We start from the raw sequence: 57,671 nt of genomic DNA on the forward strand, positions 1-57,671 counted from the left end.
GCCTCGCTGTAGGCGCGGCCGCGCAAAAACGCCTCGAAGAAACGCGGCGGTTCGAATATGCGAAACTGCGTCCCGACGATCTCGCCGTCGCGGATAACGACCTTGAAAGCACCTTCGCCCTCCACCCGGGCGAGCAGGTCGACCTTGATCGTTCTGGAGCCAGATTCATCCGCCATGACGTGAGGCCTCTTTCCGGAATGCCGGTGCATTGGTGTTGAATGTGCTGAACAGCCTTTGAATGGTTTGCTTGTCCGCTCCAATCCCGCTTAGCTGACTGGTCAGGGAAACGGTATTTGGTGTCTCCTTGGGTCCGAAACAACCGTAGCAGCCGCGGTCGTAGCCCGGGCACAGGGCGCCGCAGCCAGCATGAGTCACCGGTCCGAGGCACGGTGTGCCATGCGCGACCATAACACAAACATGTCCCGCCAATTTGCATTCAACACAGGTAGCATGGGGAGGCGTTGCCGGTCGGCGGCCGACGAGGTGCGCCGTGATGACCTCGATCAGTTGCGCCTTGTTGATGGGGCAACCGCGCAGTTCGAAATCCACCTTTACGTGGTCGGCAATCGGTGTCGATGTCTCGAGAGTGTCGATGAAGTCAGGCCGGGCATAGACGACGGAGGTATATTCGGCGACATCCGCCAGGTTCCGTAAAGCCTGAATGCCGCCGGAGGTGGCGCAGGCTCCGATGGTGATCAGTTTCCCCGTCCGGCGCCTGATATCTAGTATGTGTTCGGCCTCGTGCGGCGTCGTGACCGATCCCTCCACCAGCGCAATATCGTATTCGCCCTTGTCGTCCGCACGTGTTGCTTCCGGAAAATAGGCGATCTCCACCGCGCCTGCGATGGCCAGCAACTCGTCCTCGCAATCGAGCAGGCTGAGTTGACAGCCGTCGCAGGAAGAGAATTTGAACACGCCGAGTCTCGGCTTTTTGCGTGGCGTCATTTCACAGCTCCTTGACCGCCATGAGCGGGCGCAGAAAGTCGTGCGTGAATACCGGGCCGTCCTTGCACACGAAGACAGGCCCCATTTGGCAGTGGCCGCACAAACCGATCGCACATTGCATGTTGCGTTCCATGGAAAGAAAGATCCTGTCGCCGGAAATACCTTCCTCGCGAAGCCTGTTGGCGGCAAATCGCATCATGATTTCCGGACCGCAGATCATTGCAACGGTATCATCGGGATCAAATTCGACCCGGTTGATGAGTTTCGTCACGACACCGACACGCCCGTGCCAGTCGCCGCCCGCATGGTCGACCGTCACCTCGACCTGCATGTCGAAGCGGCTGCGCCAGGATTCCAGTTCCGACAGGAACAGAATGTCCTTCGGGCTGCGGGTTCCGTAGAGCAGCGCCACGGAACCGTATCGCCCGCGTTCGGCCAGAAGGCTGTAGAGCACCGGCCGCACGGGAGCCAGGCCCAGGCCGCCTGCCACGATGAGCACGTCCTGGCCCTTTGCCGCCTGCATCGGCCATCCCACCCCATAAGGGCCTCGCACTCCCAGATATGCGTCCACCGGCAATTCAGTCAGAGCTCTGGAAACCGGGCCGACCGCCCGGATGGTATGCACGATCTTTGTTGTGTCGGTCGGATGTCCCGAGAAGCTGATGGGCACCTCGCCGACGCCGAATACGCTGAGCATGTTGAACTGGCCGGGCTGAAATCCGCCCCATGTGCCGGCTTCCAGACAAAGGTCCAGTGTCCACACATCAGGTCCGTCCTGGCGCTTTGCGGCAACGCGCGCCAATTGCGGTACCATCGGATCGGTTTCGGCCGATGCAGTGTTAGCCATGGTTTCCATAGACATCGAGCAATTGCAGCCGGGTGGCGTGGAGACGGTCGACAAGAACGGGCACGAGACGCTTCATGACCTCGTAGCCAAGATGGTGATCGTTTTCGCACTTGTTTCTGAGACATGCGGCGTCGATTGCGATCGCCCGCACAAGGTTGATGGCACGCGCATCGTATGTCCACCGGTAAGGGGGAAACAGCCAGGAAAGGCCGACCGATTCGCCCGGGCCGACGGTAAGGAAGGACAGGTTTCCCTGTCCCGGCGTCGCTACGCTCAGGCCCACTTCGCCGTGCCGGATGAGATAGAGTACGTCCGCCGCATCGCCCTCATGGGCCAGATAGACTCCGGCTTCGAAACGCGCATTTTTCGCGCAACCTGTCACCAGTTCTAAAAAGCCGGCATCGAGGCCTTTAAAAAGGGGATGCCCGGCGATGAATTTGGTAAGGCCTTCAATCTCCATGATTTCCACCCGTATTGAAATCGGATAAGCGCAGCGCAGCCGCTTCCTCGGTGATGTCGATGCCGACGGGACACCAGGTGATACAGCGGCCGCAACCCACGCAACCGGAAGTTCCGAACTGGTCGTGCCAGGTTCCAAGCTTGTGCGTCATCCATTGCCGATAGCGCGATTGGCCGCTCTGCCGGACTGCGCCGCCGTGTATGTGGGAAAAATCGATAGTGAAGCAGGAGCCCCAGCGTTGCTCCCGCACTGTCTCGGAGCCGTCCAGCGCGCTTTTATCTTCCACACTCGTGCAAAAGCAGGTTGGACAAACCATCGTGCAGTTTGCACAGGAAAGGCAGCGGTCAGAAACATCCTCCCACCGTGGGTGATCGGGGCTGCCTTTTACGAGCTCCGGCAATCCTTCGGTCTCGATCGACCGGCTTATGGACGCGGCCGTTTTTTTGACGATCGCAGCGGCTTTTGAGCATTCGGCATCGGAAGCGGGTCTTGAGGGCAGACGCTCAAGCTTTTTTTGGCCTTTGCTGCTGCCGGCCTCGGCGAGGAAACCCGAATTCTTGCCAGTCGAAATCTCGGTCAGCACCAGATCGTAGCCGCTCTCGGCCTTGGGGCCTGTGCCCATCGAGGCACAAAAACAGGTTCTGGCGGATCGTGCGCAGTTCACCGCCACGAGAAATGCCCGTTCGCGCCGCGCCTGATAATTAGGATCCGTGTAGGGCTCGCCGCCAAACACGGTGTCCTGAATTGCTATGGCCTGCAATTCGCAGGCGCGCACGCCAATGAAGGCATATTTTTCCTGCGCGGGCGGTTCCGTCAGGATCTCGGGCTTTCCATCTGTTTTTTGCATCCGCCACAGTGGCTGGTGCGGTGGATGCAGGAACTTTTTCCACGATTGCGGGCCGACGACATAGCCGAAATAGGCGTCGCCCTCGCGGTGAAGGCGATAATGGCCTCCATCCTGTTCGTCGATCCAGCCGCGGGGAAGTTCGTCCGTGCCGTGCAACTCATCGTAAACGATCGCACCGTCCCGCAGTTGCGGGCCGACAACGCAGTAACCGTCGTCCCCAAGGAGACCGATAAGTGCATCCAATCCGGAAATATTCAGATAAACAGGCTGGTCCGATTTCAAGGCACTTCCTCGGAACTTCGAACACTGATTGAGGCTGAACTTAATGTATTTTTGCAAGCATGAATTGTTTTGGATCAATGTTCAATACAGGGACACAATGAATGTCCCAACCGGGTTGATCCACCGCCGAGTTCTTCAAAAAGCAAAACTGGAGGTCTGCGACTTAGTCTGACAGGAGCATTGAAACCAATTGGACACTGCGATCAGGGCAATCGGTGTGACGATTCGTCAGCATAATGCCCTGATCGCTCTTCAATCCGGATCAGGCAGCAACCGTGTCCGTTGCCGGCGTGCTCGTTACACCGGCGCGGAACACAAAACCTGCCGCACCAGCACCAAGGCAGGGCGCGACAATATAGAGCCACAGTTGCGACAGCGCCTCCGGTCCGGCAAAGAGAGCCGGCCCGAGAGACCGCGCCGGATTGACCGACGATCCCGAAACGGCGATTCCGGCGAGATGGATCGCAACAAGCGTCAGCCCGATCGCAAGGCCGGCAATCGGGCCGGCACCAACCTTCTGCGTTGCTCCGAGAATGACTGTGACAAACAGGAACGTTGCGACGAGCTCGAACAAAAAAGCGGAGATCATGGTGTAGGCCGTCCAGCCGTTTTGCGCGAAGCCGTTTGCGGCAACGTCATAGCCTTCGGCCTTGCCTTGAGCGATGACATACAGCATTGCCGCCGCAATGGTCGCACCTGCCAACTGCGCAACCACATAGCCAATGAAGGTGTTTGCGGAAATTCTTCCGGCGACGAGAGCCCCCAGACTGACAGCCGGGTTCAGATGAGCGCCTGAAATGTGACCTATCGAATAGGCCATTGCGATGACCGTCAGGCCAAACGCAAAGGACACGCCCAATAGGCCGATCTCCTCGCGCATGAAAATGATTGCTGCGCATCCGAAAAAGACAAGCGCAAACGTCCCGATAAGTTCTGCGGCATATTTCTGCATGTAGATTTCTCCCTGAGATATCATTTGGTTAGATACGGTTTATTCCGGCACCGTCTCAAAACCGGGTTCTGTGTTTAGTGTTTGTTTTCCTCTTGATGTGGTTTGTTGGGTTCGCCTTCGTAGATCCAGCGGGCGGCAAGCACGAAGGCTCCGGTGGCAAAATCTTTGCCGTGTGAAGCCACCATTTCGTCTCCGATGGCGGCGATCCGTCTAAAGAACGCGTCCTTGCTTTTTTCTTCATCGGTGAGCTGCGTTTCCATCGCTCATCTCCCTATTTGCTGCAGGTCTCTTGAACATACGGATTGGGAATTCGGCCGCGGCGGCCCCACCGTTTATGGTCCCGGCCGCCGGGAAGATTCCGTGACTGGACGAGGAAAGCGCCGGGTTTCCGGAACTATCGTTCCGACGCGGCAGCATTTGTCCCTGAGTACGTCCTGAATTGTCCTTCGGGTGTCTTTCATGCAGTGTTATTGCAACGACCAAAGCAGCAGCTGTTGGTTGTAGGCCAGCCATCCGACATATGATGTTGCGCTCAGTCCTGCGATATTGAGAGTAAGGTTGATTGCATGTTTGATCGTCATTGTTCTCTAGTCCTTCTGTTGTCCTCCTGATACGGCTGGTTCGTCTCGTTTTTGGTATTCAACGGGCGGCAACAACGTGGGCTTCAATGACAAATTTCCTGCCGCACGATGCCGCCACTTCCTCTCAAATTGCGGCGATCCGGCTGAAGAAGGCGTCTTTGCTCTTTTCTTCCTCGGTGAGCTGCGTTTCCATCAGCATTTCCTCCGTTCTGCATTTCATTTGAACATGCCGATCGGAAACTCGACCAAGGCGAATTTTCCGTTTGACATCCCGACCGCCAAAAAGGATCCGTTGTCCGACCATGACAGGCTGGAAATGCCGGCGTCGTCGTTTTGGCGAAGCAGCATTTCATCCTGGCTGCCGATCTTCGTGAGGCACAAAAGTCCGTTTGCGTAGCCAACGGCGAGCAGGTCTCTGTCCGGGCTTGCCGCTATGCTGTCCACCGCGACAAAACCGGGTTTTCCGGATGTAACGGCGGCGCAACTGTCGCTGTCGGTCAACGGATGTTCGAGTGACCAGGCAACGGCCCGATAGGCACCTGATGTGGCGACTATATTTGCAGGCTTGCTGAAGGCGATTGATTTCACCGCCGTCGGATAGTCTTCAAAGTTCCTTGCCTGATTGTTTTTCAGATCGATCAGGCAAAATCCGCCGGACGCAAAGGTGTATGCGATCCATTTCCCATCTGCACTCCAACGCACTTTGGCAGGTGCAGAGTTCAGGGTTTTCTTTTGTGATTTGAACAACTTTCCGGACATGTCCCAGATGGAGACGCCGTCGTCATGCGTGGCGGCTATGTGCTGTCCGTCGGGTGAAAAGGCGAGGTTGTTTATCGTCTGCTTCGTTTCAATTTCGCAGCTCGGCTCGCCGAGGTCCCACTGGGCAATCTGAATGAGATTTCCGGCTGCACAGGCGTAGCTGGCATTATTGGGCGAGGCTGAGATTGCGGAAATTGCCTTGTCCATCGCATGCCCCGAAGACAGCAAATCTCCTTGCGGCGTCAGCGCGGAGAGGTTTCCTTCCGAATCTCCGAAAAGGAAGTTGCTTTCGCCAAGCGGCACCACCGGTGTAGTGCGGCGCTTAATGCCTTTGACCTCCAACAGCGGCGGCACCGGTCCTCCGCGGCGCTGAATGGTCTGCCGGCCCGTATCGATCGCATTGCGCACTCGGGCCGTAGGCGAATCGTCATCTGCGGTCTCGGCCAGGGCGATGGAACCGTCTTCACACGAAGCTGCAACAGTGCCACAGCCGCGATTGAAGACGGCTCCATCCACCGGGGAGGAGAGGGTCCATTCCCTGGCAAGCAGATCAAACAATTGAGGCGGTCTTGCATTGGCGAAATTCATCACGGTGTCTCCCGATCATTCCTTCAGGTCTGCGATTTCAGACACAATTGCAGTCATGCGTTGTTCCAGGTCTTCAATGCGCTGTTCGGCCGCTCTCAGGTCCAGTTTTGTGAGCCGCTCCTGCTCGTACAGGTCGGCCAATGTGCTTTCCGCGTCCTTGGAACCGGGCGTTTCAGCCATGTCGCGCTCTGCGGTCAGAACCTCAATCTCGACCCCGCTCGCCCGCTGCCTGGCAAAAAGCAGTCTCGCGTTCTCCTCGCTCAGCGCCGCCACGATTTCCTGATGTTTGCGCTGCAGGTTTTGTGCCCTTGAAGGGTTGTTGAAAGCCGTTCCCATGTCAGATCTCTTTCCGGTGCGATCATTTTTTCCGGTTGTTGGCAGCCTTCTCTTCCAATTGAAGTAACAGCTCTGGAAAATCGCGGGCCTGCGCCTGAAAGTTCTCCTCTGCCGCAGTGATGTACCTGGACAATGCGTCCCAGATATCGGTGCGAAACACGCTGGTTTTATCGCCCAGCAAATCCTCGAATTCGCGCAGGCGGAATTGTCTTGAAAGGGCAACTCCGGTGAACACGAACTCACGCAGTTCGGCTGCATGCGTATCGATAAACGCCTGCAGCAGCCCGTGGTTCTTGCGGGTGACACCGTGTGCGTTCAGCTCACTTTCGATGAATTCCTGGAAGTGCCGGTTCACCACATGCTGGCTTTCGCCCAGGAACTGCATCGAAAAGATGATGTCGTCGTCTGCGCGCGCAATGATTTTGCCGGCGAGCCCGGTGTCTGTTTTCCAGTTGTTCGGCAATTTCTGATCCTGAGACATTTCGCGTGTATTCTTCTATTCACGGTCGTCAGCGAGTATTTCCCAGCATCAACGGCGGTATACTTGCGACAATTCTCAGGGACGATACATTGGAAATTCCGGTGCCGTTCAAAAAACGAAAATTGTAACATTCCGTTCCAGCCGGACACTTTGCTGTAACCTTCCTTTACAGTTTATTTTTGGGTTTGAATTCGCCGAAATCCTTCCATTAAAGTTCAGCCAATCAGAAGAAGTTCTGCTGCCTGATTGCAGCGACACAAGAACAAAGGAAGGGAGACCGGATTGTGCAGGCCATGGTGCCTTACGATCCCGGGAGGCGAACTGACAGGCGGCCAAACGGCCAACGCAGTTGCATCAAGTTCTCTGACCTTTGCCGTAGCAAACGAGGCCAAAAGCCATTCACGGTTGCGCGTTATGTGCGTGCCGCCGAATGCCCTTTGCTGCCTCACGATCACCGCGGAGGAGGGCACGTGACTTGCGTATTGGTTCGATCTCTTCCGCTTGGCTCATTTTGAAAAGGTGAACGGCAATGTCGTCATTGACACTGAATAAAATTACCTCGCAGCGGGGCATTCCCGTTGGTGAAGCGACCAAGAAGATTGCTGATCTCGGCTGGAACCCGTCCTATGTCCAGGAGGCAATGACCTACCCGACGGACTACAAGATCTCCAAGGCGCCAAGGGATCCGATGAAGCAGGTCCTGCGGTCCTATTTCTCCATGCAGGAAGAAAAGGACAACCGCGTCTACGGCGCGCTCGACGCCGCACTGCGCGGTGACATGTTCCGCAATGTCGAACCGCGCTGGGTGGAATGGATGAAGCTGTTTCTGGCCATCATCCCGTTCCCGGAAATCTCGGCCGCACGGTCGATGGCAATGGTTAGCCGCCTGGCACCGGGCGAGGATCTTCGCACCGGTTTTACCATGCAGATGGTGGACGAATTCCGTCACTCGACCATCCAGATGAACCTGAAGAAATGGTACATGGAAAACTATATCGACCCGGCCGGGTTCGATATCACCGAAGAGGCCTTCGGCAAGTGTTATGCGACCACCATCGGTCGCCAGTTCGGTGAGGGATTTATCACCGGTGATGCCATGACTTCGGCCTGCATGTATCTGACGGTCGTTGCAGAAACCGCATTCACCAATACGCTGTTCGTTGCAATGCCGTCTGAAGCCGCCCGCAATGGCGATTATGCGCTGCCGACCGTATTCCTTTCAGTGCAGTCGGATGAAAGCCGGCACATCGGCAACGGGCACTCGCTGATGATGGCCGCGCTCAAGGACCCGGACAATCACCAGCTGATTGAACGGGACATGAAATATGCCTTCTGGCAGAACCACGCCATCGTCGATGCAGCCATCGGTACTTTCATCGAATACGGCACCACAAACCGCGACAAGGACAAGGAATCCTACGCGGAAATGTGGCACCGCTGGATCCACGAAGACTACTACCGCACCTACATGCTGCCGATGGAAAAATACGGCATCAAGATCCACCACGACGATGTCACGGAGGCCTGGAACCGGATCACCCAGAAGCACTATGTCCACAAGGTCGGACAGTTCTTCGCCGTCGGCTGGCCGGTTAATTTCTGGCGCATCGAAGCGCAGACCGAGAAGGATTTCGAGTGGTTCGAGCACAAATATCCGGGCTGGTACGACGAATTCGGCGAATTCTGGAAGTGGTATGCCAAGCTGAGCAAACCCGGCCAGAAGGTGGTGACGTTCAACGAGGAAGTTGGCTACGTCTATCCGCATCGCTGCTGGAGCTGTCTGGTTCCGTGTCTTATCCGCGAGGACATCGTTGTCGATGAAATCGACGGCCAGCTCCACACCTTTGCCCACGAGATCGACCGCTGGACCGCCGTCGAAGCGTTCTCTGACGAATATCAGGGTCGCCCGACACCGGCCATGGGGCGCTTCTCAGGCAAGCGTGAGTGGGAATCCGTCTATCACGGCTGGGACCTGGCGGACGCCATCACGGATCTGAACTTTGTTCGCTCCGACGGCAAGACGCTGATCCCGCAGCCGCACCTGCGGTTCGACGACCGGGACATGTGGACGCTTGACGACGTACGTGGTCACACCCTGCAGTCGCCCCTGACGCTGCTGCGCGAAATGTCGCCAAGTGAACGCGATGCTCATCTGGCCGAGTATCGCGCCGGCTTCACGATCAATCCCTGCAACTGATCCTTGAAGCATCTGCAAGAGCCGGAGTTGTCTCCGGCTCTTGCAAAGAGACCGGTCGCCCGAGGGGAACCGGATTGCGGAAGAGTGGGAAGGTCCGAAAATGATGAGCGAAACATATACTGTGCGCCTGGAGCCGGTCGGTGTCGAATTCGACGTCGAAAATGATGAGACAATACTGGATGCCGCGTTTCGCCAGGGAATAACGCTGCCGCACGGTTGCAAGGAAGGGCAGTGTTCTGCCTGCAAATGCAATCTTGTCGAAGGAGAAGTCGACCTTCTCAAATACTCAACCTTCGCGCTGAACGATGCCGAGCGTGATCAGGGCGGCATTCTGCTGTGCCGTTCGATGGCACTGGACGATATCGAAGTGGAGCTTCTGAATTATGACGAGGAGCTTCTTTCCAGGTCCATTGCGGTAAGGGACTATGTCGGCAAGATCGCCCTGGTCGACCAGCTGACACACGATATCCGGGCAATCGAGATAGAGCTCGACGCACCCCTGAAGTTCTGGGCTGGACAATATGTCGACATCACGGTCACAACGCAAAAAGGGAAGACGATTACACGTTCGTTTTCCATGGCAAATACGCCGGACCAAGCCGAAAGGCTCAAATTCATCATCAAAAAATACCCGGACGGAGAGTTCTCAGGAGCGCTCGATTCGGGAGGAATCGAAGTCGGTGCAGACGTCCAGATCCGTGGACCATTCGGAACCTGCCTGTACAGAGAAGAACGGGAAGGGCCCATCGTCCTAGTTGCCGCCGGCTCCGGGATGTCGCCGATCTGGTCGATCCTCCACGAGCACATCAACAGCGGTGAGGAAAGGCCTGTCTATTTCTTCTATGGCGCGAGAACGCAAGCGGATCTGTTTTATCTGGACAAGATCAAAGAGATAACCCAGGCGCATCCGAACATTAATTTCATACCGGTTCTGTCGCATGCGGATGACGACAAGAGCTGGACGGGCGAGCGAGGGTTTGTCCACGAGGTTGTCGACGCCGAGCTGACCCGCCTCGATATTGACGGGGAAGGCGATGTCTATGCCTGCGGGCCGCCTCCCATGATCGATGCGCTAACCCCGGTTCTGTTCATGCAGGACTTCGATCCGGACCGCATCTTCTACGACAAATTCATACCCTCGAACGCTTCGAATACCGCCGGTGATCACTAGCCGGCCGGGAGGAAACCCAATGTCGCAAAAAGGAGACAAACATGCCTGCAATTTCAAGCTCTGTCGGATCCGGTGCAGCCGGCGCCGCCCAGTTCGTGGACTCGGAGAGCCGAAGGTACCGGTACTTCGATCCGAAGGGAAAGCGAGCGACACATTACGAAGATGTGACGGTCGACGTCCAACCCGATCCTGAACGCTACCTTCTGCAAGACTGGATCATCTCGTTCCCGAATGGCGAGGGTGCCTATGTCAAGGATTCCACCCAGGCCAAAAGTTCGAACTGGCACGCATTCCGCGCACCTGATCAGGAGTGGGAACGCACGCATTACCAGCGCCAGTCGCGAATTGAGGTCATGATCCAGAGCGTCATTGCAAATGCCCGCAAGGCAGGCGCTCACAAGGAATTCGACGGCGCCTGGAACAAAATCCTGCAAACCCATCTCGGCGCCTGGAAACACGCTGAGTTCGGTCTCGGTTCTGCGCTCATGCAGGCGCAGCGCGGCGGCTATACGCAGATGATCAACAATGCGACGCTGACCAACTCGTCGTACAAGATCCGGCTGTCCCAGGATATCACGCTTTATCTCGCCGAAATCGGAATGGATATCGACGGTTGGGACGACGAGCGCGGCAAGCAGGCCTGGCTGGAAGACGATATCTGGCAAGGCACGCGTGAAGCGATCGAATCCATCATGGGAACGAACGACTATCTCGAGCAGTATTTTGCTACAAACATTTTGTTCGAGCCGCTGGTCGGTGAACTGTTCCGCTCCGGCTTCCTCATGCAGGCCGCCGCCGCGAACAACGATTTCATCACACCCCCGGTCATCTCTGCGGCGGAAGCCGACTATGAGCGTAACCTCGCAAACACCATCGAGCTCAGCTACATGCTGGTCGCCGACGAGAAATTCGGCGAGCACAACCGCGGACTTCTGCAAAGCTGGATAACCAAGCATGGCGACCTTGCGGACAAGGCCGCAAAAGCCCTGCAGCCGATCTGGTCGCAACCGCATTCGAAGCCGGTCTCATTCGTGGATAGCCGGGCAAAATCCGAAGAGAGAGTTCAGAAAATACTGGGTGAACTCGGCCTGAAACGCTGAGGCCGGAAAGGAAACACTATGTCTACTACTGCACGTGATGCATCCAAGGCCAACATCTTCAAATCAATGAAGGATATCAAGCTCGAATCGACCATCTCGCACCAATGCGGTGTGACCATGAGCGACTCGGTCGAGGCCCGCGCGATTGCCGAATTCATGGACGAGAAAGAGGGCATTACGGTGACCTACAATCCGGCCCTTATCCGGATCGACGGCAGCGGCAAGCTCATCTTCAAGATGGACGAGATCAGTGAATATCTCGGCCGCGAAATGACGGCGGAAATTTTTGAGGTCAACACCTCAACCCATTACGGCCGCATGGTCCGGGTGGATGACAACACCGTCATCCTGTTCGGCGATATGGACGAAGTGATGGAATACATCTGAGCGATGCGAAGAGCCGGGCGCGGCCTTCGCGCCCGGACAATCAATCAACATCTGTCGTGATGGTCAGTCTGTCCATTGCGGTCGGCGCAAAAGACAAAGAGGTCTGTGATGTACATTACACCCGAGGGAAAAGAAATATTCGTGGTCGACGGACATACGCACTTTTGGGATGGAAGTCCGGAAAACCAGAGAAACATTCACGGCAAGCAGTTCATCGACTGTTTTTATGCCTATCACACCGCCCTGAGCCCGGAAGACCAGCTTTGGGAAAAGACGAAATTCGAAAAGTATTCGGCGGATGATCTTTATCGCGACCTGTTTGTCGACGGCCCGGATGACGTCGCCATTGTCCAGTCGACCTATCTGCGTGACTTTTACAAGAACGGTTTCAACACCATCGAGCGAAACCATTCTGCCGCCGAGAAATATCCGGACCGCTTTATCGTCAACGGCGCCTTTGATCCCCGAGACGGTGAAAAGGCGCTCGAATATATCCACTACATGAAGGAAACCTACGACATTCAGGGCGTAAAGCTTTACACGGCCGAATGGAATGGCGACTCGAAGGGATGGAAGCTGAACGATCCGGCAGCGTACAAATGTTTCGAATTGTGCGACAAGCTCGGAATCAAGAACATCCACGTCCACAAGGGCCCGACGATCATCCCGCTGAACAAGGATGCTTTCGATGTTCATGACGTGGACTATGCGGCCACCGATTTCCAGAACCTGAACTGGATTATCGAACATTGCGGCCAGCCGCGCATTGACGATTTCTGCTGGATCGCCGTTCAGGAAAACAATGTCTATGGCGGCCTGGCCGTTGTGCTGCCCTTTATTCATTCACGGCCGCGCTATTTCGGTGAAATGATCGCTGAACTTTTATTCTGGGTCGGCGAAGACAATCTGCTTTTCGGCTCCGACTATGCGATCTGGACACCGCGATGGCTTGTCGAGAAATTCTGGGCTTACGAAATTCCGGAGGATATTGCGAAGGAGCGGGGCGTCGAACTCACACCCGAGATCAAGGAGAAAATCCTGGGACTGAATGCCGCTGCCCTCTACAATATCGATGTCGGTGCCAAGAAAGCCGCGTTCGCCTCGTCACCGCTGACGGTAGCGGCGGAGTAAAGGCGATGATCTCCGTCTCAGCCGTACGACCAAGCAAGCGCGAAGTCTGGGAACGTCTCGACCTTGTCATGGATCCCGAGCTCGACGAACCGATAACTGAAATGGGTTTTGTCGAGGACGTGGTGATCGGCGATGACGGGGGTGTCGAGGTGACTTTCAGGCTGCCCACCTACTGGTGTTCGCCCAACTTCGCTTTCCTCATGGCCGAAGGAATTCGGCGTGAGGTAAGCGAGATACCCTGGGTTGCCGCAGTAAGGGTTCGGCTGGAAGATCACATGGCGGCGGACGAAATGAATGCCGCCGTCAACGAGGGACGCGATTTTGCCGATGTGTTTGCGGGTCTGACCGATGGAGGCGATCTTGGAGACCTGCGGGAAAAATTCGACGGCAAGGCGTTTCAACGAAGGCAGGAAACCGTCATCAACGTCCTGTTGAAAAACGGTTACCTGTCCCGTGACCTCGTCCGGATGACACTGGCCGAACTCGACATGATCAATCTCGATGACCCCGACTGGGATCGCGCGAGATTGCGGTATGTCGATTTGCTGGTCTCCAAGGCGATCGCCAGGTTCCCGCTGGATCTTGCGTTCCAGACATATGACGGTGTGCCGATAGCACAAGACGGTTTCAGCAAACATATGGAAACCTTGCGGGGTGTTCGCCTCAATATGGAATTCAGTGGTGCATTGTGCCGGGGTCTGAAGAAAACCCGGTACAAGGAAGTCGCGAACTGCGACGGCGAACCGACGCTGGTGGACTTTATTCTCGACCGTGTCCCTGAACCTGCGGAGCAGGGCCGATGACCTAGCTCCGGTTCTCTACACAGCAACACAACCCCTTCAACCACACAGATTGCGTCGACTTCCCAGGACGCAGGGAGAGAGCTATGCCCAAATTACTCGTACACAACGCCGAAGCCCGCAACGCATTGGCCCGCGGTGTCCAGAGCCTGGCAGCGGCCGTGGAGCCGACGCTTGGCCCCAAAGGCTTGAACGCCATGATCGACCGTCCCGTCGGCACGCCGCTGATCAGCAGGGACGGGGTCTCGATCGCCTCGGAGATCGAACTATTCGACCGTTTCGAGAATATGGGTGCCCAGGTCGTCCGTGAAGTCTCCATGCAGACCAACGATGTCGCCGGCGACGGTACAACCACATCCATCGTTCTGGCGAACGGCCTCATTCAGGCAGGTGTTCCGTTGATCGAAAAGGGCGTCAAAGCCGTCGATCTCTGCAAGGGAATATCCCTGGCCATTGAATACACTGTGAAAACACTGCGGGCGACGGCCATGTCGGTTGCTGACGACCACGACCTGCTGGACTCGGTTGCGCGCATTGCCGCGTCTGATGCCGAACTCGGTGCGCTGGTCACCGAAGCCTTCGGTTGTGTCGGACCGGAAGGCATCATCACAACGGACTACGGCATCACGACACAATCTACCCTTGAAGTCGTCGAGGGAATGTCCTTCGACCGCGGATATATCTCCCATCACATGGTCACCGACCAGGAAAAGATGCGGGCGGTCATCGAGAACCCGTACATTATTCTCACGGATATCAAGACAACGTCCCCCGAGCAGCTTGTTACCGCAAAGCGCATCGCAGACGAAGACAATCGGCCCTTGGTGATCATATCCGAGGAAACCTCGCCGGAAGTGCTTGTTACGCTTCTGGGCAATGACGGACCGGGAAAGTACCTGGTTGTTCATCCGCCGGAATTCGGCCAGTGGCGCAAGGCCATGATGGAAGATCTCGCCATCCTGACCGGAGGACAGGTGCTTGCGCGGGACCTTGGCCATCGCCTTGAAGATATAACACGCGAGCAGCTGGGGCAGGCGGAACGGGTCGAGGCAACGGCCAGCGACACCTCGATCATTCGTGGAGCCGGCGACCCGCAGCTGGTGGCCGCTCGGCGCGCGCAGGTGCAGCGCCAGTATGATGTTGCCCCGCCCAACATTGAGCAGGACAAGCTGCAGGAACGCCTTGCCAAATTGTGCGGCGGCACAGCAATCATCCTTGCCGGTGGTGTCACGCCTGTGGAGCAGAAACGGACAATCCAGTTGATCGAAGATTCGCTGAATGCCGTCAGGGCGGCATTCGAGGACGGTGTTCTGTGTGGCGGTGGCGTTGCGCTGACCCGCGCGGCACCTTCGCTTGACAGCCTTTGCGAGGAGGTCGAGGGCGATGTTCGACAGGGGGTTTTACTCGTGCAGTCGGTGTTGACGACGCCGCTGATGCGCATCGCGTTCAACGCCGGAGCAGAAGTCAACGAGGTTGTCGGCAAAGTGGGAGACCTGAAGGGCAATGTCGGCTTCAACGCCTCCACGGGCGCCTATGAAGACCTGGTTGCCGCCGGCATTGTCGACCCGGCCCGTGTGACCTGTTCGGCGCTGATGAATGCGGCTTCGGTCGCAACACTGATCCTGACGACGGAAACCCTGATCGGAGACCTTGCCGAGGACGAAGACCCCACCGCCGGACCGGCGCTTGGAGGTGGAGCCGAAAAACTCGGGCGGCAATGAGCAACGCTGATATCAGGTCTCACAATGAAAGGGCAGAAAAATGAAAGCCGCTAGACTGTACGAATATGATCCTGCGATGAACGTCCAGCTCCAGATAGAGGACGTTCGGCCGCCGACAATCAACGGGCCTGACGATGTGATCGTGAAGGTCGGCGCGGCCGGTCTGTGCCGAACCGATCTCCACATCATCGAGGGTGTGTGGAAGGACATCATGGACGAGGGCGGCAATCTGCTCCCGTACATCATGGGCCATGAAAATGCCGGCTGGGTGGAAGACGTGGGCAGCAACGTCAAGTCGGTCAAGCCGGGCGATGCAGTGATCTGCCACCCGCACCGGACCTGCGGGATCTGCCTCAACTGCCGGTATGGCGAGGACATGCATTGTGAAAACAGCCTCTTCCCGGGGCTTGGCCTCGACGGCGGTTTTGCGGAGTATTTTCTGACCAGCGAACGCTCCCTGATCAAGCTCAATCCAAACGTCACACCGCTCGATGTCGCTCCGATGGCCGACGCCGGCATCACCGCGTACAGAGCTGCCAAGAAAGCGGCAAAATTGCTGAGGCCCGGCGCCTACTGTGTGATTGTGGGGGTCGGAGGGCTCGGGCATATCGCATTGCAGTGCCTGCGCGAGATTTCAGGATGCCGCATCATTGCGGTTGACCGGGAACCCGCAGCGCAGGTCCTGTGCAAGGAGCTTGGTGCCGATTTTGTTCTTGATGGCGGGCCGAACGTGATCGAGGAAGTCCGGGAGATAACCGGCGGCGGTGCCCAGGTCGTCATCGACTTTGTTGGCGAGCTCGGCGTTGAAAATATCTGCTGGCAGATGGTTCGCCAGGGCGGCCAGATGTTCGTCGTCGGCTATGGCGGCAAGGTTGAAGTGCCGACCGTCCATCTGGTGATCGAGGAAATCAATGTCGGCGGCAGCCTGGTGGGCAATTACACCGAACTGGTTGAGCTCATGGAGCTCAATGCCGACGGCAAGGTGAAGATGCACTACACGCAATACAGCCTCGACGACATCAACACCGCACTCGATGACTTCAAGAACCGCAAATTTACCGGCAGGGGCGTCATCGTACCGTGACCTAATCTCGAAGCGGCCGGATATGAAGGTTCATTCCGGTCGCGTTTGCGCCTGCCGAAATAAGAAGCGTGCTGTGCTGTTTTGGCGTCGGGAATCTATCAGATCAGGAGATTGCAGTGCCTAAGCCCATTCACACAATGATCCGCGTGCTGGATGAGAATCGCTCGGTGAAATTTTACCAGGATGCGTTCTCGATGATTGTCGAGGACCGTTTCGAATTCGACAGTTTCACGCTGATCTACCTGCGAACGCAGGATTCGAGCTTTGAGCTGGAGCTCACGATCAACAAGGGGCGGACTGAGCCCTACGATCTTGGAGACGGATACGGGCATATCGCTCTCGTCACCGAGGATCTGGCGGGTGATCATTCAAGGTTGACCGATCTCGGGCTGGAGCCGCGGGATATTGTTGAATTCGAGCGCGACGGAGCTTTGTTGGCCAAGTTCTTTTTCGTACAGGATCCCGACGGTTACCAGATCGAGGTTCTCCAAAAACACGGCCGATACCGGTAATTTTGTCATCGTTTTTTCGGTTTAAGCGGTTTGGATCGAAAACCACCGGATAAAACGCGTCAGGGCGGCAATCCGGTCTCAACAGCGCATTGTGTAACTAATCGTTACAGCAAGAAAGCCGCAACAGCCTGTGCGGCACGAAGTTTGGGGCAGTTTACACATCAATGTATACTGCGCTGATCAGTGGAGATTGGAACTTGGTGCATATTATTTCAAAACGGGATGGACCGCGCCGCGAGGACGTGAAGGCGAAACGCCTCATTCAGCAAAACTGGGGCACGATCGAGAAACTCGCCGATCAAATCAGTGGCGGCTCCTATTCGGCATCGAAGGTAAAGAAGCCGGAGCCCAAACCCGAAGGGTTGATCATCAATGTTCCGGCATCCAAACGGACCGCCGATGAACCCGATCCGCATCTACGCATCAGCAATAATGGCCGGGTCATTATCATGGACTTGAAATCCGGCCTGCAACTGGACTTTCTGGGGCAGATCGGCCGGCGGGACAATAAGGTTGTCTTCATCCTGGCAACCAGGAAAAACGGTTTCATATCACCGCTCAAGGATGAGCTGTATGATCAGCTTCACGATTTGGAAGGAGCCGCCATTACAACGGAGTTTTCAGAGAACGACCTGCTTGAGGAACTGAAAAAGAGACTTGATCTCGCATAAATATATTGCCGCTCGCGACGGGCACGTTTTGGGCTGAAGCCCGAACAAGCAAACCAATACCGGGAAAACCGGATGTCGCGCGCGGATTTTGAGGGAACCCATGGGCTATACGAACCGTCAGAGTGGAGGCTCTGGCCTACAATCTGCATATGATATTCAGGATGTTAGCCTGCGGTCGACTTCTCACGCCCGCGAAAAGTTCCTGTCCAACCGCAATGCTCCCAGCCTGCCTGTCACCGGCGTGCGGTCCCTCATTTACCAGTCATGGCTGCGCAGCGATTTAAAGGGAATTGAAGCCGAGCAGTTCGGAGCTCCGATTATTGAATCGAGAGACCGGGTAAAGGAGCTGCGATACGAAAACAACCAGCTGTGCCGCGCGGCCCGCGGTTCCTTCGCTCAAATCGGCAAGATGCTGAAAGACGCGGAAATGATGCTGGTCCTGACCGACCGCAACGGCACCGTCATGGAGACCGTCGGCGACAGGTCCACGCTCGAGCGGGGGAGAAAAATCAATCTTGACGTCGGCGGCCTCTGGAGCGAGGACGCATCCGGAACAAATGGCATCGGAACCGCTTTATGGGCCGGAAAACCGGTCTTTGTGCACGGTACGGAGCATTTTTGCGAGGGCATGAACTCGTGGAGTTGCGCTGCCGCGCCCATCCGTGATCCCATGGATCAAAGCATCATTGGCGTCATCGATCTTTCCGGGCTGACGACCATATTTCAAAAACACAATGCGGCTTTTGCCGCCGCTGCCGCCGGAGAAATATTTGCGGCCCTTGCGCACGAGCAGGATGCCGAACGCATGCGTTTGTTCGAGGCGGTGTTGAGCGACCTGCCGCCAGGAGGCCTGGACGGTGAGGCGCTGGTCCTGGTCGATCGATCAGGCCGGCTTGTCTATTCCCAGGATCTTGGGGCAACCGATTATTTCATGGAAAACGGGACTGGGGTGCGTCATGGCCAGAGGTTCTTTGATATCTCGGTCGACATGTCGCAGGACGAGATTTCGGCCGTATTGCCACCTCAGCTCGAATGCAAGGATATCCGGCATCTTGAATTCGACGGCGAGGTTAAGGGCGCTGCCTTTATAATCCCGACTAAATATTCGCAGCAGCGCCGGCAGATGGACCCGGCCAGATTGTCGGAACCTGTTGTGTTGAGCACCGGCTGGAGCGGCAAAATAAGGGGCGAGATAGTCGGGAAAAGCGAGCCATTTTTGGAAGCTCTTGATGTTGCCCATAGAATTGCACATGTGAACACACCCACTCTGATCGAAGGGGAAACCGGTGCCGGCAAGGAGATGTTTGCGCGGTTCATTCATTCCAGAATGGGGCCCGTCGATGACAACCCCTTCGTTTCGATAAACTGCAGTGCCGTTCCCCGCGAATTGTTCGGCGGCGATCCGACCGGCGAACGGCAGCGCACGGAGGGAGTTTACGGCGATACCGAAAATCAGACGTCCGATATCTCCGATAGTGTCAATGCCGGTGTTCTTTGTCTTGATAAAATCGGCGAGCTGTCGTTGGAACTGCAGCCACGTCTGCTGCGCGTTATAGAAGAACGGATGGTTTCCGGCTATTTGCGGCAACAGGGTCTGTCGTCCGGTTTCCGGCTGATCTCGCTCTCCAGCCGGAATCTGTCGGAGGAAGTTCAGGCCGGCCGCTTCAAGAAAGACCTCTATTACAGAATTGGCGCCATGGTCCTGAGTGTGCCGCCGCTAAGGGTTCGCGGCGAGGATATCCTGCTGATTGCCGATCACCTCAATGCTGAAATCAGCGACAAGATGGGTGCCGATCCCCTGGTTCTGGGCTCTGACATTCAGGACATTCTGATGGCCTATTCATGGCCCGGAAATGTGCGTGAGCTGCGCAACCTGATTGCACAATTGCATTGCCTGGCTAAGGGGCGGCATATTGTTAAGGATGATCTTCCCCGAGCCATTGTGGATTCAGTCGAGATACCTGCCTCATCAGGCAGTCCTGACGAGGCGGGACAGTTGCGACTGGGTGGAACATTGGCTCTCAAGAAAGCGGAAGAGGCGCTAATTCTGCAGGCTATCACCGAGCATGGCGGTAATCTCAGCAAAACAGCCGAAGCGCTTGGCATATCCAGGCCAACACTTTACCGGAAAATGAAAATCTACGCGATTGAGCGCAAGGGCGAGTAATCAGAAGACGCTTGTAGAGACAGTGGCACTATTTCCAAAGATCGGGTTCCTTGAGGATTCTGGAGAACGCTTTTTGCCATTCTGCGGATACTGGAAATCAGTGGACGGGGTTCACGCTAGTTTTCTTTCAGCCATGGTCAAGCATTGGAGTGCGATAGGCCAGTGCGTTAAATTCGCGAAAACGCCTAACACGATCTTTGGCTTCCAACGGGTTCTGGCCGACGTAAAACAATCGCTGTTGTCGCCTACCTCGTTCTAAACAGCTTTATTTGGCTGTCCTTGCCTCAAACACAAAAACAGCAATATTTTCAGTCTGGGGTTTCAGGCGGTAGCGGTTTCCCGCTACCAGGTCTTTCAAATAAATTCAGTGGCCTGAGCTGATGGTGGTGTTGGCTTGCGGGTCTGCGTCAGCGATTTTGCGAAATTTTGCGGCAAGATAGCGTGCCGGATCGGCAAGCTCCTGAATCCTGGGCAGGATCAAGCCTGTCCTGTGCTGCTTTTCCACGTTTCGACTAGGCGGATTGACCGGTGAATTCGGTCTCCTGGTCAGGTGTCATAGCGGTAGCTTTCGACAGGTTTCGTACGTCTGACCTATGCTTCCGGGCAGTGCGCCGGTTCCCGGCTAGGCAACATAAAGTTGGATATGCCCCGGACCGCAGATCGGTTCGTAGCCGTCTTCGGTGACCAGATAGCTGCCGCCCTGGGTGATACCGATACCTTCGTCCACGAATTGCAGACAGGAGTGCGCGTAAAAAACCATGCCAGGAGCGAGTATCTTGTCTGACCAGCGGTTGATCGTGAGCGCCCCGACCCAGATCGGCGGATAGGCGATACCGAGCCCGGTGCCGAACATCGCCATATACGCGTTCTCGCGACCCGCGTGCTTCAGCGGTTCAAGAGATGCACTTTCCATCGCGCCGATCGGCTTGCCCGGTGCGCATTCTTCCAGTGCCGCCGCAAGCGTTTCATTGCCCAGGTCATAAAGCTCACGCACCAGCGGAGACGGTTCACCGGCCGCGAATGTGAACATCGACACGGCATGGTACCGGTTCGAGACACCAGCGAATTCCATATGGACGACATCGCCTTCTTCGATCTTCTTGTTGGTCGGCGTCGAGTGCATGCCGGGCGTGCGCGCGCCGGTGGCGCAAAGTGTCGCCAGGGCGGAAAACTCGCTGCCCGCAGAGCGCATTGCATGTTCGACTTCCGTTGCCAGATCGATCTCTGTCATGCCGACGCGCAGGACTTCTTGCGCCTTTTTCCAACCGATATCGGCGTATTTGCCGGCTTGTCGAACATGAACAAGTTCCGCCTCGCTCTTTTGAAACTGCAGCGTGCTGAACAGCACGGTGGCATCGTCAAGCCTGGCAGACGCCAGGGTATTCACAAGATTGAATCCATACCGTGCCGTGCAGGCATAGGACCCGAAATCAACCCCGATTCGGCCCGTGCCAATGCCGAGATCACGCACAATTCCCGCAATGATTTCAAGCGGGTCTGCGAAATTCAGCTGATAGTCCCTGACATCGGGCAGCCAGGACGTTTCCCTTGCATTGATCACATCGATGTTGCGCACAAGCAGGACCGGATCGTCGTTGCCCTCGGTGGCGAAGATCAAGGCCTGGGGGCTGAAATAGGAGCAGCAGTCGAAGCCGCCGAGATAGTTGAGGAGTTCAGCTCCGATGCAAATGGCACCGTCATAACCCTCGGCCGCAAGCGCCTTGCGTGCACGAGCAACACGTTCCCGGTGTTCTGCCGCCGTGAAAACAGCGAATTGCGGTCTGGACATCGTCTGGTTCTCCTTATCGCCACGATTTTATTGGGTTATTTCCCGGCGCATCGAAACGCGCTCCAACGCACCCGGCATTTGCCGTGCGCGGTCATTGTCTGATGACCGGTATTTCCTCCGGTGCCCGGCGGGTCAGAAGCTCGGTGCCGTTCTCGCGGATCACGATGTTTTCCTCATGCAGCATGTTGAAACCATCGCCATAGCTCATGCCCGGTTCGATGGTGATGACCATGCCGGGCTCAAGAACGGTTCTGTCCCGCGCGGTATGGGACGGCCATTCGGTCAGCTGCATGCCCAGACCGTGGCCCAGGCGGCCGACATCGCCCTCGCTGGCTCCGCTGGCTGCCATCACCCTGGCCATGGCGTGAAAAAGATCGGCCGCCGTGGCGCCGGGAACCGCTGCCGCGATGCCCGCTTCGGTGGCGGCATAGACCACGTCATAGGCTCGGCGCATTTCGTCCGTGGCATGACCGAATGCATAGTTTCGGTCGAAGTCGCAGAAATAGCCGTCGAACACTGCACCGGTGTCCAGCATCATCATGTCACCGGCGCCGAGGATGCGGTTGGTGGGCTGCTTGATCACATCGGCAAAGCCGCCGGGGCCGGAACTGCCTACCAGATACGGGACCTCATCGGCGCCGCGCTGCAGAAGTTCAATCCGCATCCTTGCAAAGGCCTGACGTTCAGTGTCGCCGATCTGAACGAATTTCGGGAATGCCTTGAATGCATCTGATGCGATCGCGCAGATATGGGCAATCTTTTCAATCTCCGCAGCAGATTTCACCATTCTTTGCGTACGCACGATCTCGGTAGCGTCCACAAAACGGTTGGCCCCGACCTGTGTCCGCAACCGGTCGAAATCGGCAGCGGGCACGCGGACGTGAGTCTCGTGGCCCATGGGGGTCCCGATCTTGCCGTGCGCACCGGCGATTTCACGCAGTGTCTCGGCCAGCAGCGTCACGCCGTCGTCATCCGGCTGGGGGGCCGGCCATGTGCGAATATCCTCAATCCAGGTACGCTCCCAACAGGCCGCGCCGATCCCGGGAATGACCGCGACGGGCTTGCCCTGAAGCGGGATGACCAGGAACCAGGGCCGCGTCGGACTTTGCCAGAACGGCGTATGGAATCCCGAATAGTAACGGACTTCGGCCTCCGTCGACAAAAGCATTGCGCCTATCCCGAGCCGATCCATCTTCTCCTGGGCTTTTGCCGTGCGGGCCTCGAACTCCGGTGTGTCGAAGCCTCGTTCAGGCGCGGGCCTTTGCAACATTTCCAGCTTGGTTTCTCCCATGAATCGGACCGCCACGCTCAGGCTTTGACGCGGGCGTTCGCCGGGTCAAACATCGGGCGCAGACTTGCCCTGGCGGCAATGCGCTTTCCGGCCACCGCGATTTCGTATGATCCGGTTGTCAGATCTTTGGCCGTGCCGCCCTTGGGAATGGAAACCATGCCGAGTGCAACGGCCCCGCCAAGCGAGTGGCCATAGCTGCCGGTGGTAACGCTGCCGACCACCTCGCCATCGCGATAGATGGGTTCGTGGTGGTAGATGAAGGCATCAGGATCTTCCAAAAGGAACTGCATGATGCGGCGATCACCTCCGGTCTCGCGGCGCGAAACCAGTGCGTCGCGTCCGATGAAGCCACCGGGCTTGTCGAGCTTTGCAGCAAACATCAGTCCGGCTTCGACCGGCGTGTCAAAAGAGGCCATATCGTGTCCCCAGTGCCGGAAGGCCTTTTCCACCCGCAGGGATTCTGCCGCGTGGAAACCGACAAGCGCGGGCGGTGGAGCCTTTTGCCCAGACAGAAGGTCCTCAAGCAGCGCTCCGGCAAATTCACTGGACACGAAGATTTCCCAGCCAAGTTCACCCTGATAGGTAATCCGCTGCGCCCTTACGCCTACGCGACCGATCTCGACCTCCTGGAAAGTGCCGAAGGGAAAGGCCTCGTTGGACAGGTCCGTTTTGGTAAAGACCTGCAGGAAATCGCGTGCACGCGGCCCCATCAGGCCAATTACGGCCTGGGCTGCGGTAATATCCGTTATCGTTACGTGCGCGCCTGATTGAACATGGGCCTTCAGCCAATGGAGATCGCGGTGTGCCGTGCCGGCGCTGGTCATGATCAGAAAACGATCTTCGGCCAGACGGGCGATGGTCAGATCCGCCTCGATGCCGGCTTTTTCATTCAGCCATTGGGTATAGACAACGTTGCCGACCGGACAGTCGATGTCGTTGGTCGAGATAAACTGCAATGTTGTCAGGGCATCCGGTCCCTCGACCTGAAACTTGGCAAAGGGCGAAAGGTCGATCAGCCCGAGGTCCTCGCGCAGGGCCTTGTGCTCACGCTCCCAGTGTTCGACGAACGGCGCCCGTCCGAAGGCGTATTGATATTCCGGCTCCACGCCGTCAGGGGCAAACCACATTGGGCGCTCCCATCCGGCGCCTTCACCGAATACGGCACCATTTTCCGCCCAGTGATGATGGAACGGAGAGCGTCTGAGGTTGCGGCCCAGTGCGCGTTGCTTGTAGGGCCAGTGCATCTGATAAAAAAGCGTCAGGGTTTCCGGGACGCGTTCGACGAGATAGCTGTGATTGGACTGGAAGTCGCCGAAACGGTTTACGTCCACATCGGCCAGGTCCATTGGCGCGCAGCCCTGAATGATCCAGTCGGCCAGCGCCTTGCCCGCGCCGGGGCCGCTTTGGATGCCTGTCGAATTGAATCCCCCGGCCACGAAGTAGTTGCTGCAACCTGCCACACTGCCCAAGACATACTTTCCATCGGGCGTATAGCCCTCCGGACCGTTGAAGAAGGTGCGGATACCGACATTCTGGATGGCCGGTACACGTTCCAGGAGCAACTCGAGCAGCGGATCAAGATGTCCGTCGGGGAAGGGGAGTTCGTCAAACGAGAAATCTCCAGGTATTCCCCCTTCGGGGTTCCAGACCTTCGCATTCGGCTCCGAAAACCCGATCAGCAGCTTGCCGGCGTCTTCCTTGTAGTAGGCGCCTTCGTCATAGACGCGCAGAACCGGAAGGTCCGGCGTCAGACCCTCGACCGGATCGGTCACAACATAGAAATGCTGATTGGCCTGAATGGGCAGTTTGATCCCGTGGCTGCCGGCAAAGCTGTGCGCCCAGATTCCGGTACAGTTGACGACAAACTCGGCGGCGATGGTGCCTTGATCGGTTTCAACCCCGGTCGCGCGGCCGCCGGATAAGGTGACCCGCCGTACGGTGATACCTTCGCGGATCGTCGCGCCGTGATTGCGTGCGGCCTTGGCCAACGCCATCGTCGTGTCGATCGGGTTTGTCTGCCCGTCATTCGGAAAGTGTATGGCTCCGACCGCGCCGGTAATATTCAGCATCGGCCAATGGCTCTTCAGTTCCTCGGGCGAGAGTTCGTGCACCTCGATGTTCTGACCAAGGGCCGAGTCCCGCTTGCGGCGCAGCTCTTCCATGCGCCCGGCGTTCAGAGCCATGGCGATAGAGCCGTTGCGCTTGAAACCGGTCGCCTGCCCGGTATCCGCCTCCAGACGCTCCATCAGGTCCAGACCGTATCTGGCAAGCTCGGTCATGGCGGGTACGGCCTGCATTTCGCTGACCAGTCCCGCAGCGTGCCAGGTTGATCCACACGTCAACCTGTCGCGTTCCAGCAGCAGGATATCGCTCCAGCCTGATCTGGCCAGGTGATAAGCCACCGAACAGCCGACGATGCCGCCGCCGACGATGACCACTTTAGCCGATTGAGGGAGTTCTTTGTGCATCCGGGGTGCCTTTCAGATTTTGCCGCCACTCCGCGCGGTCCGTTTCAGTAACTGGACCCCGGTGTGTTGATGTCGTGTTTCTCATTACCCTTGAGTGGAGGATTGAAGACGCAGATCAGGCGCAGATCTTCCGTTGCGCGCAGACGATGGCGATCGTGATCATCCAGGACGTACATGACGCCCGGTTTGATTTCGTACTTGGTTTCAGTGGCCAGATCCGTGATCGAACCCTTGCCTTCGACGCAATAGACCGCTTCAAGGTGGTTCTTGTACTGGATCTCAAGGTCCGTACCTGCATTCACGATCGTATCAAGCAGGGCGAAACCCATATTGTCCGCTTCGACCAGCAGCCTGCGGCTTTGACCGTTGCCCCAGGCAATATCGCGTTCCGTCCCGATAACGTCGTCCAGAGTTCTTACAAACATTTTTACCTCGCTGCTTTGTATGGGGCGCCGGCTCTAACCGGCCAGTGCCTCACGCCCCATGGGCGTTTGCGTTGCGATGTGGGCAGACTCCTGCAGCCACTGCCAGAACGACAGTGCAAAGGAACGCAGAACATAAAGGTCATAAGCCTCGGGCTCTTCTGCTATTTTGTGGATCAGGACCCACATGTGATGAATGCCGGTTTGGGCAAAAGTACCGGCAGGAAAGACGCTCCTGTCGAAGTCGACCGGTGCTCCGCGCGACAGAAGCGCCGCTGCTCCCGGGCCAGTTAACCGGATGCGTATGCGGGAATGATCCTGCTGACTTACCGATCCATCTTCACATGGGACGGCACCTTTCAGTGAGGAAAACAGATCAGGGGTCTGCGAGACGATCATTAGTCTGCGTGGCGCAATGCGAAATGCCGTTGCATGATCGGAACCGGCAGTTGTCCGGCAATCATCCGGAATGCCGATTTTCAATGCCTTGCCAACGGTACCAAAGACCTTATCGGCCGTGTCCGGCCAGGCGGAGACCAGGACGAGGCCGGAGATGCTGTTTTCTTCGCACCGCAGACCTGCGGCGAGCTCCACGGCACCGGTCGTGACCAGCGCCGGGGCGGAACGGGGATCAGGCACGGGCTTTTTCTCCATCCGGGTCATAGAAATGCGGCGAGGTGACGTGGGCCGCGATGATGGTGTCATCCACCGTGTCCACGACATTTACGGTTGTTCCCTTGCGGGCACGGCCGCCCGACAGGAGACCAAGCCCGATCGTTGAACCGACTACCGGGCTGAAAGCCACGGCGGTAACGTAACCAAGCCCGTGCCCCTGTGGCGTCTCGTTGGGCTCGCTCAGGATTGATCCGCCTTTGATAACCGCACTGGGGTCGACGGGGCGCAGGCCCACGAATTGCTGGCGCTCGGGAGCTGCCAGGGCTTCGCGCTGGGCCAGAACCTGCCCGACATAGGGTTTTTTCGTGCTGCCCATACGGGCCAGTCCAAGATCGTCCAGGGTTGTACGCCCGGTGATCTCGGACCCGGCAACATGGCCTTTTTCCACCCGGAGCGCTCCCAGTGCCTCAATTCCGCAAAGCAGCAGATCATGCGCGGAACCCGCGGCCACGACAGCCTCCTGCAGTGCTTCGCCGAAACCCGCCGGCGTATAGATCTCGTAGCCGAGTTCTCCGGTGAAAGTGATACGGATCACCCGAACCGGCAAACCTGCCATCGTGCCCTCGGCGGCGCCCATGAAGGGCAGGCCTTCGTTCGAAAAGTCGATATCGCTATCGATGCTCGACAGGAGACCGCGCGCCCTCGGGCCGGACACGGCGACCGCGGCCCACTGATCGGTGGCCGAGGTGACCTCGACCCTAAGATCGGTCCAGCAGGTCTGCAGCAGGAATTCCAGATGGCTCATCACGGCCCCGGCTCCGGCCGTTGTCACGGTCATGAAGTAGTGATGTTCGGAAAGGCGGGTGGTGGTGCCGTCATCGAATACCATCCCGTCCTCGCGCAACATGACGCCGTACCGCGCCCTGCCGACCGGCAGTGTTTTCCAGCCATTGACATAGATCCGGTTCAGGAACTCCGCGGCGTCCGGACCCTGGACATCTATCTTGCCAAGCGTGGACACGTCCACGATCCCGACGGACCTGCGCAGTTCGCGCGCCTCCCGGATATAAGCGGCTTCCAGATCTTCGCCCGGCTTGGGGTAATACCAGGCGCGGTCCCATATGCCGGTTTCGATGAATTCGGCCCCATTATTGAGATGCCACTGCCGCATGGGCGTGTGACGGCGGGGTTCGATGGCTGGACCGGTTTCATGCCCGGCAAGCGCACCCGCCGCAACCGGTGTAAATGGCGGGCGGAATGTCGTAACGCCAACCTCGGGAATGGATTTGCCGCGATGCTTCGCCATCAGGGCAAGTGCGATCACATTGGCGCCTTTCCCCTGGTCCGATGCCATTCCCAAAGTCGTGTAGCGTTTGAGGTGTTCGACGGAGACATAGCCTTCGCGGTGCGCCAGAGCGACGTCGGATACCGTCACGTCGTGCTGCAGGTCCACGAATGCTTTCCTGTGGGAATTCCCGTGCCGGTCGCAGACTTCCCAGACCGGACGCAATGGAGTCTCCCAACCGTCCTTCAGGTCAAGTGCCGGAAGGCGTTCCGAACCTTTTGGCTCGGTGAATCCGCAGGCCAAAGCGGCTTCAAGTCCTTTCGCCTGCCCATCTATGACGCAATCCCGGGTCGCGATCTTCCCGTTGGCCGCTCCCGCCACATGAAACCCGTCTTCGACAACGGCACCCGGGCTAAAAGCGGCCAGGGCGTCGTCATAGGCGGGCTTGCTGCTGCGCTGTCCGAGCAGATGCAGCGTTGGTGACCAGCCGCCGGAAACACAAAGAAGATCGCACTTGTATGCACTTGCGGTTCCGCAAAGGTTGCCTGTTTCGCAATCAAAGGGAGCGACTTCCACCGATGCGACGCGCTTGCGGCCCTTGGCTTTGGCGACGGCCTTTCCTGTCTGAATGACCACACCGCTGTTCTCGGCCGGTGTGCGGGCAACCGCGGGCGCTTCTGGCCGGGCATCGACCAGCATGACCGACGCTCCGGCCCGGGACAATTCCGTTGCAGCCCAATAGGCGCCGTCATTGTTGGTGAAGATCACAATGTTCTTACCGGCAAGAACACCATAGTGGTTCAGATATCCGCGGGCGGCGCTTGCCAGCATGACCCCGGGCAAATCATTGCCGCCAAAAACAATCGGCCGTTCCAGCGCGCCGGTAGCGAGAATGGCCTGACCGGTCCGCATAATCCACATGCGCTGGCGCAGCACTGCCTGTTGCGGTGGGCCGACGTGATCCTGAACACGTTCGACCAAACCAAAGCTACCGTGGTCATAGGCGCCAAAGACCGAGCATCTGGTCAAAATGCGCACGTTTTCGGCAGCTTTGAGAATGGCTACCTGTTCGGCGATCCAGCGATCGGCTTCGCCATTTGCTGGTGTGTTCAAAAGCCCGCCGCCAAGGTCGGGGGATTGCTCCACCAGAACCACACGAGCACCGGTCCTCGCCGCTGCAACAGCCGCCGCAAGCCCGGCAGGTCCGCCGCCCACGACCATCACATCGCAAAATCCGTGGACCTTTTCGTAAAGATCCGGGTCTTTCTGCGTTGTCGCTTCACCCATGCCGGCGGCCTTGCGGATGAAATGTTCGTAGAACATCCATGATTTCCGGGTCGGCCCCATGAAGGTCTTGTAGTAGAAACCGGCCGCCAGGAAGCGTGAGAAGTTGTCGTTAATCGACATGGCGTCGAATTCGAGTGACGGCCAGCAGTTCTGACTGCGCGCGGTTAGCCCTTCAGATAATTCAACAACGGTGGCCTGTGTATTCGGTTCGGTCCGGCTGCCGGTATTGATCGTCACCAGTGCATTTGGATCATCTACGCCCATCGAGTAGATGCCGCGCGGCCGGTGATACTTGAAGCTGCGGCTCACAAGCGCGATCCCGTTGGCCAGCAGAGCCGAGGCGAGCGAATCCCCGGTATAGCCGGTCAACTTTCTGCCGTTGAAGCTGAAGGAGAGCGGTTTGTTCCGGTTGATGCGGCCATAGGATTGCGTACGTGTCGGTCCACTAGCCATATTTCAGTTCTCCCAGCGATCGCTCTGCGTCAGGCGCGTCAGCTGCGAGTTGAACGGATACGATTTCGTGCGAAACCGTGTCGCGCTGAACCACGATCCACTGGTGGCATCCATCGGTGTGCTGCCAGAACTCGTAATGCAGTCCGCGAGGGTTGCGGCGCAGGAAAACGTAATCCGACCAGCGATCGATGCCGGTGTCATCAAGGGCAGGGCGGCTGCGCAGCGCATCGCCGCCATATTCAAACTCACGATGATCTCGCAGACCGCAACACGGGCACTCGATTCTCATGGCGTGCTTCCTGTCAGTGATGGCCCGGAACAGGACCGGTGCCGCTTTCGTTGATGGTTGCGCCCCGGCGGAACCGGTCAAGCGTGTAGCCGACACTCAGCGGGTGCGGTTCGTCTTTCGCAATCGTGTGAGCGAGACACCAGCCCGCGCCCGGTGTCGCCTTGAAACCGCCGTAACACCAGCCCGCACTCATGTAGAAGCCGTCAACAGGCATCTTGCAGATGATCGGGCTGCCATCCATGGTCATATCCATGATGCCGCCCCAGTGGCGCAGGATGCGCAACCGCGAAAGGCAGGGCATCAGCGCCTTGCCAATACCCAGAACGTGTTCAACCTTGGGCAGATTGCCGCGCTGGGCATAGGAATTGTACCCATCCAGACTGCCGCCAAGCACAAGTCCGCCCTTGTCCGACTGGCTGATGTAGTAGAGCATGCCGAACGAGGCGATGACGCAATTCACCAACGGTTTGATCGGCTCGGTCACGAAGGCCTGCAAAAGATGGCTTTCGATCGGCAGTTGGAAGCCGGCCTTTTCCGCAAGGACACCGGAGTTGCCTGCGACTGCCATTGCCACCTTGGGCGCACGGATGTTGCCGCGGGTTGTCTCGACGCCGGCAATTTTCAAGCCTTCCCGGATAAATCCCATTACCTCGCATTGCTGGATGATATCCACGCCCTGCCGATCGGCGGCACGGGCGTAGCCCCAGGCAACTGCATCGTGGCGTGCAGTGCCGGCGCGCTGTTGCCAAACGCCGCCGAGGATCGGATAGCGGGCATTGCTCGACAAATCCAGATAGGGCGCTTTTTCCCGGATTTGTTCCGGTGTCAGAAAGCTCGCCTCGATCCCGTTCAACCGCATTGCATGGACGCGCTGACGACCTGCATCAACCTGCCCGTAGGAGTGCAGCAATCCCATGTATCCGCGTTGCGAAAACATGGTGTTGTAGTTCAATTCCCGGCTGAGGTTTTCCCACAGTTTCAGAGAAAATTCGTAGAACTGTGTGTTTCCGTTTTCCATATAGTTGGAGCGGACGATCGTCGTGTTGCGGCCAACGTTGCCACCGCCAAGCCAGCCTTTCTCCAGCACCGCGACCCGCTTGATGCCATGCTCTTTCGCCAGATAATACGCGGTTGCAAGCCCATGCCCGCCGCCGCCAATGACGATGACGTCATATGTGGGCTGAGGGTCGGGATCGCGCCATGCCCGGCCCCATCCCCGGTTATTGCGGAGCGCTTTGGCGAAAACCTTGAAGCCTGAGTATTTGGTCATGGCGTGCTCACCTTTTCAGACCGGTTCCAAACCAACCCCGGCCTCAAGGCCATTTGTGCTTTGAGGATTGGATGGTTCTGTGAGTTTTTCTACGATGTGCCTTTCGGTCCGCTCGTTGAGAATAATCTCAACAGACTTGAAGAATGTTGAATTTGGCGGTATTCAGCAATTGAAATTATCTGAAAAGCGGGAGAGAAAAACTCAAGGTGAAACGCAAAAGCCGATATGGTCCCCTGCCTTCGATCAACGCACTTCGTTCGTTTGAGACAACGGCAAGGCTTGGCAGTGTGACAAAAGCCGCGGACGAGCTTTGCGTCACGCCCTCCGCCGTCAGTCATCAGATTCGGAAGCTTGAAGAAATTTTTGGACGTCCGCTGATCGAGTTCGTTGACGGCAGAGCAAACCTGACTGAGTGGGGAACCTCATTGCTCCCCGGTTTGACCGACGGATTCATGCGGATTCGCGGCGCCGTGAACCTGCTGCAGGATCAATCTGAAACTCAGACACTGACAATCGCGGCGCGACCGCTTTTCGCTTCCAAGTGGCTATCGCCCAGGCTCGACCGTTTTTGGGAAATGCACCCGGACATTGCCCTCAGGATGCGTTACCTGACGCAAAGGTTTGAGGCCTCGAACGATACGGCGGATGCCTCAATCGAATGGTATGCAGAACACCCGCGCGATGCGAACTGTGTGCAGTTGTTTCCTGCAGCCCTGGCACCGATTTGCAGCCCGAAATTGAACGTCAACGCCAACATTGAAAGTCTGAGCGATGTCGTATTGCTCAGCGAAACGTTGCAGGACTACTGGCGAGACTGGTTTAATCAAATGAATGTACCGGATTTCCAGCCCGGACACACAGCGGTTCTGGACGACGGTTCCATTCGCCTAAACGCCGCCATTGCAGGAAAGGGTGTCGATATGTCGGTACCCTGCTTCCTGGAACAGGAGTTTGCCGCCGAACTCCTCATCGAGCCTTTTCCGAACGCCAGACTGAAGGGGCATTACTACCTGATGCTTCCCGAATACCCGTCCGCCAAAGCCATCGCTTTCCAGGCCTGGATATTGGATGAGGTCGCCGACGATCCCATGGTGCGGTCGCAAGAGCCAGATTAGATTGGTGTCGCTTTCAGCCCTGTTCAGGCATTCAGTATGACATCATCCAAGGTCTTGGGATGGTCGGTAACCGGTTCCCAGCCTTCCTGCGTGACAATGAAACTGTCGCCGACCTGCGCGCGGAAGGTGTCGACCGAAACCGAACCATCCACGGCCAACACCATGCCGGGCTGCAGGATCGTTGTATCCCCGGTTACCAGTTGCGGCCTTTCAAGAAAGCTGAACCCCGTCGCACGTCCGCAACGAAACGGATATTCGTATCCCGCACCCTGAATGACCTCCGCATAGGCGGCATGGACACTTTCAGCAGTCACGCCGGGACGCAGCGCAGAAAGGGCCGCCTTTTGACTTTCTACCGCAACCTCATAGACCGCTGCCTGCGACTCGTCGGCGAGCTCGCCGATCCAGAACGTGCGATCGAAACCCAGCTTGAAGCGGTGGAAATTGGTCATGCCGCAAAAACACAGGAAAACAGGTTCACCGCGGCGCATGATACGGGTTGAGGCCCTGTGGTGGGTCTTGGTGATTGTGTCGCCCGAGGCCATGATCTGCAGGAAATGGGTGTTCGGAGACATGTCGGCGTCTTCATAGTGCGCCGCAAGAAGTTCAGCCGCTTTGCGGGTTCCAGCCTGTGACGTTGCTATCGCCACCTCGTATTCCGGCACACCATCGGCGATAGCGGAGCGACCGGCAGCCATCATTGCATTGGCCACCTGGCCGGCGTGCCGCGCAAGCTGCAGTTCTTCATCGGATTTGATCATGCGCATATCGGCCAGGATCGGGGTCGCGCTTGTCAGCTTTTCAGCTCCCACCAGTTTGTTCACATAGGCGCGGACCACAGGTGGCATGTGGTCCGGCTCAATGGCGATGCGCCTTGCGCCCCTGACAGCGCCAGGAAGCTGCTCGCGCCATTCACTGCCCATGCCATCATTCCAGGCTGCTATGCGGTCGACGCGCGCCGCCGCCTGCGCGGTATTCAGATCTATTGTCGGGGTGATGAGCAGGCTGTCGCCGTCGTTCGCAACCACGAGGATCGTCGGGCGCCCGAATTCCATATGCAGATAGTCGTAGTAGCCGGTCAGGTAATAGACGTTGTCGTCATCGGTGATCAGCGCCACATCAATCCCGGCATCGGCAAGACGCCGTCGAAAGGACTGCATCCGGGACGAGAACATGGTCATCTGCATTCCTCCTTGTGTATGGCGGCCGATCCCGGGCGTCGCTAGGTTTGCGGCAAAAGGGCGTTTCCGGGTTTGGTAAAGATCTGTCCAAATCCTTTCAGCTCGTCCTTGATACCGGCCCGGCGCAGGCAGCTCCAGAACTGAGCCTGGTTGGAAGTAATGACAGGTTTGCCGGTCGCCTGCTCAATCTCATCGGCAACTTCGAGCGCGCGAATGCCGCCGCAGCTCAGAAAGATCGCATCGGCCTCCGGCTGGTCAATTCCTATCGCGAATGTCTTCCAGAACTCCGGTGTGACCTGTCCCATCTCGGTTCCGGTGTTCAGGTTGAGTCCCTGAATATCCAGGATTTCAAATCCCTTTTTCAGCAGGTATTCGGCTTCGGCGGTATTGACTTCGTCAAGATAGGGCGTTCCCACAACGAGTTTTTTTGCCCCCAGTTCGTTCAGCGCATCAAGCACGCCCTGGACAAGGCACATAGGCTGGGCCCAGGGAGCGCCTTTCTTGATCTCGGACATTACCCGGTCCTCGCCGATCACGATGGACCCGCTCGTGCAACTATAGCTGATTACGTCCGGCTTGAGATCCGGCTGTATGCGGGATGCAGCATCCGCCATATGCTCTATGTGACGCGACAGTGTTTCGTTTGTCGTGTAATCCTCCGTCTTCAGCCGGGTGATATGCACCGCGACACCTTCGGGAACCATGTCGAAAAAGTCCGCCTCTCCGGCCAGATCCGTCGACATGAGGATAAAGCCCAGACGCGCACGATGATGCCGGCCCTTATCCAGGACGGGCTCCCAATGATTTGATGAAACCGTATCGCCTGATTTGAACATTGGATCGCTTCCTTTCCCGGGGATTTGGTTTACCTGTTGCGGCTTGTTGCCGATTGCTGACTGATCTGATCTATCTGCCTATCCGCTTGTAAACATTGCGAATCCGTCACACGGCCTCACGCACCGCGCTCAAAAACTGCCGGGTCCGTTCTTTTTGCGGGTTGCCGAACAGTTCCGCCGGCGGCCCCTGTTCCTCGATCTTGCCTCCGAAGAAGAAGCATACGCGGTCGGAGATGTCGCGCGCAAAGCCCATCTGGTGGGTGACCATGAGCATGGTCAGGTTGTGCTCGCTCACGAGCTTGCGGATAACGTTTGTCACTTCGCCGATCACCTCAGGATCCAGTGCGGATGTCACCTCGTCAAAGAGCATGACCTTGGGCCGCATGGCGAGCGCCCTTGCAATTGCCACGCGCTGCTGCTGGCCGCCGGACAGACGCGAGGGATGCTGATCCTTCTTTTCGATCATACCGACCATTTCAAGAAGTTCTTCGGAACGGTCGCGCGCTTCGGCTTTCGAAAGGCCAAGCACCTGTACTGGGCCCTCCATGCAGTTTTCCAGCGCCGTCATGTGCGGGAAGAGATTGAAGTGCTGAAAGCACATGCCGATGTCGGCGCGCCGCTTGCGCAGATGGCGCTGGTTTGCCGGCACCAAATCTCCGTTTCGCGGCATGTGGGTCAATGGCTTGCCGTCGACATATATGCATCCGCCATTGATCTGCTCTAGCGTCATCAGCATGCGCAGTACCGTTGTCTTGCCGGAACCGGAAGGCCCGATGATGGAAACCATCTCGCCCGGTGCGACATCGAGGTCCAGGTCGTCCAGCACGACCAGCGGTCCATATGCTTTGTGTACCTGGCGGAAGCTGACCATCGGCATGTCGTTGCCGGCCAGTTCAAGCGGAAAACCGGTTACATCCTGCATATTCATAGCCCCAGTTTGCGGCGGACATAACCTTCGAACAACCGGATCAGGCCGGCCGCAGGAAGCGAGATCGCCAGAAAGATAACACCCACCATCGTATAGGGTTCGAGAAAGCGGTAGTGCTCCGATCCGATGGCATTTGCGGTGTGGATCAACTCGGCAACGCCAATCACCGAAAGCATCGGTGTGTCCTTGAAGATGCCGACAAGATAGTTGCCCATGCCTGCCAGCGCGGGGGGAATGGCCTGCGGGATGATGACACGCCGGTACTTTTGCAGCGTTGTCATGTTCAGCGCTGTTGCGGCCTCCCACTGGCCTTTCGGGACGCTTTCGATACCGCCGCGATAGACTTCGGAGAGATAGCAGGCATAGTGCAGGCCTATGGCAATCATGCCGGACGTCCAGGGGCTGAGCCGGACGCCGATCTGCGGACCCACATAGAAGACGAAGAAGATCTGCAGGATCAGCGGCGTGGAGCGAATGAACTCCACAAATTCACGCACAGCGAATGTTAGCGGTCGGTAGGGGCTGCGCTGCGCGAGCGCCAGGGCAAGGCCCAGTACAACAGCGATCGCATATCCGGCCCCAGCGGCGATAAGGGTGTTGCCGGTGGCCTGGATCAGGCGTGGTGTAATTTCCCAGGCAAATTCCCATCTCCATTGGAACACCGATCAGGTCCTCCCAAGCTTGCGCGCCATGAATCGCTCCAGCCAGCGCATGAACGGGGTCACCAGAAAGCGGGCAAGAATGTAATAGATCACAAGCGCGGCCCCGAAGGCCTGAGCCGACAGGAAGGTCGACGCGTTGATCTGCCTCGCCTCGAACATCAGGTCGGCAACAGAGATGAGAGAAACAAGGGCGGTGCCCTTCAGAAGTTCGATCATCAGGTTGCCCCAGGGCGGCAGCATGTTGACCAGCGCCTGCGGCAGGATAATCCGCCACATACGCTTCGCGGGGCTCATGTTGATTGCCAGCGCGGCCTCCCACTGACCCTTTGGCACGGAGAGGATGCCGCCGCGCACGAGTTCCGCTCCGTAGGCGCCGATATTCATGCCGACCGCCACATATCCGGCGGTGAATTTCTCGATGGATAACCCGAAAAGCGGCAGGACAAAGAAGATCCAGTAGAGCTGGACCACAAGTGACGTGCCCCGGAAGATCTCGATATATGTTATTGCCGCACCACGCAGGAGTGGGTTTTGCGAAAGCTTCATCAAGCCCATGCACAGTGAGACGGCGATACCCAGAGCTGCCGCGAGAAAGAACTGGGCCATCGTGACGGCAGTCCCCGACAGCAGTCGTGGCCAGTACTGGACGACGAAATCGAAAATGCTCATCGGCTCACCTAGCGGTAACTCGCGAGACGAAAGCGGCGGGCTGGTCAAGCCCGCCGTCCAGCGTCTTTAACGGTTCGCGCAGACCCATTCAGCGGTTTTGTCACCAGGAAGATTGCCACTGGAATACCCGTATGGCGTAACTTTCTGCATCATTTCGTCGGAGCCGATATAGTCCGCAAGAGCCTTGTTGAACTCCTCCATGAAGTCGGCATCATCGAAACGGAAACCGATGCCGACCCAATTCTGCGTCCATTCCGGAAGGGCACCGGGATCGGTCACGTCCACCGCCCCATCAGCCTTGGCGAGGTGACTTGCCTCGAAATATGTCAAGCCACCGGCATCTGCCCGGCCCGCCTTGACCGCAGCCAGTATCTCGGTCGGTCCGGGGACCTGCATGATGCGTTCGTCCGTAAGCCCTTCCTTTTTGGCGGCCTCGACGGTGTTGTATCCCGCACCGGTGACGAGCATTGCATCGGCGCCCAGGATGTCCTGATAGGTCTGGATGCCCTTTGGGTTTCCGGTCGGAACGATGAATGCATCGCCCGCCTGCGCTATCGGCTCGGAAAACGCGATGTTCTGGCACCGGCTATCGAGGATATAGAGGCCGCCTGTGATCAGGTCATAGCGGTTCGCCTGAAGCCCCGGGATCAGCCCGCCCCAATCGGTCACCGTCGTTTCGACGTTTTCGTGGCCCATGGATTTGAGAATACCGAGCGCGATCTCGTTCACAAAGCCCTTAGCCGTGCCATTGTCGTCCGGATATCCCCAGATCGGAATGTTGGAGAATCCGATCCGGATAGGTTCTCCCGCCTCGATGCGGTCCGTGAGAGAGCCAGCGAAAACCACGGCGGAACTCGCCACCACGGCGAAACAAGTTGCAGTTAGGCATTTCATGAGTCTGAACATATTCCAAATCCTCCCGTTGCATTCTTGGAATTTTTTTACTTGCCCGGCTGTCGGCTGACCGTGGCAGGCACTGCGTCAGCCTTTCGAGAAGCAATCCGATTTGCTGCCTCTCAAACGCTGAACCACACAACAGATCGATCAACGCGCACTGACCTGGGCGGAAAACGGCATGTCCTTCATCCCTTTTCCGTCAATCGCTGTGCCTCACACGGACCAGCTGTTGAGTTTTTTCCAATACGCCTTTGGAATTTTATTGCGATGGCGCTTGCGTCTGCGGCAAGCTCTTTTGCCGAATACTGCTGGAGTTCCGCGGGACCGGCAATTGAAAATATCTGCTCTGTTTTTGAGAAAATCTCAATTCGCGGGATGTGGCTGGTGAGGTGATATGCCCTGACGGCCGCTAAAGACGAAATGTTCGAACCGATGCCCTTGCCAATTCGAAAAGGATCTCAGCCGCTGAATCCGCTTTCGCTTTATGCTGGATGCAAACGGCGGTCCGAACCGGTTCCACCAGAAGCGCTCTAGGTGCGGGCTTTTTCAAAGCGTGCCCAGGCATCTTCGAACGCCGTAAAGTCGAAGCCATCTGCTTTCGCGGCATCCAGAACGATTTTTTCCGTTTCGAGCAGTTTTACAATGGCAGCTTCAAGCGATGGGATGACGCTTTGTGGAATCCTGACCGCTCCATGTCGGTCCGCGTGGATCAGATCGCCGTCGCTGATCTCAAGCCCGAATACCACGACCGGTGTTCCGATTTCTTTCACATGAACGAAGGCGTGGCTCGGCCCGACTGAGCCGGCCACCACCGGAAAGCCGTCCGGCAGGTCGCCGAGATCGCGCATGACGCCGTTTGTCAGGGCTCCCTTGAGGCCGAGACCCTTGTGCACGGTCGTGTTGATTTCACCCCAATAGGCACCGACGCAATCGGGATAATCCACATCCTCAATCACCACAATGGACGGATCCGGGCCTTCTGCCATGTGGCGGTAATAGGCCATGCGCCGCTCCTTGATGACTTCGGCAGGTTCATCCGGCGGACGCAGCGCCGCGATTTTAGCCGTGCGGGCATATCCTACAATTGGCGGCTCCTGCGGCGCCGAGCACAGCATCGTGCCGCGTGTGAAACCGCTGAAGCCGCGTTTGCCTTCCGCGACCTCGATGGCGTTGCATACTGTTGGCGTATCGACGCTTCGCAGGCATTTGAGCAGGGACGGGGTCATGAAGCCTCCAGCCAGCGGGCAAGTGCCGCCGTTGTGTCAGTCGGGTTTTCCAGTGTGGGCATGTGCCCGGCATTTTCGATAACAGTCAATGTGCTGTTGGACAGCAGCGCGTGCATCAATTCGTGCCGTTCGATTGGGCAGAGTGCGTCATCGCGGCCGCACAGGACAAGCGAGGGACCCTTAAAGGCGCGAAGGGTCTCGGTCTGGTCCGGCCGGTCACGCAGGGCCAGCGACTGGTTCTCAAACACGTTCGGACCAAGACCCATCGCCATGTCCATGCACAGATCGAGGATAGTCTGCCGGTTTGGGCCGTCGGTCAGATAATTCGGCTTCATCTCGTCGCGCATGACTCGCCGCAGGTTACCGGCCTTGACATCGTTGATCTGCGGACCACGGTTTGCCTGTCTTTCCGGGGCTTCCGAAAGGGGGTTGGTGTCAAGCAGCGCCAGCCTTTCCACGCGCTGCGGAGCCTGTCGCAACACTTCCATGGCAACGATCCCGCCAAGCGACAGTCCGGCAAGGGCGAAGATCGGAGGAGCATAGGACAGGATTTCCCTTGCCATTGCCTCCATTGTGTCATGCGCATTCAATGGCACCGTTACGATCGGATGGTGCGCAGACAAAGCATCGACCTGCGGGCCGAAGAGGCGCGCATCACACATCATTCCCGGCAAAAGAAGCAGGGGCGTCACGCTGGTCCTCCAGCAAGGCGGGCGCCATCGGCAAGTGTCGCAAGTTTCGCATAGGCAATGTCCGGGTCGACGGCACCGAAACCTGCGAATGTGCCAAAGCCGCAATCGCTGCCGGCAATCACGCGGTCCTCGCCGACGATGCCGGTAAATCTGCGGATGCGCTCAGCTACGAGTTCCGGGTGTTCGACAAAATTCGTCGTCGTGTCCACGACGCCCGGAACCAGGATCTTGTCATCCGGTATCTCCGCCTTGCGGTCGCGGAAAACCGTCCACTCATGTGCATGGCGGGGGTTGGAGGTTTCGAACAGGACGTAGCGCGATCTGGTCGACATCAGGGTGGAAAACACCTTGTCCATGGCTATGTCGCAGCAATGGGGGCCTTCATAATTGCCCCAGCAGATGTGAACGCGAACCTTATCCTGCGGCACGTTCTGCAGGGCATGGTTAAGCGCTTCTACGTGGCTGTCGGCGATCTTGACGAATTCGTCGTCGGTCAGATCGGTAAAGAGCATGTGGCGTGACAGGGCAAGATCAGGGCAGTCGAGCTGCAGGTCGAGGCCGGCCGCGACAATCGTTTCATACTCCTCCCTCATCGCGTCGGCGAGCGCCGCCAGATAGGCGTCCCGCGACGGATAAAAATCGTTTTGCAGGAACAGCGAAATGACACCCGGTGAAGCTGCGTTCATGAAGCCGCGCTTGGCGCCGTGCTCGGCCATGGCGGCCTTGAGATTGTCGATATCCTTCTGCAGTTCGCCCTGACCTTTGGAGCGCACTTCGCCGGTGCACATGGGCCGGGCATACTGCGGGGTGCCGCCGTCATCGGCCAGGCGCTGCAGAAAGCCCGGAAACATTTTCAGGTCCGCCGGCGCATTGCGCGGGCTGTCGCCGGAAAACCCGGTGTAGCGGTCCTTTACATAGGTCGCGTAGGAGATTTTCGACGTTTCTCCATCGCTGACGATATCAATGCCGGCTTCAACCTGTTTTCTGACCGTTTCCGACGCTGCAGCCTTCATGCAGGCGTCAAATGAAGCCTGGTCGAAGGGCTCGCCGCGCTCGCGTGCAAATATGAAATCCACCACGTCCTGGGTGCGCGGCAACGAGCCGACATGTGTTGTTAAAACCATGATATTCTCCTCACCGCCGGTCGGCACCTAATCCGGGCCTTTCGGCAGATAGTATTGTTGTTTGTTTCAGCCCGCCCACGTCGCACCGGCAGGGTCATCTGTTGCCGTGATGCGGTAGAGACTGGCTTCGCCTGTCATCGAGGGCGCTATTGCATGGCGTTCGCCCGGTTTGATCAGGCAGGTGTCGCCCGGGTTCAAAACCGTTTCGCCGCCCTCCCAGCGCAGTTTCCAGTTGCCGCGCACCGGCATCAGCACTTCAGGCTTACCGGTTTCATACATCTCATCGGCAATTGAACCTCGGGTCAGAAAATCGATTTCAAACCCGGGTTTGTCTTTTAAAAGAGCATTTTCTCCGATCACCCTTGCCGGCTTGCCTGCCGCCAGTGCCATCAGGTCCCAATAGCGCGCGACATAGTCGCGGATGACCCCTTCAACAGGAACTTCCGGGTAGTTCTTCAGCTCTTCATCGGTCAGCAGTGGCATTGGTCCGACATCGTCGGGAAGGCTCTCGCCCTTCTTGGTATCGTAAAGCCTCCCGGTCTCTGCAAGAACGAGACCGTGGTCCCTGGCATCCTCGATCACCTGCGGCGCCCAGGTGACGCCGCCGCCGGCGTCATCGCCGCCGAGAACGGCCATGATCATGCCGTAGTCGGTTCCGACATTCTCAAAACCTCGGAATATTCCGGTTGGTATATTGAAGATGTCGCCTTCCTCTGCAATGAACTCGCCGGCTGTGCCCCAGCGGCCCCAAAAAAACCGCCAACGGCCTTTCAGGACAAAAAACACTTCTGCGGTCGTGTGGCTGTGCAGGGAGTTGCGGCATTTCGGCGGTTGTCCGGCTGCACCGATATTGAAACCGATCGCGTCGGAAATATGCACATGCTGGTCCGGGCTTTCGGAAACACCGCCGCCGATAATGGTGAAATTCTCTTTCTGGTCGCTCCCCGGCGTGTGTGCATCGATAAATGCGGTTCTACAGGGCTTCAGGTCGCCATATCGAACAATGCGGGATTCCAATTCCTGCGGTGTCATTTGCCTTCTCTCTCTGCCGGGTCAAAGACCCATCGGGGTTTCGTGTTTTTAAGTTCAGAAATCGGTTCAGCCGGTCTGCATAAGGATCTGCTTCCAGATGGCGACTTCGTCGTAGAGCGTGAATTCGCGGCGCAATCCCCAGGGACCGAATTCGGCATGGCTCATGCCCATGACGTAGACATCGGCGCCTGTCGGGCGGCCAAAGGCACCCCAGCCGTCATGCTTGCCCCGCAGCGACCAGCGCAGCGCGGCGCGCGGTGGCATCATTTCGTCTTCACGGCCGATCTGGTGATCGATGGTGAACTCCGCTGAAGGAAATGCCGAACGCACCCCGATCCAGAAGCGGTCGACATCCGACCAGCTTCGGGCGCTTGTGAGACCGGGATATTCGCCCTGAACCGCGCGGTCGTATTTCTGTTTTATGACTGCGAGATCGGCATTCATGATGCGCGTCAGATAATCGGCGTATTCCGCACCCCAAGGATTGTCGTTGCCGCGGCCGCCATAGGGGCCATCGACATAGGTTGCCGGTGTCAGGGGAGGGTGGCATTTTTCCGGTCCGCCTTCGTCAGCAATATTTTTCTCAGCGGCCTCGCGCGCATCCATGCCGAGTTGTTTTGCTATGCCGCCATAGTCCCGCACAAGCCATTCGTCGGTGATCGTGTTGTTGATGGCGTAGCAGTCCGCAATAGCGCGGAAGTGAACCTTCCTGCCGGTTCCGGGGCCGAACATGCTTTCGCCGAGATGGGTGCCGGTGCAATAAAGGCGGTGCGAACTCAGCATGCCGTCATCTTCATTGCCCGACCAGATCACATCCTCGCCGAGGAGTTCGCGGTCGGGAAACTCGACCAGTGTTGCCATGGTTTTGGCGATGACGCCGGCATTGCCGCGATAGGCACCCATCGGCATGCGCAGATAGATGTCTTCGCCGTAATATTCGTGCAGCGTTGCAATACCGCGGTCTTCCCAGATTTCCCTGGTTATTCCGAGAATGTAATCGGGAAAATCCTTGAATTTCGGATCAAAACCCTTCATCCGTCCCATCCTTCCGGCAATCGGGCAGAGCCGCGCACAATGAGCGGGCCGTCAATCGCCACGCGTTTTGTCTCTGCCTCCTGTGGGTTCTCAATATGGGCGCGCAGCGCTTCGACGGTCTCTTCGACCATCAGATTCGCGCGCTGACGAATGGTCGTCAGATTGTAGGCAAGCCAGCTTGCTGGCGGCACATCGTCATAACCGACCACGGAAACATCGCCGGGAATGTCGAGACCCAGTTCGAACCGGATCACATCCATCACCGCGATGGCCATGTGATCATTGGCGACAAATACCGCGTCCGGCCGCTGATCTTCCGGCACGTCAAACATCCGGCGGGCGGCGTTGCGGGCCTGTTCTGTTTGAAAGTCGCCAACCTCCCTGGCCGCAAGCCTGCGGTCTGCTTCTTTCAGCGCGCTGAGAAAACCGGCTTCGCGGTCACGCTGCGTGGAGGCCCCCTCCCAGCCGGCGATGTAACCGATTTTCCGGTGCCCGCCGGCGAGCAGAAATTCGGCAACTTTGCGGCCGCCGGCATAATTGTCGGATGTTACGGAGGTGATGCCGTCAATGTCCTGAGACCGGTTGAACAGAACCACGGGCACGCCTGCGGCATCACAGCGCGAGGCTATGTCTGACGACATGGCGACAGATGCAATCACGATCCCGTCCACCTGATAGTCGAGAATTTCGTCCATGACGGAATCGATGTTCTCGATGGTCTCGGCGGCCATGAAGACAAGCACGTGATAGCCGTGCTGCTGCAGCGCGTTGGACAGTTTTTCAATCGCCACCGGATAGAACTGGTTTTCCAGATAGGCGACGACCAGGCCTATTATCCGGCTTTTGCCTGATACCATGGCGCGTGCGAGGACATTCGGGCGGTAACCCAGTTCACTGGCCGCCTGTCGTACCTTGTCCGCGGTTTTCTTGCTGACCGAAGCGCCCGGCGTAAAGACCCGGCTGACCGCGGACTGGCTGACGCCGGCGCGCTCTGCAACAAGAAGAGAAGTAACTTTTTCTGCCATCAGTCCGCCGTCCAACCCCCGTCAATAATCAGTGATGTGCCTGTTATCAGAGAAGCGGCGTCGGAGGCCAGATAAACAACCGCCCCCATAATGTCCTCGACCTCTCCGACCCGGCCCAGCTTGATTTTTTCCTCGATCCAGGCAACGCGCTCCGGATTTTCGAATGTCGGTTGCGTCAGCGGCGTGCGGATGAATGTCGGGCAGACCGTATTGATGCGTATGCGATCCGGACCCCATTCGATGGCCATGGATTTCACCATGCCCTCAAGGCCGTGTTTCGTGGCGCAGTACACGGCCCGGTCGATGCCGCCAACATGGCCCATCTGGCTCGAGATATGAATGATGGAGCCGCCGTTGCCCGATTTTTTCATCCCGCGCGCGGCAGCAGTGGAAAGAAAATAGGCGGCGCGCAGATTAAGGTTCATGACCGCATTATAATCTTCCGGCGTTGTTTCCAGCGCCGGGCTGTGGCGGGCAAGACCGGCGGCGTTCACCACCACGTCAATCGTTTCCTGCGCATCGAAGACTGCATTCATGGCGTCGAGATCTGCCACGTCGAGCGCCTGTGCTTCGGCGGACCCGCCCTCCTTGATGATGGCGTCCACCGTCGCCAGCAGCTTTTCGGCGCCCCGGGCAACGCACACAACATGCGCCCCTGCTTGCGCCAGCGCTGCTGCACAGCCCTGGCCAATACCCGAGGATGCGCCGGTCACCAGCGCTCTCCTGCCATCGAGCCGAAGGGAAGGCGTTTGCGGTAAATCGGTCATGTGCTCGCTCCGCCGGCAATCGCCATGCGCCCGGTATTGCCGGCCTTGTTGAATTCGCGCAGGCGCTGAAAGACATCGACACCCAATTGACGGAAGACGTCAAGAAGATCGATCAATACCCAGTTTTCGCGAATCAATCCGTTTTCGAGGCGCCAGAAATCCAGGCTGCGCAATGTGACGGCTTGGCTGCCCGGTGCTATGCCCAGCCAGCCATCACCGGTGATGGTCTGTTTCATGTTGGGCCATCCGGTCACAGCAGCGTATTTGCCGTCACCAATAAAATGAGCGGCTATCCCCTCGGTTGCCTGGCCGCGGTCCGGCATTGCACGCAAAAACGGGATCTGGTGCAAGTTTCTGAAGCCGGTGATGCCGCGTGCCGTGCCGATGCCCGAGGGGCCATACCAGTTCATGCGCGGATGCCAGTAGCGGTCCATCTGCATCACCTCCGGGCCGCCCTGGGCCGGGTGCCGTTGCAGATGCTCGATCATGTCGACGATGTGCCGGCATGTGGCGGCGCTTGTTTCGTCATCGTAAGGGTCTGCCGTCAGCCCGTCCTGTGTCACGGGGCCGGGAACGTGCCATTCGCGACCGAGGCTCGGAGCCATCGGCCAGGCATTTGCCTGCATCATGACTTCCGGAATGTCCCAGATTGCCTGGCACTCGACGATCCTGTCGGCCTCGAAACGGTAAAACTCGTGGAACCGCATATGGACCTGGTGTCCGGTGGGAGGGATATCGAGCCATGGACCCGAAAATGTGCCGGTATAGTAGCCGCAGCATCCAACCCAGTCATAGGTATCGCCGTCCGTTCCGGCGATAACGATGTAATCCCGTCTTTCAAGATCCGGCCATGCCTGCACGAGTGGCGCATAGGCAATTTCGAAATGGGCTTCCGATCCTATGCTGTCGCCGAACGGGTGGCTGAGACGATAGCATGCGTCCGGCGCGGAAACTGCGGCCAGTTCGGTGCAAACACGGCTTGTATCAAAATCATACATCGCGCGCCGCAAAGGTGCGATGAGGGATTTCAGTCGTGTATAGCGGTCTGTCATTCAGCGGCTTCACGGTATGGGGCGGCGGCACCGTAGGGGACATTGATGCCACCATAGCGGCGAACGCGAACATTGCACTGCTCCGCGTGACCGACAAAGCCCTCAAGCATGCAAAGGCGCGATCCGTATTCACCGATCATGGTCGCCGCCTCGTCGGTTGTCACCTTCTGATAGCTATGGGTCTTCAGGTATTTGCCTACCCAAAGACCCCCGGTGTAGCGGCCTGCCTTTTTCGTCGGCAGCGTGTGGTTGGTGCCGATTACCTTGTCGCCATTGGCGACATTGGTGCGCGGTCCTAGGAACAGCGCGCCGTAGCTGGTCATGTTTTCCAGGAACCAGTCATCGCGGTCGGTCATTACCTGCACATGTTCGCTGGCAATGTCGTTGGCCACATCGAGCATTTCCTCGTAGGTGTCGCACAGGATCACCTCACCATAATCTTCCCAGCTCACGCGTGCCGTATCGGCGGTGGGCAGGATTTCCAGAAGGCGTACGATCTCGGACAGTGTGCCCTCGGCCAGGCGACGCGAATTCGTAACAAGCACGGCAGGCGAATTATAGCCGTGCTCCGCCTGGCCGAGCAGGTCCGTCGCGCAAAGCTCCGCATCCACCGTATTGTCGGCGATCACCATCGTTTCGGTCGGGCCGGCAAACAGATCTATGCCGACCCGCCCGAAGAGCTGTCGCTTGGCCTCCGCCACAAACGCGTTGCCGGGGCCGACGAGCATGTGAACCGGATCGATTGTTTCGGTGCCGATGGCCATCGCGCCGATCGCCTGTATGCCGCCCAGCACGTAGATTTCATGGGCGCCGCCCAGATGCATGGCCGCGATGACGGCCGGATTGGGTTCGCCCTTGAATGGCGGTGTCGCGGCTGCAATGCGCGGAACACCCGCAACCGAAGCCGTCGCGACAGACATGTGTGCCGATGCAACCATCGGGAACTTGCCGCCGGGCACGTAGCAGCCGACGGACTGCACCGGAATGTTTCGGTGTCCGAGGATCACGCCGGGGATGGGTTCGACTTCGATGTCGAGCATCGAATCGCGTTGTGCCTGGGCGAAATTGCGCACTTGTTCCTGCGCGAATTTGATGTCGGCCATCTCGCGGTCGCCGACCCTCGACATCAGTGCATCGATGTCCGATTGGGACAATCGGAAGGAGGGGGGTGAATATTTGTCGAATTTCTCGCTCAGCCGGCGAACGGCCGTATCGCCCCGCGTCTCGATTTCCTTAAGGGTCGCCTCGACCGCCGCGCGGGTCTTTGCGTCATCCTCGGCCCGGTCCGCCTCCGGTTTTCCGCGTTTAAGATACTCGATACTCATCTTATCATCCTCGGTTTTCGGGGCGGGGAGGCTCTTTCTCGCCGCGATCGAAAGCTTCCCAGCCTTCGCCATTAAAAAGGTCGACCCCAAGCTGCTCAGCGACATGGGCAAAATCAACATTTACCCAGTTGTCGACGATCTTGCCGTCGACAACCTTCCAGAAATCCATGTAGCGGATCTCGACGCGCTTGCCGGTCGGCTCGATGCCCAGGAAGCTGCCTGAGTGGGTGGCTTCCTGCCGGCCGAAGGCCGCCGCCCATTCGCCCATGTAAAGCCGCGCCTCGTCGATGCAGACCTTGTCGGAAAAGGCCGCCTGAAAAGGGCGCTGCCAGTTGTTCTGAAACTCGCGCAGGCCGGTCTTGGTGCCGCAGCCCTGGTTGCCCATCCAACGGAAATTGTCGGCAAAGAAATCACCGATATCGTCGATGCGATGATCATTCAGACCGTCAACCATCGCTTCGATTACCGCGCGCGTGGCAGCTGTTTTGCTCATGTCCGTGTCGCGGCTCAGCGCCGCCTGTTGCGGGCGGGATCCTTTCATTGCACCTCACTTTTGTTATCAGCGAAAACGTCGTAGCCCATCTGCAGAAGCACGTGCGGGATGTCGACAAACACCCAGTTTTCAGCCAGCAGTTCGCCATCGCGGCGCCACCAGTCACAAACGCGCATAAACAGTCTTTTTCCGGTGGACGGTTGTCCGAGAAATGTTTTTGCCTGAACGGCATTGAGTGATGGCCAGCCGCCGGAACAGACATAGTTGCCATCGCCAAACCGCGTGAAATGTCTGGTCTGGCTGCCTGGAACGGCGCCTCCGATCCATTCACTGAAGGCGCTTTCGAAAGTCACCTGGAAACCGGCGAAATTTTCCAGGCCGACAAAGCTGCCGAAGGCCGCCGGCCCATACCAAAGCATGTTTTCGTGCCAGTAGGGACGCCAGGCCTGGTTCTCGGTTGCAAGTCCGCGCAGCATATCTGTGACCATTTCGAACGACGACGCGCTCAATGCGGGGTCGTTGTCGTGCCACACAAGCCCGTCCTGCGCAGCGGGTCCCGGCAGATATCCCGTATAGCCGCGGTCGCGGCCCGGGCTGTCTTCGATAGGCCATTGCCCGGCTGCAATCATCAGTTCGGGAATATCAAGAAAGATGTAAGATTCCACGGCCCGGCCGTTTTCCATGCGATGAAACTCGCCAAAGCGCAGGTAAGCCATGGCGTTGGTCGGCATGATCCCAAGCCACGGTTTTGTAAAATGGCCGCAATAGTAGCCGGTGCACGTCACCCAGTCGGAGGCATCATTGCTGCCACCAAAGGCAATGTAATCTGCGCGGCAAAGGTTTTCGAACGAGCCGAGCAGCGGCTCCAGGAAGTCACTTTGATACCCGGCTGTTCCGGCAATTTCGTTGAACGGGTGTACGATGTTAATGATCGCATCGCGATCGAAGAACCGTTCCACGGCGTTGGCAAAGCCGTCCGATTGCGGGTACCGGTACGCCTCGCTATAGGTCTTCAGTGCAGCTTTGTTTGGTGCGATTGTCATCCCGATCGATCCTGCCTCTAACCCTTGACCGCGCCGGCGGTCAGACCCGATACGATCTGGCGCTGGAAGAACATGATCATCAGGAAGAGCGGCGCGGTGGTGGAGACAACGGCCGCCACGGCGAACATGACATTGCCCTTGGTTTGTGTCGTGCCGAGGAAGCTCGCGATTTTGGGAACCATGGTCTGGTTTTCTTTCGACAGGATCATCGCGGTGACGGCAAAATCATTGTAGGCCAACAGGAAGGAGAAGAGCCCGGTGGTGATCACACCCGGCCACATCACCGGAATGATCACGTGCCGGAAAGCCTGGAAGCGGGTGCAGCCGTCGACCATCGCGCTTTCATCCAGATCCTGCGGAATGTTCTTGAAAAAGGAATGCAGCATCCACAGCGTGAACGGCTGGTTGATGGCAACGAGCACGATGATGCAAGTGGCAAGATGCCCCCACAGATTCCAGCCGAAAAACACCGGCAGGTATCCGGAAACGAGTGTGATCGGCGGCATTGCCCTGAAAATCAGCGCGGCGATCAGGAACCAGAATGCGTAGCGGTATGTGGAGCGGGCGAGGGCGTAGCCGCCCAGGGTTCCGAAGGTCAGCGAGATGGTGACGACGAATATGCAAACGAGGACCGAATTCATGGCCGCGCGCCAGAATTCCTCCTTCACCCAGGCGCCGTAATAGCCGTCTCCGGTAAACCTGCCGCCTGTCTCAACATCGGTCAGCGTCCCGGTCAGCGCATAGACCCAGTCTGCCTTGGAGAAAAAGTCGCCTTCTACCTTGAAGGAACCCCATAGGGTCCAAAGGAACGGGAAGGCAGCCAGGATCATCCAGAGGGCGAGGATCCCGATAATCAGGATTTGAACGGCGGCCGGACGTTGCTGTGCTTTGCTGCTCATGGATCACCTATTTCCGGCCGAAATCGCGCCAGGTACGCACCAGCACCGGCGAAAGGAGAATAGCCACACCGATGATAGTCAGCACCGAGGTGGCGGCGGCCGAGGACAGCTGTCGCGTCTCGCCGCCAAGATCGTTGTAGATGGCCCAGGACAGGGAGGTGGCATGGGCACTGGCCGCAAAACTGACGATCGGCTCGAATACCCTGAAATTGTCCATCAGCTGCATCAGTGCGATGAAGGTCGTTAGCGGTAGCAGATGGGGTATGACCACGTAACGGATCTGCTCCCAGCGACTCGCACCGTCGATACGGGCGGCTTCAAGCGTATCCTTGTTGACGGTCTGAAGCCCGGCGTAGTAGACGATGAATGCGAAAGGCGCTGCGTGCCAAACACCGTAGACGATGAGCATGATCCATGTGAGCGGTGTCGATGCCTTGATCGACAGATCCGGGTTACCGGCAAGGTACTGCAGCGTCGAGCCGATAATGCCGCGTGCATCGATCATCCAGAACAAAATGAGCGAGCCGATCAGCGGTGTCACCATCATCGGCAGCAGTGAAAAGAAGATCAGCGGTCCACGGATCAGTGCGGCGGCGCTGTTGACCGCAACGGCGATAACAAATCCAAAGATAATGACCAGAGGCGTGACCACAAATGTGAATGTCAGCGTGAACCCGATTGCCTTGTAGAACGGCAAGTTCAGCATCTGTGCGCCGAAATCGCGCCAATTGTCGGCTCTTTCCCATGCGGTGCCGACTTCACCGACCGCCAGATGATTGCGGTCGAGATAGGTCGTCAGACCGGCGAACCGGCCAAGAGGTTCAGCTTCGCGCAGCGCGGCGGTCGCCTCCTGGTCGATGGCCGTCGACTCCTTGCAGCCAAACGGACCGCAGTTTTCAACCGTCACGATCACCTGTTCATGGGCCACGTAAAGCGACTGGACGATCACCGAGATGATCGGGAAAAAGATGAACAGCATCATTGCTACCGAGGAGGGAAGCACGAACAAGAAAAACGCTTTGTGTTTCATCTGCGGTTCCTCCCTGGTGGCTGTGAAAATTGCTGACGAATGAAAATCGGGTGTGAGCGGCGGGGGCGGCAGAAGCCGCCCCAGTTTTGGAACGGCTTACTTCAGGTAGCCCTTTTCCTTTGCGGCGGCCGTGTAGGCGGCCTCGATGTCGGCGAGCGTCTGTTCGGCACTTTCCTTGCCCTGCAGGAAGTCACCGATATTGTCACCGAGCGCCGTGTGCAAAAGACCCTGATAGGGCAGCATCGGGTAGGGCGTTGTTTGCATGTCGATGGCGCTGAAGACGCCGGCATTGACGGGGGCAGGCTTGTAGCCGTCGATCATCCAGACCGCCTGGCCCATCGTCTCGTCATTGAGGATCGCCGGGCTGATGCCATATTTCATGGCGAGGAACGTGGCTTCCGCGTCCTCATCCGAGATGTTCTTGGCGACGGTCCATCCGTCCCACCAAAGCGTCGAAGCAGGCCGATCACCTCCCCCGACGGTCATCGGCGCACCGACCTTGGTGTTTTCATAGACCTCCGGCGTCGACCCTTCCGCATCCATGAGACGGCCGGTCCGCGAACCCCACATATTCATCAGGGCGACATTGCCGGCTTCCCACTCGGCGGAAGTTGCATTGGAATCATGGGTCAGGAAGTCCGGGTTCATGTATTCAGACAGCGCCTTCATCATCTCAAGCGTGGCAACGCCATTTTCGTTGTTGATGGAAACTTCCGCCGTGCCTGGCTTGTAGAACTCTCCGCCATGGCCGAGATACATGTTGACGAATTCCTGGGCGAGGTTCCAACCAGCCGCATAGGCGCCGCCCACGGGGTTTTCCATGATGCCCTGATCCCGGATCACCTTTGCAGCAGCAAGCAGTTCCTCGTAGGTCTTTGGCGGCTCGACGCCGATTTTCTTCAAGACGTCGTCGCGGTAGACGAGATGCTGTGCGTTGGCCATGAAGGCCACAGCCATCACCTTACCGTCGATGGTGATCAGCTGGTTCTTGGGAATGTCCTGCCCGTGCTTGGCAATCAGATCGTCAAGCGAGCGAAGCACATCTTCGTTGATCAGGGCGACGATCGACGAATTGGCAAGGATAGCGGTCGTGTATTCCGCCGGATTGCCCTGCATGCCGGCCAGGTTGATTTTCTGGTGATCGGCCGTGAGGTTGGATTCGGCCTCCATGCCTCCGGAGCACGACGTTGCATTTTTGGCGACAGTCTGAATAGCGGGGAATTCATTGCCTATGATGCTGAGGCGCCCGTTTTCGATGGTGCATTCCGCATACGCTGTTGAAGCGGAAAGCGCGAGCACGCCCGCGGCAATCAGTGATTTGAGATACATTTTTCAACTCCCTGTTTTTCTTGGCACTTATTCCTCTCGTGCCCGATTGGGGTCCGGCTGTGACCAGACAACGACTACCTGTCAGTGATTAATCCTCGCTCCCGAGTCCTCTTCAAACAGATGGCAGATTTCCGCCGGGATCGAGATCGAGACCTGATCGCCAATCTCGGCGCGGAAAGTTTTGTCGGCCTTGACGGATACGAGCGCACCGCCGACCCGGACCGAGATCATCGAGGCATCACCAAGCAGTTCCATGGTGTATATCGGCGCATTTATCTGCCCTTTACCGGCCTCGGCCAGCTGTGCGTCCTCGGCGCGAAAACCGAGTGTGACCTTGCCACCAGTGGCGGCCAGTCCTGAGATCTGCGTGTGTTCTGCACGGAACGTTCCGTTCGAGATCTCGCCGTCGATCAGGTTCATCGCCGGATTGCCGATGAAACTCGCGACAAAGCTGTTTTCCGGCTTGTCGTAGATGTCGGTGGGGCTTCCAACCTGCTGGACAACGCCTGATTTCATTACGACAACACGGTCCGCCAGGGTCATGGCCTCGATCTGATCATGGGTCACATAAATGGTGGTTACCGCAAGTTCGTGGCTGAGGTTCTTGATCTGCGCCCTGGTGCTGACCCGCAGCTTGGCATCGAGGTTGGACAACGGCTCGTCCATCAGGAATACATTCGGCTCGCGGACAATGGCGCGGGCGAGGGCGACGCGCTGGCGCTGTCCGCCTGACAGTTCGGCGGGCTTGCGGTGCAGGAATTCATCCAGTTCCACCATCGCGGATGCACGTCGCACCTTTGCATCGTGGCTTGCCGGATCAATCTTTCTGACCTTGAGCGGAAAGCGGATGTTTTCGTAGACGTTCATGTTGGGGTAAAGCGCGTAGGACTGGAATACCATCGCCACGTCCCGGTCCTTGGGATCGAGATCGTTCACCACCTTGCCGTCAATGGCAATCTCGCCTTCGGTAATGTCCTCAAGGCCTGCTATCATGCGCATGGTCGTGGTCTTGCCGCAGCCGGAGGGACCGAGGAGGACCAGGAACTCCCGATCCGCAATGGTGAGGTCGAAATTGTCGACACCGACAAACGACCCCCAACGTTTTCCAACGTTCCGCAGCTGGATTTCGGCCATCAGTTCCCCCGGAGTGGATAAATTTGAATACGTTTGCAATAAAGGTAGACTCATCATGCGTCTTCTGGCAAGTATTTTTTGCAAGCGTATGCAAAGTTTTGTTCACAGACTGCCTAATGCGCAGATCTTATTGATAAATTTGTACGGGATGGATGGTAGATGATGTCCTTTCAGTTGGAAAAGGAACTGGTTCGGGAATTCTATGCGGCTATGGATGGCGCATCAGACGGGCAGATAACGCGGGTGATTGAAACCTACTGTGCGGCGGACTATCTCTGGCGGGGATTTCATCCGTTCAATGAATTGGCCAACGCTGCCGAAGTCGCACGAAAATTCTGGATACCGCTGCGTTCGGCGCTGGCCTGCATGCAACGCCGCATGGACGTCTTCATGGCCGGGCGTAATGAGATCGACGGGTTTGAAAGCACATGGGTCGTGTCGATGGGACATCTGGCCGGGCTGTTTGATCAGGCCTGGCTGGGCATTCAGCCTACCCGAAAAATGACCTTCCTGAGATATTGCGAGTTTCACCGGGTCGATGAGGGCAAGATCACGGAAACGGCGATGTTTTTCGACATTCCGCATCTGATGATGCAGGCCGGGCTGCAACCGTTTCCTCCCCAGACAGCGGCGCATCTCGTGCAGCCAGGGCCCATGACGCATGACGGGCTTTTATATGGTCCGCAGGATCCCGCCGAGGGCGAAAGAACGCTTGCCGCCATCAACCACATGATCGACGATATCAAGGACTGGACCGGCGGCAGAAAAGAGCCGCTGACAGAGGAGCTGCGTCGCAGCTGGAGCGAGGACATGATCTGGTGGGGCCCGGCCGGTATCGGTGCGACCTATACGATCGAGCGGTATGCCGAGCAACACGCCGGCCCGTTTCGCGACGGCTTTGGCGAACGGATATTCAACGGACATAAATGCCGGCTTGCGGAGGGCAGGTTCGGCGGTTTTTTCGGCTGGCCGAACCTGACACTGACCCCGACCGGCGGTTTTATGGGCATGCCCGCGACCGGCAAACCCGGCGATATGCGTGTCATCGACATCTACAGGCGAGAAGGCAGCAAGCTTTCGGAAAACTGGATCTTCATCGATCTGTTGCATTTCTGGAACCAGCAAGGTGTCGATATCCTGGCGCGCAGCATCCGGACCGGCTTGTGACGCGGGCCCCTTCAACAAGACACCTCAAACTGTCCCTTTGAGCTGTTCTATCGCCTTCGGCAGCGATGTCAGGCTGTCGATAATCAGGTCAGCATCAAGTCGGTGTCTTGCATGGACTGAATACTTGCCGCATATGGCGATTGAAACCATCGGCACGGCTTTCGCAGCCGCTACGTCTACGGGACTGTCCCCCACCATGAGACTGTCTTTCCCGCTGACCCCAAAATCGGACAGCGCCTGCAGCAGCATGTCCGGTGCCGGTTTGAGCGCCGTACCGGAGCCGCCGCCATTGATTGCGCCGATATATTCGGACAGCCCGAAATGCTTAACGATACGTCTTGCCATTGACGCCGGCTTGTTGGTGACGACCGCAATGCGAATGCCTTGCTCCGCAAAGGCGGATAACGCTTCAATAGCCCCTTCGCGCAGCACGGAATGGGTTGTCATGAGCTCGACATAATAACGGAAGAACAAATCCGCCTTCCTGGACAAAAGAGGTTCTGCCAGCGCAATGTTGCGCGCAGCAAAGGCTTCGCGAACGAGCGCCCTGGAACCACAACCCGCCATGTTTCGAATGTCGTTGAGCGCAAGCGGCTCAAGTCTTTCTTCTTCAAGAAGCCTGTTTGCGGAGCGTGTGAGAACGGGCACCGGGTCAACCAATGTGCCGTCGAGATCGAATAGAACGGCCCGCGGCCAATCCGCGGGCCTCGAAAGCCTGTTCAAGTTCATGTTCATTGCGGCCTATCCAGTGTGGAACGCCAGTGCCAAGACCCGGCAGCTCAGCCGGAGCGCACATCCGCCGCAAGCCCGAGGCCGGCCAGCAGGCCTTTGCCTGACGAGCGGCCGATCGATGCCACAACGTCAACCGCATGGTCAAACCGACGGCGCGCGGCGCGGGCACTGGCCCGTTTCCTCGTGGACGCCATGTGACACGCGGCGTCAAGCAGGTCATAGATTGGCTGGATGCTCTGGCCGACGGCGGCCCAGTCAAGAAAACACCGGCTGAGCTCGGTCGTCGCCGCCCGGCTGGCCATATCGCCAGGCACGTGGGATGCCGGGTCGCTCATATGCGTGAGCATCAATATGCCGGCAAGCACATCATCCCCCGTCGGCGTCAAGCCACCGCCCAACCCCTCAAGCAGTTGTCTTGCCGCATTCAAATCTGACCGTTTCAGAGCCTCATCGACCTCCGGCCAGACGTGAGAAACGTCACGGGGAACCATATCGGGGCTGTTAAGCTGCGCAAGCGTCGGAACGATCGTGTCGAGCCTTTCGGGAGTGGGGAGCGATGGACGATGCCGGGTTGCTCCGGACAGATCTATGATGCAGGTCTTGGTCCACAATCTGTCCAGCGCGAAGTGCACAATTGACTGTTCAGGCGGAATGGGCGGTTGTTTTCTGAGGACCAGGTGAAGCGGCCCAGCCGGAATTTTCGGTCCGCCCACCGCGAACAGCATTCCGGCGGCACGGACGTAGAAGCCGGACGAAAATGTTCCGACAACGCAACCGGCGCCGTGAGCCGTCTTCATCGCGCACTGCCGGGCCTGCGTGACGCCGTCGCCGATTGTGCGCGCCGCTAGTGAACGATGCGTCATGACGCAAGACGGCGGTCTAGATCCAGCAGTGCATCGGTGAAGCACCGGACAGGAGCCCAGGCAACACCGGCACCGACTTGACCGGTTCCCGCGGACGCGTGGATGATGCCGGTATTCACCGCTGGTGTGATTGACAGTTCAGCCACCTTGCGCACGTCGACACCGACGGGTGTCCCGACATTGTCGAGGATCGGGAGCCGGAACCTTGTGCTTTCACCCACGCAGATACGTTGCATGCTGCGCGTTGCAGCGATTGCATCCGACATCCGTCCTCCGAGGAAACCGGCGACCGCCGGAGAGTTGGCTGCTGCCGGGCCGCCGAGGCCGATCAGTTCCAGCACTGCGCTGTCGCCAATATCCGGGGCGCTCGTTTCAGGACCGTAGCCCGGATAGTAAAGAGCGTCCTGGATCGGCGGCGACTCGGTGATGAACCACCGGTTTTCATTGCCCGGCAACTGAACCCCGTATGTGGTTCCGTTTCTCGACATCGTGGTAACGATGCTCGAGTTTTCGACGGAAGAGGCTGAATCGACCAGCGCCTTGGCACCGGCCATCGCGACATTGAGGAACATGAGATGATTGCCGCTGAGAAATGAAGCGACCTCCGGCGCCGCATCGTTGGAACTTCGCACCAGATAGGGAAGGAGATCGCGCAGAAACAGGTTGGTTGTGGCCTGCACCCGCATGTGAACATCATCACCCATTGGTACGCCCTGTGCGGCCAGCGCAAATATGTCTATGTCGCCTTTCTCGACCAGTGCGCCAGCCAGCACGGGGCCCACCGCATCGCGAAGGAAACGAAGCCGATCGATCGCTTCGTCGCTGTCAACGCCAAACCACGGCACTGCACCCGAGCCCTGGTTGATGCTGGAATAAGAGACGGTGCCGCCCAGGGCGTTTTCGACAATGTAGACGGGCGCTGACGGTCCGATCGATGTTGCCATCGGCACAACGGTCGCGTGTTCGTTTGCCGGTTTGAGTTCAACCTCTCCGGAGGCAACCATTTGTGCGGCAGTCATGGTTTCGGCAGCCCAGCCTTCGGCAACGACTGCCGCCTTGATCGACCGCTGCAGCGGATCGCACATGGCATCCCATGCGATCGACGGCCCGCAGTGAAGCACTGTTCGTTGTCCCATGCCCGCGATCACCGAGCCGGCCCGGTCAATTCCTTTGAGCATGGGCACGCCATCGTTCAATCGCGTTATGACTTCAGAGTTCGCCTTGTCGATCAGCGCGGATTTTGGCCCCAATAATCGGGACAGCGCCGCAACCACATCGGTTTCTCCGCCTCCCGGAATCCGCCAATCGACGCCTATGGCCGAAGCGCCCTGATTGCGGACGGATGTCTCGAACAGCGGAAGACCGATGTTCACGACATCGACGGTGTTGGGAAGTTCAACGACAGGAGGCGATTGCATAGGAGTCCTTTCAACGGGGTGTGGGGTTTACCGTCGGCAACGGGTAAAACCGGAATCGTTTACTATAGTGTATGATAATTAACTATGAGACTAATGTCAATTTTTTGCGGTGAGGCCGCAAAGAGAGCGATCAACGCGCCAATGGGGTATTACGGGTGGTTGCGGGTTTTGGGCGCTTTGGTTGACAGGCAGCAACTGGTGGCAGATGCGACACCGCAATGCCCTGGCCTGGTACAATGATGGTTCACCAAAGCCGCCCCGGCCGGAAATGAATTCGCTGCGGCCGGGGCAAAGAACCGCGCCATGCCGCCGTGGCTGGCGGCGGCTGGACTGTGATAATCGCCTCAGGCTTCCCTGGTCATGGCTGCACCCCATTTACCCGAAATGAGGCCGAACACGCCGCCGGCAATAGCCGACAGAGGAATAAGGATAACGGAGTTCTGAAGACTGACCGAAGTCAGCACTTCCATCGTCATCACATCAGGCGTCTGCAGGAGATATCCAAACGAAGTGGCGATCCCGAAAACGGTTGCCGGAATGGCCGCAAACAGGGGAATGTTGGCTGCGATCACCGCCACGGCAACGCCAATGCCAACCGCCAGCGCCGCCCAAACCGGAAGTCCGACAATATCCCCGATCGGGAATGTCAGGATAGCCAGAGCGGTCAGCCAGGCCAGTAAGGCGCCAAAAATGCCGCCGACAATGATCTTCTGCAGTGCGGCCCCGTCGGCGCCGAGAGCAAAGAAGCCGCCCCAGAAAACAAACGCCACCGGGATCAGGTAAATCCCGCTAAGCGGACCAAGAGCAAG

At 57.8% G+C, this 57,671-nt stretch carries 56 protein-coding genes (2 of these 56 cut by a window edge); 13 read left to right on the forward strand and 43 right to left on the reverse strand.

What is annotated here, in order from left to right; translation table 11 throughout:
- The 10 genes from ABVT35_RS19000 to ABVT35_RS19045 form a co-directional block, all read right to left on the reverse strand.
- Nucleotides 1-176, reverse strand: partial view of a Ni/Fe hydrogenase subunit alpha gene (locus ABVT35_RS19000; RefSeq protein ID WP_368468442.1) — the 5' portion only. It extends 1,129 nt beyond the left edge of the window; only the first 176 of its 1,305 coding nucleotides appear in the window; its start codon is at nt 174-176; its stop codon lies off the left edge, out of view.
- Nucleotides 166-945, reverse strand: a complete 780-nt coding sequence (locus tag ABVT35_RS19005) for an oxidoreductase (RefSeq protein ID WP_368468443.1) — start codon at nt 943-945, stop codon at nt 166-168. The genes ABVT35_RS19000 and ABVT35_RS19005 overlap by 11 nt, the downstream gene beginning before the upstream one ends.
- 1 nt (nt 946) lies before the next feature.
- Nucleotides 947-1,792: an FAD/NAD(P)-binding protein gene (locus tag ABVT35_RS19010; protein ID WP_368468444.1), complete on the reverse strand. Its 846-nt coding sequence runs from the start codon at nt 1,790-1,792 to the stop codon at nt 947-949.
- On the reverse strand, nt 1,785-2,252 hold the full coding sequence (locus tag ABVT35_RS19015; RefSeq protein ID WP_368468445.1) for a cyclic nucleotide-binding domain-containing protein: 468 nt from the start codon (nt 2,250-2,252) through the stop codon (nt 1,785-1,787). The genes ABVT35_RS19010 and ABVT35_RS19015 overlap by 8 nt, the downstream gene beginning before the upstream one ends.
- A complete protein-coding gene (locus tag ABVT35_RS19020) occupies nt 2,242-3,381 on the reverse strand; it encodes a 4Fe-4S dicluster domain-containing protein (RefSeq protein ID WP_368468446.1) in 1,140 nt (379 codons plus the stop codon). The genes ABVT35_RS19015 and ABVT35_RS19020 overlap by 11 nt, the downstream gene beginning before the upstream one ends.
- Before the next feature lie 262 nt (nt 3,382-3,643).
- Nucleotides 3,644-4,333 (reverse strand): aquaporin, encoded by a 690-nt coding sequence (locus ABVT35_RS19025; protein WP_368468447.1) that lies wholly within the window; start codon nt 4,331-4,333, stop codon nt 3,644-3,646.
- A 74-nt stretch (nt 4,334-4,407) separates the two neighbouring features.
- Nucleotides 4,408-4,593 (reverse strand): hypothetical protein, encoded by a 186-nt coding sequence (locus ABVT35_RS19030; RefSeq protein ID WP_368468448.1) that lies wholly within the window; start codon nt 4,591-4,593, stop codon nt 4,408-4,410.
- 537 nt (nt 4,594-5,130) lie between these two features.
- Nucleotides 5,131-6,261 (reverse strand): WD40 repeat domain-containing protein, encoded by a 1,131-nt coding sequence (locus tag ABVT35_RS19035; protein ID WP_368468449.1) that lies wholly within the window; start codon nt 6,259-6,261, stop codon nt 5,131-5,133.
- A 15-nt stretch (nt 6,262-6,276) separates the two neighbouring features.
- Nucleotides 6,277-6,597 (reverse strand): hypothetical protein, encoded by a 321-nt coding sequence (locus tag ABVT35_RS19040; protein WP_368468450.1) that lies wholly within the window; start codon nt 6,595-6,597, stop codon nt 6,277-6,279.
- A 22-nt stretch (nt 6,598-6,619) separates the two neighbouring features.
- A complete protein-coding gene (locus tag ABVT35_RS19045) occupies nt 6,620-7,078 on the reverse strand; it encodes a hypothetical protein (protein ID WP_368468451.1) in 459 nt (152 codons plus the stop codon).
- A gap of 529 nt (nt 7,079-7,607) precedes the next feature.
- Here ABVT35_RS19045 and ABVT35_RS19050 point away from each other — a divergent pair.
- From ABVT35_RS19050 to ABVT35_RS19100, 11 genes are all read left to right on the forward strand, one after another.
- Nucleotides 7,608-9,275, forward strand: a complete 1,668-nt coding sequence (locus ABVT35_RS19050) for an aromatic/alkene/methane monooxygenase hydroxylase/oxygenase subunit alpha (RefSeq protein WP_368468452.1) — start codon at nt 7,608-7,610, stop codon at nt 9,273-9,275.
- A 103-nt stretch (nt 9,276-9,378) separates the two neighbouring features.
- Complete coding sequence (locus ABVT35_RS19055; protein WP_368468856.1) at nt 9,379-10,446, forward strand: NADH:ubiquinone reductase (Na(+)-transporting) subunit F; 1,068 nt, start codon at nt 9,379-9,381, stop codon at nt 10,444-10,446.
- Between the two features lie 41 nt (nt 10,447-10,487).
- Nucleotides 10,488-11,546, forward strand: a complete 1,059-nt coding sequence (locus tag ABVT35_RS19060) for an aromatic/alkene monooxygenase hydroxylase subunit beta (protein ID WP_368468453.1) — start codon at nt 10,488-10,490, stop codon at nt 11,544-11,546.
- Between the two features lie 18 nt (nt 11,547-11,564).
- Nucleotides 11,565-11,933 (forward strand): MmoB/DmpM family protein, encoded by a 369-nt coding sequence (locus tag ABVT35_RS19065; RefSeq protein ID WP_368468454.1) that lies wholly within the window; start codon nt 11,565-11,567, stop codon nt 11,931-11,933.
- A gap of 108 nt (nt 11,934-12,041) precedes the next feature.
- Nucleotides 12,042-13,064: an amidohydrolase family protein gene (locus ABVT35_RS19070; protein WP_368468456.1), complete on the forward strand. Its 1,023-nt coding sequence runs from the start codon at nt 12,042-12,044 to the stop codon at nt 13,062-13,064.
- 5 nt (nt 13,065-13,069) lie between these two features.
- Nucleotides 13,070-13,867, forward strand: coding sequence for a metal-sulfur cluster assembly factor (locus ABVT35_RS19075; RefSeq protein ID WP_368468458.1), 798 nt, complete (start codon nt 13,070-13,072; stop codon nt 13,865-13,867).
- 83 nt (nt 13,868-13,950) lie between these two features.
- Nucleotides 13,951-15,585, forward strand: a complete 1,635-nt coding sequence (locus ABVT35_RS19080) for a molecular chaperone GroEL (protein WP_368468460.1) — start codon at nt 13,951-13,953, stop codon at nt 15,583-15,585.
- Between the two features lie 40 nt (nt 15,586-15,625).
- Entirely contained in the window at nt 15,626-16,669 is a 1,044-nt protein-coding gene (locus ABVT35_RS19085) for an NAD(P)-dependent alcohol dehydrogenase (protein ID WP_368468462.1), read from the forward strand.
- Between the two features lie 116 nt (nt 16,670-16,785).
- Entirely contained in the window at nt 16,786-17,181 is a 396-nt protein-coding gene (locus ABVT35_RS19090; RefSeq protein ID WP_368468464.1) for a VOC family protein, read from the forward strand.
- Between the two features lie 200 nt (nt 17,182-17,381).
- On the forward strand, nt 17,382-17,852 hold the full coding sequence (locus tag ABVT35_RS19095; RefSeq protein ID WP_368468466.1) for a hypothetical protein: 471 nt from the start codon (nt 17,382-17,384) through the stop codon (nt 17,850-17,852).
- A gap of 100 nt (nt 17,853-17,952) precedes the next feature.
- The gene (locus ABVT35_RS19100; protein WP_368468468.1) at nt 17,953-20,019 is read left to right on the forward strand and encodes a sigma-54-dependent Fis family transcriptional regulator; all 2,067 of its coding nucleotides are present in this window, start codon (nt 17,953-17,955) and stop codon (nt 20,017-20,019) included.
- Between the two features lie 622 nt (nt 20,020-20,641).
- Here ABVT35_RS19100 and ABVT35_RS19105 read toward each other — a convergent pair.
- The 8 genes from ABVT35_RS19105 to ABVT35_RS19140 all read right to left on the reverse strand — a co-directional run bounded on the left by ABVT35_RS19105 (nt 20,642) and on the right by ABVT35_RS19140 (nt 31,188).
- Entirely contained in the window at nt 20,642-21,808 is a 1,167-nt protein-coding gene (locus tag ABVT35_RS19105) for a M24 family metallopeptidase (RefSeq protein ID WP_368468470.1), read from the reverse strand.
- Nucleotides 21,809-21,899: 91 nt separating this feature from the next.
- Nucleotides 21,900-23,099, reverse strand: coding sequence for a M24 family metallopeptidase (locus ABVT35_RS19110; protein WP_368468472.1), 1,200 nt, complete (start codon nt 23,097-23,099; stop codon nt 21,900-21,902).
- Nucleotides 23,100-23,116: 17 nt separating this feature from the next.
- Nucleotides 23,117-25,567, reverse strand: a complete 2,451-nt coding sequence (locus ABVT35_RS19115; RefSeq protein ID WP_368468474.1) for an FAD-dependent oxidoreductase — start codon at nt 25,565-25,567, stop codon at nt 23,117-23,119.
- Between the two features lie 44 nt (nt 25,568-25,611).
- Nucleotides 25,612-25,992 carry an ectoine synthase gene (locus ABVT35_RS19120; protein WP_368468476.1) on the reverse strand — a complete coding sequence of 127 codons (381 nt, stop codon included), beginning with the start codon at nt 25,990-25,992 and terminating at the stop codon, nt 25,612-25,614.
- A 33-nt stretch (nt 25,993-26,025) separates the two neighbouring features.
- Nucleotides 26,026-26,628: a sarcosine oxidase subunit gamma gene (locus ABVT35_RS19125; protein WP_368468478.1), complete on the reverse strand. Its 603-nt coding sequence runs from the start codon at nt 26,626-26,628 to the stop codon at nt 26,026-26,028.
- Nucleotides 26,621-29,629 carry a sarcosine oxidase subunit alpha family protein gene (locus ABVT35_RS19130; RefSeq protein WP_368468480.1) on the reverse strand — a complete coding sequence of 1,003 codons (3,009 nt, stop codon included), beginning with the start codon at nt 29,627-29,629 and terminating at the stop codon, nt 26,621-26,623. The genes ABVT35_RS19125 and ABVT35_RS19130 overlap by 8 nt, the downstream gene beginning before the upstream one ends.
- Nucleotides 29,622-29,918, reverse strand: coding sequence for a sarcosine oxidase subunit delta (locus ABVT35_RS19135; protein WP_368468482.1), 297 nt, complete (start codon nt 29,916-29,918; stop codon nt 29,622-29,624). The genes ABVT35_RS19130 and ABVT35_RS19135 overlap by 8 nt, the downstream gene beginning before the upstream one ends.
- Before the next feature lie 13 nt (nt 29,919-29,931).
- Complete coding sequence (locus tag ABVT35_RS19140) at nt 29,932-31,188, reverse strand: sarcosine oxidase subunit beta family protein (RefSeq protein ID WP_368468484.1); 1,257 nt, start codon at nt 31,186-31,188, stop codon at nt 29,932-29,934.
- Nucleotides 31,189-31,394: 206 nt separating this feature from the next.
- Here ABVT35_RS19140 and ABVT35_RS19145 point away from each other — a divergent pair, with 206 nt between their 5' ends.
- The gene (locus ABVT35_RS19145; RefSeq protein ID WP_368468486.1) at nt 31,395-32,303 is read left to right on the forward strand and encodes a LysR family transcriptional regulator; all 909 of its coding nucleotides are present in this window, start codon (nt 31,395-31,397) and stop codon (nt 32,301-32,303) included.
- 23 nt (nt 32,304-32,326) lie between these two features.
- Here ABVT35_RS19145 and ABVT35_RS19150 read toward each other — a convergent pair whose 3' ends face one another.
- The 21 genes from ABVT35_RS19150 to ABVT35_RS19250 form a co-directional block, all read right to left on the reverse strand.
- Nucleotides 32,327-33,484, reverse strand: coding sequence for a M24 family metallopeptidase (locus ABVT35_RS19150; protein WP_368468487.1), 1,158 nt, complete (start codon nt 33,482-33,484; stop codon nt 32,327-32,329).
- 41 nt (nt 33,485-33,525) lie between these two features.
- Entirely contained in the window at nt 33,526-34,320 is a 795-nt protein-coding gene (locus ABVT35_RS19155) for an arylmalonate decarboxylase (RefSeq protein WP_368468489.1), read from the reverse strand.
- A 106-nt stretch (nt 34,321-34,426) separates the two neighbouring features.
- Nucleotides 34,427-35,242, reverse strand: coding sequence for an ectoine/hydroxyectoine ABC transporter ATP-binding protein EhuA (gene ehuA / locus ABVT35_RS19160; RefSeq protein WP_368468491.1), 816 nt, complete (start codon nt 35,240-35,242; stop codon nt 34,427-34,429).
- A gap of 2 nt (nt 35,243-35,244) precedes the next feature.
- Nucleotides 35,245-35,910: an ectoine/hydroxyectoine ABC transporter permease subunit EhuD gene (gene ehuD / locus ABVT35_RS19165; protein WP_368468493.1), complete on the reverse strand. Its 666-nt coding sequence runs from the start codon at nt 35,908-35,910 to the stop codon at nt 35,245-35,247.
- A 3-nt stretch (nt 35,911-35,913) separates the two neighbouring features.
- Nucleotides 35,914-36,579 (reverse strand): ectoine/hydroxyectoine ABC transporter permease subunit EhuC, encoded by a 666-nt coding sequence (ehuC, locus tag ABVT35_RS19170; protein WP_368468495.1) that lies wholly within the window; start codon nt 36,577-36,579, stop codon nt 35,914-35,916.
- Nucleotides 36,580-36,645: 66 nt separating this feature from the next.
- Entirely contained in the window at nt 36,646-37,425 is a 780-nt protein-coding gene (locus ABVT35_RS19175) for a transporter substrate-binding domain-containing protein (protein WP_368468497.1), read from the reverse strand.
- A 581-nt stretch (nt 37,426-38,006) separates the two neighbouring features.
- Nucleotides 38,007-38,702 carry an RraA family protein gene (locus tag ABVT35_RS19180; RefSeq protein ID WP_368468499.1) on the reverse strand — a complete coding sequence of 232 codons (696 nt, stop codon included), beginning with the start codon at nt 38,700-38,702 and terminating at the stop codon, nt 38,007-38,009.
- Complete coding sequence (locus ABVT35_RS19185) at nt 38,699-39,394, reverse strand: alpha/beta fold hydrolase (protein ID WP_368468501.1); 696 nt, start codon at nt 39,392-39,394, stop codon at nt 38,699-38,701. The genes ABVT35_RS19180 and ABVT35_RS19185 overlap by 4 nt, the downstream gene beginning before the upstream one ends.
- On the reverse strand, nt 39,391-40,518 hold the full coding sequence (locus ABVT35_RS19190) for a cobalamin-independent methionine synthase II family protein (RefSeq protein WP_368468503.1): 1,128 nt from the start codon (nt 40,516-40,518) through the stop codon (nt 39,391-39,393). The genes ABVT35_RS19185 and ABVT35_RS19190 overlap by 4 nt, the downstream gene beginning before the upstream one ends.
- A gap of 66 nt (nt 40,519-40,584) precedes the next feature.
- Nucleotides 40,585-41,550 carry a cupin domain-containing protein gene (locus ABVT35_RS19195; RefSeq protein ID WP_368468505.1) on the reverse strand — a complete coding sequence of 322 codons (966 nt, stop codon included), beginning with the start codon at nt 41,548-41,550 and terminating at the stop codon, nt 40,585-40,587.
- A gap of 66 nt (nt 41,551-41,616) precedes the next feature.
- Nucleotides 41,617-42,585: an ester cyclase gene (locus ABVT35_RS19200; RefSeq protein ID WP_368468507.1), complete on the reverse strand. Its 969-nt coding sequence runs from the start codon at nt 42,583-42,585 to the stop codon at nt 41,617-41,619.
- Nucleotides 42,582-43,610, reverse strand: coding sequence for a LacI family DNA-binding transcriptional regulator (locus ABVT35_RS19205; protein ID WP_368468509.1), 1,029 nt, complete (start codon nt 43,608-43,610; stop codon nt 42,582-42,584). The genes ABVT35_RS19200 and ABVT35_RS19205 overlap by 4 nt, the downstream gene beginning before the upstream one ends.
- On the reverse strand, nt 43,610-44,377 hold the full coding sequence (locus ABVT35_RS19210; RefSeq protein ID WP_368468511.1) for an SDR family NAD(P)-dependent oxidoreductase: 768 nt from the start codon (nt 44,375-44,377) through the stop codon (nt 43,610-43,612). Before ABVT35_RS19210 ends, ABVT35_RS19205 begins: the two co-directional genes overlap by 1 nt.
- Entirely contained in the window at nt 44,374-45,429 is a 1,056-nt protein-coding gene (locus ABVT35_RS19215) for an ester cyclase (RefSeq protein ID WP_368468512.1), read from the reverse strand. The genes ABVT35_RS19210 and ABVT35_RS19215 overlap by 4 nt, the downstream gene beginning before the upstream one ends.
- Nucleotides 45,426-46,754, reverse strand: coding sequence for a histidinol dehydrogenase (hisD, locus tag ABVT35_RS19220; RefSeq protein ID WP_368468514.1), 1,329 nt, complete (start codon nt 46,752-46,754; stop codon nt 45,426-45,428). The genes ABVT35_RS19215 and hisD overlap by 4 nt, the downstream gene beginning before the upstream one ends.
- Before the next feature lie 4 nt (nt 46,755-46,758).
- Nucleotides 46,759-47,295 (reverse strand): ester cyclase, encoded by a 537-nt coding sequence (locus ABVT35_RS19225; protein ID WP_368468515.1) that lies wholly within the window; start codon nt 47,293-47,295, stop codon nt 46,759-46,761.
- Nucleotides 47,292-48,290 carry a hypothetical protein gene (locus ABVT35_RS19230; protein ID WP_368468517.1) on the reverse strand — a complete coding sequence of 333 codons (999 nt, stop codon included), beginning with the start codon at nt 48,288-48,290 and terminating at the stop codon, nt 47,292-47,294. The genes ABVT35_RS19225 and ABVT35_RS19230 overlap by 4 nt, the downstream gene beginning before the upstream one ends.
- Before the next feature lie 17 nt (nt 48,291-48,307).
- Nucleotides 48,308-49,189: a carbohydrate ABC transporter permease gene (locus tag ABVT35_RS19235; RefSeq protein ID WP_368468518.1), complete on the reverse strand. Its 882-nt coding sequence runs from the start codon at nt 49,187-49,189 to the stop codon at nt 48,308-48,310.
- Nucleotides 49,190-49,196: 7 nt separating this feature from the next.
- Nucleotides 49,197-50,219 (reverse strand): carbohydrate ABC transporter permease, encoded by a 1,023-nt coding sequence (locus ABVT35_RS19240; protein WP_368468520.1) that lies wholly within the window; start codon nt 50,217-50,219, stop codon nt 49,197-49,199.
- Between the two features lie 96 nt (nt 50,220-50,315).
- Nucleotides 50,316-51,548, reverse strand: coding sequence for an ABC transporter substrate-binding protein (locus ABVT35_RS19245; RefSeq protein ID WP_368468521.1), 1,233 nt, complete (start codon nt 51,546-51,548; stop codon nt 50,316-50,318).
- Nucleotides 51,549-51,629: 81 nt separating this feature from the next.
- A complete protein-coding gene (locus tag ABVT35_RS19250; RefSeq protein WP_368468522.1) occupies nt 51,630-52,682 on the reverse strand; it encodes an ABC transporter ATP-binding protein in 1,053 nt (350 codons plus the stop codon).
- 159 nt (nt 52,683-52,841) lie between these two features.
- Here ABVT35_RS19250 and ABVT35_RS19255 point away from each other — a divergent pair, with 159 nt between their 5' ends.
- On the forward strand, nt 52,842-53,849 hold the full coding sequence (locus ABVT35_RS19255; protein WP_368468524.1) for an ester cyclase: 1,008 nt from the start codon (nt 52,842-52,844) through the stop codon (nt 53,847-53,849).
- A gap of 24 nt (nt 53,850-53,873) precedes the next feature.
- Here the strand turns inward: ABVT35_RS19255 and ABVT35_RS19260 are convergent, their stop codons facing one another.
- From ABVT35_RS19260 to ABVT35_RS19275, 4 genes are all read right to left on the reverse strand, one after another.
- Nucleotides 53,874-54,584: an HAD family hydrolase gene (locus ABVT35_RS19260; protein WP_368468526.1), complete on the reverse strand. Its 711-nt coding sequence runs from the start codon at nt 54,582-54,584 to the stop codon at nt 53,874-53,876.
- Between the two features lie 44 nt (nt 54,585-54,628).
- A complete protein-coding gene (locus ABVT35_RS19265; RefSeq protein WP_368468527.1) occupies nt 54,629-55,444 on the reverse strand; it encodes a DUF2877 domain-containing protein in 816 nt (271 codons plus the stop codon).
- Nucleotides 55,441-56,862: a DUF1116 domain-containing protein gene (locus ABVT35_RS19270; protein WP_368468529.1), complete on the reverse strand. Its 1,422-nt coding sequence runs from the start codon at nt 56,860-56,862 to the stop codon at nt 55,441-55,443. Before ABVT35_RS19270 ends, ABVT35_RS19265 begins: the two co-directional genes overlap by 4 nt.
- Nucleotides 56,863-57,206: 344 nt before the next feature.
- A protein-coding gene (locus ABVT35_RS19275) for a DUF1097 domain-containing protein (protein ID WP_368468531.1) crosses the window boundary here: on the reverse strand, nt 57,207-57,671 show its 3' portion. 60 nt of this gene lie beyond the right edge of the window; only the last 465 of its 525 coding nucleotides appear in the window; its start codon lies off the right edge, out of view; its stop codon occupies nt 57,207-57,209.

Origin of the sequence: Hoeflea sp. TYP-13 (genome assembly GCF_040932035.1) — a bacterium.
Lineage (GTDB): Bacteria > Pseudomonadota > Alphaproteobacteria > Rhizobiales > Rhizobiaceae > Hoeflea_A.

Coding starts and splice junctions, on each gene's coding strand:
- ABVT35_RS19245 (WP_368468521.1), bottom strand. CDS start 51,548: ATGTATCTCAAATCACTGATTGCCGCGGGCGTGCTCGCGCTTTCCGCT.
- ABVT35_RS19200 (WP_368468507.1), bottom strand. CDS start 42,585: ATGAAGGGTTTTGATCCGAAATTCAAGGATTTTCCCGATTACATTCTC.
- ABVT35_RS19155 (WP_368468489.1), bottom strand. CDS start 34,320: ATGTTCAAATCAGGCGATACGGTTTCATCAAATCATTGGGAGCCCGTC.
- ABVT35_RS19235 (WP_368468518.1), bottom strand. CDS start 49,189: ATGAGCAGCAAAGCACAGCAACGTCCGGCCGCCGTTCAAATCCTGATT.
- ABVT35_RS19205 (WP_368468509.1), bottom strand. CDS start 43,610: ATGGCAGAAAAAGTTACTTCTCTTCTTGTTGCAGAGCGCGCCGGCGTC.
- ABVT35_RS19240 (WP_368468520.1), bottom strand. CDS start 50,219: ATGAAACACAAAGCGTTTTTCTTGTTCGTGCTTCCCTCCTCGGTAGCA.
- ABVT35_RS19075 (WP_368468458.1), top strand. CDS start 13,070: ATGATCTCCGTCTCAGCCGTACGACCAAGCAAGCGCGAAGTCTGGGAA.
- ABVT35_RS19080 (WP_368468460.1), top strand. CDS start 13,951: ATGCCCAAATTACTCGTACACAACGCCGAAGCCCGCAACGCATTGGCC.
- ABVT35_RS19040 (WP_368468450.1), bottom strand. CDS start 6,597: ATGGGAACGGCTTTCAACAACCCTTCAAGGGCACAAAACCTGCAGCGC.
- ABVT35_RS19265 (WP_368468527.1), bottom strand. CDS start 55,444: ATGACGCATCGTTCACTAGCGGCGCGCACAATCGGCGACGGCGTCACG.
- ABVT35_RS19045 (WP_368468451.1), bottom strand. CDS start 7,078: ATGTCTCAGGATCAGAAATTGCCGAACAACTGGAAAACAGACACCGGG.
- ABVT35_RS19180 (WP_368468499.1), bottom strand. CDS start 38,702: ATGACCCCGTCCCTGCTCAAATGCCTGCGAAGCGTCGATACGCCAACA.
- ABVT35_RS19225 (WP_368468515.1), bottom strand. CDS start 47,295: ATGAAAGGATCCCGCCCGCAACAGGCGGCGCTGAGCCGCGACACGGAC.
- ABVT35_RS19140 (WP_368468484.1), bottom strand. CDS start 31,188: ATGACCAAATACTCAGGCTTCAAGGTTTTCGCCAAAGCGCTCCGCAAT.
- ABVT35_RS19230 (WP_368468517.1), bottom strand. CDS start 48,290: ATGACAATCGCACCAAACAAAGCTGCACTGAAGACCTATAGCGAGGCG.
- ABVT35_RS19050 (WP_368468452.1), top strand. CDS start 7,608: ATGTCGTCATTGACACTGAATAAAATTACCTCGCAGCGGGGCATTCCC.
- ABVT35_RS19010 (WP_368468444.1), bottom strand. CDS start 1,792: ATGGCTAACACTGCATCGGCCGAAACCGATCCGATGGTACCGCAATTG.
- ABVT35_RS19085 (WP_368468462.1), top strand. CDS start 15,626: ATGAAAGCCGCTAGACTGTACGAATATGATCCTGCGATGAACGTCCAG.
- ABVT35_RS19210 (WP_368468511.1), bottom strand. CDS start 44,377: ATGACCGATTTACCGCAAACGCCTTCCCTTCGGCTCGATGGCAGGAGA.
- hisD (WP_368468514.1), bottom strand. CDS start 46,754: ATGAGTATCGAGTATCTTAAACGCGGAAAACCGGAGGCGGACCGGGCC.
- ABVT35_RS19130 (WP_368468480.1), bottom strand. CDS start 29,629: ATGGCTAGTGGACCGACACGTACGCAATCCTATGGCCGCATCAACCGG.
- ABVT35_RS19135 (WP_368468482.1), bottom strand. CDS start 29,918: ATGAGAATCGAGTGCCCGTGTTGCGGTCTGCGAGATCATCGTGAGTTT.
- ABVT35_RS19195 (WP_368468505.1), bottom strand. CDS start 41,550: ATGACACCGCAGGAATTGGAATCCCGCATTGTTCGATATGGCGACCTG.
- ehuC (WP_368468495.1), bottom strand. CDS start 36,579: ATGAGCATTTTCGATTTCGTCGTCCAGTACTGGCCACGACTGCTGTCG.
- ABVT35_RS19025 (WP_368468447.1), bottom strand. CDS start 4,333: ATGCAGAAATATGCCGCAGAACTTATCGGGACGTTTGCGCTTGTCTTT.
- ABVT35_RS19120 (WP_368468476.1), bottom strand. CDS start 25,992: ATGTTTGTAAGAACTCTGGACGACGTTATCGGGACGGAACGCGATATT.
- ABVT35_RS19100 (WP_368468468.1), top strand. CDS start 17,953: ATGGGCTATACGAACCGTCAGAGTGGAGGCTCTGGCCTACAATCTGCA.
- ABVT35_RS19065 (WP_368468454.1), top strand. CDS start 11,565: ATGTCTACTACTGCACGTGATGCATCCAAGGCCAACATCTTCAAATCA.
- ABVT35_RS19060 (WP_368468453.1), top strand. CDS start 10,488: ATGCCTGCAATTTCAAGCTCTGTCGGATCCGGTGCAGCCGGCGCCGCC.
- ABVT35_RS19110 (WP_368468472.1), bottom strand. CDS start 23,099: ATGGGAGAAACCAAGCTGGAAATGTTGCAAAGGCCCGCGCCTGAACGA.
- ABVT35_RS19015 (WP_368468445.1), bottom strand. CDS start 2,252: ATGGAGATTGAAGGCCTTACCAAATTCATCGCCGGGCATCCCCTTTTT.
- ABVT35_RS19105 (WP_368468470.1), bottom strand. CDS start 21,808: ATGTCCAGACCGCAATTCGCTGTTTTCACGGCGGCAGAACACCGGGAA.
- ABVT35_RS19030 (WP_368468448.1), bottom strand. CDS start 4,593: ATGGAAACGCAGCTCACCGATGAAGAAAAAAGCAAGGACGCGTTCTTT.
- ABVT35_RS19035 (WP_368468449.1), bottom strand. CDS start 6,261: ATGAATTTCGCCAATGCAAGACCGCCTCAATTGTTTGATCTGCTTGCC.
- ABVT35_RS19115 (WP_368468474.1), bottom strand. CDS start 25,567: ATGCACAAAGAACTCCCTCAATCGGCTAAAGTGGTCATCGTCGGCGGC.
- ABVT35_RS19260 (WP_368468526.1), bottom strand. CDS start 54,584: ATGAACATGAACTTGAACAGGCTTTCGAGGCCCGCGGATTGGCCGCGG.
- ABVT35_RS19190 (WP_368468503.1), bottom strand. CDS start 40,518: ATGGTTTTAACAACACATGTCGGCTCGTTGCCGCGCACCCAGGACGTG.
- ABVT35_RS19005 (WP_368468443.1), bottom strand. CDS start 945: ATGACGCCACGCAAAAAGCCGAGACTCGGCGTGTTCAAATTCTCTTCC.
- ABVT35_RS19250 (WP_368468522.1), bottom strand. CDS start 52,682: ATGGCCGAAATCCAGCTGCGGAACGTTGGAAAACGTTGGGGGTCGTTT.
- ABVT35_RS19055 (WP_368468856.1), top strand. CDS start 9,379: ATGAGCGAAACATATACTGTGCGCCTGGAGCCGGTCGGTGTCGAATTC.
- ABVT35_RS19255 (WP_368468524.1), top strand. CDS start 52,842: ATGATGTCCTTTCAGTTGGAAAAGGAACTGGTTCGGGAATTCTATGCG.
- ABVT35_RS19215 (WP_368468512.1), bottom strand. CDS start 45,429: ATGACAGACCGCTATACACGACTGAAATCCCTCATCGCACCTTTGCGG.
- ABVT35_RS19150 (WP_368468487.1), bottom strand. CDS start 33,484: ATGACCATGTTCTCGTCCCGGATGCAGTCCTTTCGACGGCGTCTTGCC.
- ABVT35_RS19070 (WP_368468456.1), top strand. CDS start 12,042: ATGTACATTACACCCGAGGGAAAAGAAATATTCGTGGTCGACGGACAT.
- ehuA (WP_368468491.1), bottom strand. CDS start 35,242: ATGCAGGATGTAACCGGTTTTCCGCTTGAACTGGCCGGCAACGACATG.
- ABVT35_RS19270 (WP_368468529.1), bottom strand. CDS start 56,862: ATGCAATCGCCTCCTGTCGTTGAACTTCCCAACACCGTCGATGTCGTG.